Genomic DNA, 54,946 nt, shown 5'->3' with positions numbered 1-54,946 from the left:
GTCGACTACATCGAAAGATGCAGTCCTCAATCGTCGCGCGCGACGACGTGGCGGGCGAACGCCGCTGCGAGCCTTGAGGTGTTCGTCCCGAGAGGAGAGACACCGTGGTCGTCACGTTGATCATCGTCTGCGAGGTCGGCTTCTGGGTGCTGCTCGTCGCCGGTCTGGCGCTGCGCTACCTGGCCCGTATGCCGCGCACCGGAGCCGCGGTGCTGCTGATGGAACCGCTGCTGGAACTGACCCTGTTGGTCGTCACCGCGATCGACCTGAGGAACGGTGCGACCGCGGACTGGAAGCACGGCCTGGCCGCCGTCTACATCGGCTACACGGTCGCCTACGGGCACTACACCATCGCCTGGGTGGACGGGCACTTCGCGCATCGCTTCGCCGGCGGACCTCCGCCGGTCAAGCCCCCGCGGTACGGTCTCGCCCGCGCCGGGCACGAGGGGAAGCTGTGGCTGCGTACGGTGCTGATGGCAGCCGTCGCGTCGGGTCTGCTCCAGCTGGCGATCTGGTTCGTCGGCGAGGGCGGTGACACCGCGTCGCTGCGGGGGTGGCAGATGACCACGGGCCGGATGGTCGCGATCCACGGCCTGATCGCCCTGACGTATCTCCTCTGGCAGAAGAAGGACCCGGGCGGCCCCGCGTCCCCCGGGGAGCAGGCCGACGCGCAGGAGAAGTCCCTTCGCTGACGCCCGGATCCCGGGCCGGGGCGGCCCGGGCCGGTGTCCGCTCTAGCGCTCGCCGCCCGGCACCCACAGCACGTCGCCGACCTCCTTGTTGGCGCTGCGCGCGAGGATGAACAGCAGGTCGGAGAGCCGGTTGAGGTAGGTGGCGGTCAGCGGGTTCATCGTCTCGCCGTGCTCATCGAAGGCCGCCCAGGTCGAACGCTCCGCGCGGCGCACGACGGTGCACGCCTGGTGGAGCAGGGCCGCGCCGGCCGTGCCGCCGGGGAGGATGAAGCTGCGCAGCTTCTCCAACTGCTCCAGGAAGCGGTCGCAGTCGGCCTCCAGCTTGTCGATGTAGGTCTGCTCGACGCGCAGTGGCGGGAACTCGGGGTTCTCCACCACGGGGGTGGAGAGGTCGGCGCCGACGTCGAAGAGGTCGTTCTGCACCCGCAGCAGCACCGCGGAGACGTCGTCGGGCAGTGAACCGAGCGCCAGGGCCACGCCGATGGCGGCGTTGGCCTCGTTGGCGTCCGCGTACGCCGAGATCCGGGAGTCGGTCTTGGCGGTGCGGCTCATGTCGCCGAGGGCGGTGGTGCCCTTGTCGCCGGTGCGGGTGTAGATGCGGGTCAGATTCACCATACGGACGACCCTACGCCGCGGACTTCTTGAAGGCCCGTGTGCAAAGCGTCACGGAGACCAGGGTCAGCGCGAGTGCGACGAGGGCGCCGCGGAGCAGGGCGGCGGAGGCGTAGTCCCCGGTGAACGCCTCCCGGACCGCGTCGACGAGATAGCGGAACGGCATCACGTGCGAGAGCGCGTCGAGCCACCCCGGCCCCAGGGTCATCGGCAGCATCAGCCCGGACAACAGCATCGACGGCATGGTGACGGCGTTGATGACGGGAGCGAACTCCTGGGGGGTGTTGACCTTCAGGGCCAGCGCGTGGGACAGCGAGGAGAGGGCGAGGGTGAGGACGGCGACGAACGCGAGGCCGATGAGGACGCCGGACAGCGGGGCGCGCAGACCCATCGCGACGGCCGCCAGTACGAGCAGCACCGACTGGAGGACGAGCAGCGCGACGTCCCGCAGCACCCGACCGAGCAGCAGCGCCGGCCGGCTGACCGGGGTCACGCGCATCCGCTCCACGACGCCGAACTGCTTCTCCAGGAGGATGCCGAATCCGCAGAACCCGCCGCCGAACAGGGCGAGTTGGAGCAACAGGCCGGGCACCAGAACCTGCCAGGAGCTGGTCCCGGCGGGGCCGAGCGGCAGACCGGTGAGCAGCGGACCGAAGAACAGCAGGTACAAGAGCGGCATCAGCAGTCCGAAGAGCATCTGAAGCCGGGAGCGCAGGGTCTGCCGGGCGTACCGCCCGAAGATGAGAGCGGTGTCGGTGAGCAAGGTGGGCATCGGGGGACTCCTGGAGGGGCGGGGGAGGGCGCGGCGGACGGGCGGCCGTGGAGCTCAGACCGCGACGGGGGCGTTGTCCCCGGGGGCGGCGCCGCGTCCGGTGATGGCGAGAAAGGCGTCCTGCAGTGACGCGTCGGCGGATCCGGCGTACGCGGTCTTGAGCGCCCTCGGAGTGCCCTCGGCGACCACCACGCCCTTGTCGACGATCACCAGGCGGTCGGCGAGCGCGTCGGCCTCGTCCAGGTAGTGGGTGGTCAGGAACACCGTGGTGCCGTGGTCGGCGCGGATGCGGCGGACCAGCTCCCACAGGCCGGCCCGGCTGCCGGGGTCCAGGCCGGTCGTCGGCTCGTCGAGGAAGAGCACCTCGGGGCGGTGCACGAGGCCCATCGCCAGGTCCAGCCTTCGGCGCTGACCGCCGGAGAGCGTGGCGGTCTTGCGGTCGAGCAGCTCGGTCAGGCCCAGTTCGGCGGCCAGTTCCTCGGTACGGGCGAGCGCGCGGTGCTTGGTCAGGCGGTAGAGGCGGGCCTGGGTGACCAGCTCCTCGCGCACCGAGACGTGCGGGTCGACGCCGCCGGACTGGGCGACGTACCCGGATGCGCGGCGCACTCCCGCAGGGTCGCGGACCAGGTCGCAGTCGGCCACGGTCGCGCTGCCGCCGGTGGGTGCCAGCAGCGTGGTGAGCATCCGCAGGGTGGTGGTCTTGCCCGCCCCGTTGGGGCCGAGGAACCCGAGGATCTCGCCGCGTTCGGCGCTGAGGTCGATGCCGCGCACGGCTTCGACGGGACCCCTCTTGGTGGTGAAGGTCCGGGCGAGTGCGGACGCGTTGATGGCTGGCATGGAGACAGAAAAACAGAGCACCACCAAAATTGCAATGCCTCCAAAATTTAACGGAACCCAGTGAAGGGTAGGGTGAAGGCATGGCAGAGGGGCTCAGGGAACGGAAGAAGCGGCAGACCCGGCAGCACATCTCGGACGTGGCCACCGGCCTGTTCCTGGAGCGCGGCTTCGACGCGGTGACCATCGCCGAGGTCGCCGAGGCCGCCGATGTCTCGGTCAACACCGTCTACAACTACTTCCCGGCGAAGGAAGACCTCTTCCTCGACCGCAGCAAGGGCCTGGTGGACCGGCTGTCGCGTTCCGTGCGCGGCCGCGACAAGGGCGAGTCCGCGGCCACCGCGGTGCTGCGCGAACTGCGCGAGGAGGCCGTCGCCGTCTCGCCGTCACTCGGGCTGATCGACGGCTACGACCGCTTCATGCGGGTGGTCCACGACGCCCCCACCCTCAAGGCCCGGCTCTGGTACCTCCAGCAGGAAAGCCTGGTCAACCTGGAGGACACCCTCAGGGAGGAGACCGGCGCCGGCCCCGCAGACCCGCTGCCGCTGCTCGTCGCCGGCCAGATCTCCTGGGTGCACTCCACCGTCATCGGCGCCATCGCCCGCGAGATGCTCGCCGGCCGTACCGCCGCCGAGGTGTCCAGGGATGCGCTGGTCCTGCTGGACGAGATGGCGGAACTGCTGAGCGGAAAGGTGCTCAACTACGCCGTACGGGCGGACGAATGACGGCCGGGTGGCGGGTTTACGGCCATGGTCGGCACCCCATCGGTGTGATGTCCGTCATCTGAGACGTGACGCGCATCTCTTCCCTACCAAACGATCGCTCACGACCGCTAACGTCGCCCTGAGAGCAGTCAAGTGCACAGGGTGTTAGGGGACAGCAGTGGCAAGGAAGCTCGCCGTCATCGGAGCCGGACTCATGGGTTCGGGCATCGCGCAGGTCTCCGCCCAGGCGGGCTGGGACGTCGTCCTCCGCGATGTGACGGACGGGGCGCTGGCCCGTGGCAAGGGTGGCATCGAGGCGTCGTACGAGAAGTTCGTCGCCAAGGGGAAGCTGGAGGCGTCCGCCGCCGAGGAGGCGCTGGCCCGGATCACCACCACGACCGAGCTGGAAGCCGTCGCCGACGCCGACATCGTCGTCGAGGCCGTCTTCGAGCGGATCGAGGTCAAGCGGGAGATCTTCCAGGCGCTGGACAAGCTCGCCAAGGACGACGCGGTGCTGGCCTCCAACACCTCCGCCATCCCGATCACCAAGATCGCCGCCGCCACCTCGCGGCCCGAGCGGGTCGTGGGGACGCACTTCTTCTCGCCGGTGCCGATGATGCAGCTGTGCGAACTGGTGCGCGGCTACAAGACCAGCGACGAAACCCTCGCCACCGCACGGGAGTTCGCCGAGTCCGTGGGCAAGACCTGCGTCGTCGTCAACCGCGACGTCGCCGGCTTCGTCACCACCCGCCTCATCACGGCGCTGGTCGTCGAGGCCGCGAAGCTGTACGAATCCGGCGTGGCGACCGCCGAGGACATCGACATCGCCTGCAAGTTGGGCTTCGGCCACGCGATGGGACCGCTGGCCACCGCCGACCTGACCGGCGTCGACATCCTTCTGCACGCCGCCGACAACATCTACACCGAGTCCCAGGACGAGAAGTTCGCGTCGCCGGAGATCATGCGGCGAATGGTCGATGCGGGCGATATCGGCCGCAAGAGTGGGCAGGGCTTCTACGAGCACTGAGACCGCGTCAGGTGCCCCGTCAGCCGGGGCACCCGATTGCCTCACCCCTGGGGGTGAATTCGGTATCGGTTCGCTTACAGGCGGCAACTTCGCCGCATGAGAGGCAGTCAGTTCTGTAGACGCCATCGCACGAGTACCCATCACTTCGGGGAGCGCATATGCACATCAGGGGCGACCACGTCGAGCTGGTCGTCGGGGGCCGCCTCGACGTCCGCAGCGCGGCGGACGCCCGTACGGCCCTGCACACCGCCGTCGACTCCGGTCGCGGGGATCTCGTGCTGGACCTGACCGAGCTGGATTCCTGGGATGCCACCGGCCTCGGCGTGATCATGGGTGTGCACCGCCGGGCCGGCCGGGTCAACAGGCGGCTCGTCCTGCGCGGCGTGCCACCTCAGATGCAACGCCTCCTGGTCGCCACCCGCCTGCACCGCATCCTCGCCATCGAGGGCGGCATCGAAGCGGAATCGCTTCCTCGCGTGTGACGCAAGGGCCGTGGCGGCCGGCCCGCCCCGCAGCGCCGACCTCGCGCAGGGGCGGCAAAAGCCGCACACCATCTGACTTCCACTACGGCGGGATGTTCCGGTCATCGCCGGACCCCGGCGATGCGTCGGCCCGCACTCCAGGTCTAAGGTTCGCATCCCCGCCCCACGCCACGGCAGCGGCGGGCACCGGACCGGACGCGACGGCTGAGACACCCCGGCCGGAGCCGGGGGAGTGCGGACGGCCGGAGGAGCAGTCGGCACGCCACGTCTGGGGGCTTTGAGCATGGACCGGAACACCCACCGGGGGCCTGAGGAGTACGGCACGCAGGGTAGCCCTGCCGAGCCGCCGGCACCCGCTTTCGGCAGCGCGCCCAGCGGCTCCGACGGACCGGTCCGCGTCGTACGGCTCGTCTCGGGCAACTACCTCGTCACCGTCAATCCCGTCGACGGCAGCGAGATAGAGCCCTGCCCGCCCGGAGAGCGCCCCGCCACACCCGGCAAGCTCACCCCACAGGAACGGGCCGCGGCCACCCGCGCAGCGGCACCGCCGCTGCCCGCAACCCCGCCCGGATTCGCCGGCCACGAAGCCGCCCTGGAAGAGCGCGCGGAGGAAACCGAGCGCCTGGCCCGGCTGCTCTCCCGCGGCCGCTCCGTACGCGTCACCGGCCCCTCGGGTACGGGCCGCACCCGGCTGCTGGAAGCCGTCGCCACCGCCTGCGCCGACCTCGCCCCCGACGGCGTCGTACGCCTCTCCGGCTACCACCGCACCCCCACCGACGTCCTCCACGCGCTGGCCGCCGCGGTCCACCGCCTCCCGCAGCACCGTCCGGACCGACCGGAGCTGTTGCAGCTGCTCGGCGGCATCGGCGCGATCGTCGTCCTCGACGACCTGGAGTTCGGCGGCGCCGCGCTCGACGAACTCCTCGACGCGACCCCCGAATGCGCCTTCCTGATCGGTGTCACCCCCGACGTCGCGCCGCCCGGCCCCGGCTCCCACCTCGAAGAGGTCTTCCTCGGCGGCGTCGGCCGGAACGGCTGCGTACGACTGCTGGAACGTGCCCTGAGCCGGCCCCTCACCCACGAAGAGGCGGCCTGGGCGGCGGACCTCTGGTTCGAATCCGAGGGCCTGCCGCTGCGGTTCGTGCAGGCCGCGGCCCTGCTGCGGCAGCGCGAGAAGCTGAGCGCCGGGCCCGGCGCTCTCGACGACGGCTACGGCCTCTTCCCCGAGGAATCCCGGGACGCGGACGCCGAACCCACAGCAACCCCCGAACCCGCCGACGCCCCGCTGCCCTCCCGCGCCGAGGCCGCCTCCCCCGCTCCGCTGCTCGCCGCCGGGCTCGGCGCCGCCGCCCAGGAGACCCTGCGCTTCGCCGTCGCGCTGGGCGGCGAACTGCCGCACCAGGCACATCTGCCCGCGCTCACCCAGGACACCCACGCCGACGCCGCGCTCGCCGATCTGCTGGCCTGCGGCCTGATCACCCCCGCCGGAAGCCACTATCGGCTCGCCGCGACCGTCCAGGACCAACTGGAGGCAGCCGGCTACGCCGAGGGCGCCATCGGCCGGGCCCACACCGCGGCCCAGCACTACGCCTGGTGGGCCGGCCACCCCTCGGTCACCCCCGAGCGGGCCGCCGCCGAGGCCGACGCGGTGCTGGCCGCCATGGGCGTACTGACCGGCAGCCGGGAGAGCGGACACGCCAGTGCGGCCGTGCTGCTCGCCCGTACCGCCGCACCGGCGTTCGCCGCGGCGCTGCACTGGAGCGCCTGGGAGCGCAGCCTCCGGCACGGCCAGGAGGCCGCGCGACTGGCCGGCGAGGTGGCGGAGGAGGCCTACTTCCACCACGAGCTGGGCGTCCTGGCCCTGTGCTCCGGCAACGTCGACCGGGCACGGGCCGAACTGGAGGCGTCCATCGGGCTGCGCGGTGTGCTCTCCGACCGTGACGGCGCGGTGGCCGGCCGGCGAGCCCTGGCGCTGGTCACCGACCGGACGCGGGCCGCGTCCACCGCCGCCACCCCGGCCCGCCTCCCACAGACCGCACCGGGCACGAAGACTCCCGGCGCCACGACTCCGGCGGCGAAGTCGCTCGGCACGCCGCCCGCCCCGGCCGACAGCGGGCCCACCGCCGCGGTGCGCATCTCGCGCACCGGGGAGACGGCCGCGACGGTCGTCGCCCGGGGAGCCGCGTCCTCCGCGACGGCAACTGCAGGCGGCGACGCTGCCGGCACCGGGCGGTCCGCCGCCCGCGGAGCCCGCCGCAATCTCGTCGCCGCGGGCGCCGGCGCTCTGCTCGTCGCCGTGCTGGGCACCGTCGTCACCCTCGGCGTCACCTCGGACGACGACGCCAAGGGCGACCGCACCGGCACGGAACAGGGCACGGACGACGGCGGCAGCACCGACCTGCCCGCCGACGGGCCCGACACGGGCGCGAGCCTGCCGCCCACCCGCACCGGCACCGCCCAGGAGGGCGCCCCCGACCACCGCGACAGCCCGTCCCCGTCGAACAGCGGCTCCGCCACCAGCGCGGCGCCGACGGACACCGGCAGCGGGCCGACGGATGGCACGACCGGTCCGACGGAGCCGACAGGCAAGCCGACCCGCCCCACCGGTAAGCCGACCCGCCCCACCCACCCCCCGACCGAAGAGCCCACCGACCCGACTCCCACAGACGAGCCGACCGGCGAACCCACGGACCCGACGCCGACCGGCGAGCCCACGCAGAAGCCGACGACCCAGAGCCCGTCGCAGACGACCGCAGGCGCCGCGGCACCCACCCAGGAGGCTGCGCCCTCCGGCGACGGCGGCTCCACTTCGTCCGCCGAGCCCACACCCGCCGGCTGACACCCGCCCGGACACAGCGCAACGGCCCGGTACGCGGCCGGCCCACCACATCGGCGGCCGGCCCCCTACCGGGCCGTTGCGCTGTCGGGCCCGGCCGCCATGGGGGCCGGACCCGACCAGGTCAGAACAGGCGCAGCTTGTCGTCCTCGATGCCGCGCAGCGCGTTGTAGTCGAGCACGACGCAGCCGATTCCACGGTCGGTCGCCAGCACGCGGGCCTGCGGCTTGATCTCCTGAGCGGCGAAGATGCCCTTGACCGGGGCCAAGTGCGGGTCACGGTTGAGGAGTTCGAGGTAGCGGGTGAGCTGCTCGACGCCGTCGATCTCGCCGCGGCGCTTGATCTCCACCGCGACGGTTCCGCCATCGGAGTCCCGGCACAAGATATCCACCGGGCCAATGGCGGTGGGGTATTCACGCCGAATCAGGGAATAGCCCTCGCCGAGGGTCTCGATCCGGTCCGCGAGCAGCTCCTGGAGGTGGGCCTCCACCCCGTCCTTGATGAGGCCGGGATCGACGCCGAGCTCGTGCGAGGAGTCGTGCAGGACCTCCTCCAGCGTAATGATGAGCTTCTCGCCGCCCTTGTTCTCCACCGTCCACACATCGCCGTCCCCCTCCTTGAGGGAGCAGGGCGGGGACATCCAGTTGAGTGGTTTGTAGGCCCGGTCGTCCGCGTGAATGGAGACGGAGCCGTCCGCCTTCACCAGGATGAGACGGGGGGCCGAGGGGAGGTGGGCCGTGAGCCGGCCCGCGTAGTCCACGGAGCAGCGGGCGATGACGAGACGCATGGTGCGCCACGCTACTCGACCGGAGGCCGCTGACGCGATTCGCCCCTGGATCCACCTGTTCGGCATTGGCCGGTTGTATGTGCAATCTCCTGGTGCGGGCCTCTTGCGCGGCATACCGTTGAAGCAGGGGGTCGTGATTCGAACACGCTGCGTCGCGGCGCCCCTTGTCCCATTCCTGAGGCCCCGTCCCGGCGGGGTCGCGAGAGGAGAACCTCATGTCGCTCGACGTCTCACCGGCCCTCCTCGAACAGGCCGAGCGAGGCGAGGTCGACGAAGCCGCATTTGTCGACTGCGTCCGGACCTCCCTGCCCTATGCATGGGGGATGATCAGCTCCCTGGTGGCCCAGCTGAAGGTGGACGGTGGAGAGTTCGCCGACAACCAGACGCCTCCGCCGGACGAGCAGGCGCGAGGCCAGTTGCTTCGCGCCCTGGCGAGTGACGCGATACGCGGTTCGTTGGAGCGCCACTTCGGTGTGCGTCTCGCCTTCCAGAACTGCCATCGGGTCGCGGTGTTCCCGCTCGACCCGGTGGTGGACGACCGTCTGGCCCGCTTCACCTCCATCCGGGGTCAGCTGCTCAACCAGTCGCCGGAACTCCGCGACTGCTGAGCGGAGTTGCTGCCGCTGCGTAGCGCGTTCCGGCATGTTCGGTGCCCGTGCGCCAGCGGCAGCACCACCGTCGACCGCCCGTCCCCGCCCCTTCGAGAGCACGGCGCCTCGCATGACCGCACCACGGGCACAGCCAGAGTCATCCGCACGCGAACACGGCGGCAGCACAGCGCAGGCCGCCCCGTCGGGCCCGGCGGGGTCACCCCAACTGCGGCAGAACCTCCGCGCCCAGCCGGCGGACGTTCTCCTCGGTGGCGGCGAGATCGCCGGACCCCTCGACGAGCAGCGCGAACCTGCGCACGCCCGTACGCTCCGCCGTCGCCGCGAGCCGGTCGGCGCACAGCGCGGGCGGGCCGACGGGATGCAGCCCGCACAACAGCTCGGTGTACGCCAGCGGGTCACGCATCGCGCGATAGCGGCCGTCGACGGTCACATGCGCACCCAGCCCCTTCCGGAGCCAGCCGGGCATCGACTTCGCCAGCGTCTCGGCCGCGTCCCCTGGGCCGTCGGCGATCTGCACCACGCCCGCCGAGACATGCTCGGCCGCCGCCACTTCGTCGCCGTCCCGCCCGGCCTCCAGGGCGGCCGACCGCCACAGGGCGACCATGTCCGCCTTCTCCTCGTCGCCGCAGTGCATGCCGAGCAGCATCGGCAGACCGCGCTCCGCGGCAAGCCGGACCGAGGAGGGCGAGGTGCAGGCGACCACCACCGGTGGCCCGGGGGGCGCGGTCGCCGGACGGTCCAGGCCGGCCAACGCCTCCGACGGACGCGGTACGACCGCGACCTCACGGAACGCGAAGCGCTCGCCGTCCGCCCCGACCCGGGGTTCGCGCAGCCAGCGCAGCAGCAGGTCGAGCGATTCGGGGAAGCCGTGGTCGTACGCGGCCAGACCCGCGCCGAAGACCTCCAGGTCCACCCAGGGGCCGCCGCGGCCGACGCCGAGCGTGAACCGCCCGTCGGACGTCAGGTGCAGCAGCGCCGCCTGCTCACCGAGAGCCACCGGATGCTGGGTCGGCAGCACGCTGACGGCCGTCCCGACGCCGATCCTGCGGGTCCGGCCCAGCAGCAGCGCGGCCAGTGTCGCGGCGTTGGGGCAGACGCCGTAGGGCACGAAATGGTGTTCCGCCAGCCAGACGTCGTCGAGTCCGGCCTCCTCCGCGATCTCCGCGGAGCGCACCGCGCGGTGCAGCGCTTCCCCTTGTCCCTGACCGGGAAATTGAGCGGCCAGGATGAAAGCTCCGACACGCATCGCTCTCTGCCTCCTCGCAGCCGACGCGACTTCCCCCTTACAGGCAACAACGTCTGACACGTGCCAAGGGCACGGCCTGCCGCGAAATTTCCCGATGATCGCAGAAACGTGACGGGCCGTGCCCGTCCCCGTCGCTTCCGCGTACGCTGGTGACAGCCCGTGACTCCGTGAATCTTCCGAGGTGCCCCAGTGTCTCCGCGTCGAAACCGCCAGCGTGGCGGTGCGAAGCCCACCGATCGCCCGGGCGGGGACCGCTTCGGTCTGGAGCGGACCGAGGAGTGGGGGGGCGAGGACTGGGCCGTGCGCCACGTCGGAGGCGGCGGCGCGGCCAAGCACTACCGCTGCCCCGGCTGCGACCAGGAGATCCCGCCCGGTGTGCCGCATGTCGTCGCCTGGCCGCAGCACGGCGACGTCGACGACCGCCGGCACTGGCACAAAGCCTGCTGGAACGCACGGGACCGCCGGAGCGCGCGGCTCCAGCGGTCCCGTAACGCGCCGCGCTACTGACGCGACGCGAAGGCGATGCGCGCGAGCTACACGTCGCGCCGCTGCTGGGCGGCGAAGGCGCCGCCGAGGACTACGGCGGTCACGCCGGTGAGCACCCACAGCGGGGTCCAGCCCTCCGGGCCCGAGTCGAAGAACGGGTTGTCGTAGAGCGTTGCCAGCGAGTTGGGCACCGAGTAGTTGATCAGCGCCTCGCTGACCTTCCGCAGGCTCTCCGAGCCCGCCATGAAGACGGCCAGCAGCATCGGCAGCAGCACCACACCGAGCATGGCGCTGATCGCGCCCGCCGAATGCCGCAGCAGCGAGCCCACGGCCAGTGCCAGCAGGCCGAGCATCGACACGTAGAGGCCGGCGCCCACCGTTCCCCGCAGCCACTGATCGGTCGTCGGGTCCGGGCCGTAGAGCATCCCGGAGGTGAAGAGCGCGACGAGCGTGGTGGTGACGGTCGTGATGACGAAGGCCAGGCCGAAGAACACGATCGCCTTGGCGGTGAGCACCCGCGCCCGGCTGGGGCAGGCGGTCATGGTCGTACGGATCATCCCCGTGCCGTATTCGGAGGAGATCACCAGTACCCCGAGCGGGATGAGGCACAAGGTGCCCAACAGGACGCCGAGGAAGGAGAATCCCAGCTTCGGATCGACCATGCGCGTGGGATCGCTCAGGGCGAGGGTGATCAGCAGGTCGACGCCGATGACCAGCAGGACGAACACGCCCAGCGTCCACAGCGTCGAGCGCACCGAGCGGATCTTCGTCCACTCCGACGCCAGGGCGTGGCCGAGATGGGTGCGGCGGATCGGGATGGGCGAGACATAACCGGCATGGCCGCCCTGCCAGTTGACGCCGGTCTGCTGCTGTGGGTGGCCCTGTTGCGGCTGACCCTGCTGGGGGACCTGAGGTGCCTGGGGGTTGGGGGCGCCCGCGTACGCGTTCTGCTGCTGGGGTGCCTGCTGGGCCTGCAGCATCATCGTGCCCGCGTCCTTGCCCGGACCGTGCGCGGCGAGCGGCTGCGGAGCGTCGGCCGACGGCTGCGGCTGGGCCTGGGGCATCGGCTGGGCCTGGAGCATCATCGTGCCCGACTCCTGGCCGGGCTGCTGCTCCGGAGCCTGCTGGGCCTGGAGCATCATCGTCCCGGCCTCCCGGGCGGGCGCCGGCTGCTCCGGCTGACCCTGGCCGCCGGGCTGGGGCGGCGTGCCCTGCGGCTGCGGCGGCGCGGTGGGCGGCATCGGGGGAGCGGGCGGCATCTGCTGGGCCTGCGCGGTGTCGTCAGGTCCGCGCTCAGGCTGCGGCTGCTGGGGCTGCGGCTGCTGAGGGCTGGTCATCGGGCGTCCTCGTGGTGCGGCGTGGTGGCGTCGGCGGGCTGGGCTGCGGGCGGCATCGGTGCGGCGGGCTGCTGCCCGTAGGGCTGGGGGGCGGCATACGGCGCGGGTGCCCCGTACGGGTGGCCCTGACCCTGGGCGGGCGGCGGGTAGCCCTGACCGGGAACGGCTCCCGGCACCTGCTGGGCGTACGGGGCCTGCTGCGCGTAAGGGTTGGGCTGCCCCTGAACGGGCTGACCCGGGTGACCGGGCTGGTATCCCGGTCCCGCGTACCCCTGCGGCGCGCCGCCGTGCGGAACGCCGCCCTGCGGAACGCCGCCGTGCGGAATGCCGCCCTGCGGCGCGTACCCCGCGGGGGCCTCCTGCAGACCGGCCCGCTGGTCGGCCGTCGAGCGGTAGTCCACGGCGCTCTGCGTCAGCTGCATGTACGCCTCCTCCAGGGAAGCCTGGTGCGGCGACAGCTCCCAGAGCCGGACGTCGGCGCCGTGCGCGAGATCGCTGATGCGGGGCAGCGGAAGCCCGGTCACCCGCAGCGCACCGTCCTGCTCCGCCGCGACCTGCCCACCGGCCTCACCGAGCGCCGCCGTCAGCTTCTCGCGCTGCTCGGAGTCGGCGTCGGGGACGCGCACCCGGGCGAAATCGGCGGAGTTGGCCGAGATGAAGTCCTTGACCGACATGTCCGCGAGCAGCTGGCCGCGGCCGATCACGATCAGGTGCTCCGCGGTGAGGGCCATCTCGCTCATGAGGTGCGAGGAGACGAAGACCGTGCGGCCCTCGGAGGCCAGCTGCTTCATCAGATTGCGCACCCACAGGATGCCCTCGGGGTCGAGGCCGTTGACCGGCTCGTCGAAGAGCAGCACCTGCGGGTCGCCGAGCAGCGCAGCCGCGATGCCGAGCCGCTGGCCCATGCCCAGCGAGAAGCCGCTGGAGCGCCGCCTGGCGACGCCCTGCAGGCCCACCACGCCGAGCACCTCGTCGACCCGCCGGGCCGGGATGCCCGACAGCTGGGCGAGCGAGAGCAGGTGCTGGCGCGCGCTGCGGCCGCCGTGCACCGCCTTGGCGTCGAGCAGCGCGCCCACCTGGCGGGGGGCGTTGGGGAGTTTGCGGAAGGGGTGGCCGCCGACGGTGGCATGGCCGGAGGTCGGGGTGTCCAGGCCAAGAATCATGCGCATCGTCGTCGACTTGCCGGAGCCGTTGGGCCCCAGGAAGCCGGTGACCGTGCCCGGCCGTACCTGGAACGACAGGTTGTGCACGGCCGTCTTGGCGCCGTAGCGCTTCGTCAGGCCGACTGCCTCGATCATTCTCCGCCCCTCGCGAGATGGTGGCGGGGCAGAGGCGCCCTCGTGCCCCCGTGAGGGTTAGGAGGCTATCGGTCCCTTGACGGTTCCCGTCAAAACGCGGGAGAGGGATGCGTCACCCGGTACGGCCCGGCACGACCGGCCCGTACAACGGCGGCGGCCCACCCGCGGAGGCGCCCCGGCCGGGCGGTCACGCGTCGCGCTTCTTGAACAGCACGAAACCGCAGGCAAGCGCGGCCGCCGTCCACGCGACCATGATGGCGATCCCGCCCCACGGGCCGTACGGCACGTTCTCGTCGAGGGGCGTGACGACCTCCATGACCTTCCGGCCGGCCTGGTCGGGGAGATAACGGCCGACCTTCCGGGTCGCCGAGACGTTCCCGAGGATGTTGGAGATCAGGAAGAAGAACGGCATCAGGATGCCGAGCGACAGCATCGGGCTGCGCAGCATCGCGGCGACCCCCATCGAGAACAGCGCGATCAGCGTCATGTAGAGCCCGCCGCCGAAGACCGCGCGCAGCACCCCCGGGTCGCCGAGGTACGCCCGGTGTTCGCCCAGGACCGCCTGGCCGGCGAAGAAGGTCGCGAAGCTGGTCGCCAGGCCCACCAGGAAGACCAGCACGGTGGCGACGAGGAGTTTGCTGAAGAGGAGCGTCGCCCGCTGCGGTACGGCGGCGAGCGAGGTACGGATCATGCCGGTGCTGTACTCGTTGGAGACCACCAGCACACCGAAGACGATCATGGCGAGCTGGCCCAGGCCCATCCCGGCGAAGCTGATGTTGGTGGGGTCGAAGGCGAGCCGGTCCCTGACCGACATCGAGTCGAACTCGTTGCCGGCCAGGACGCAGATCAAGATGCCCAGGCCGATGGTGACGACGACGGCGACGCCGAGCGTCCACACCGTCGACTGCACCGATCTGATCTTGGTCCATTCCGAACGCAGCACCTGCGTGACCGCCGCCATCGTCAGCTCCTCTTCTTCCGCCAGTCGGCGCCCCAGCCGTCCGGCTGCCCGACCGGCTGCGGAGCCGCCGGGGGCACACCGCCCGGCGCAGGCCCGGCCGGAACCGCGACCGGCTCCCCGTCGTGGGCGTGGTACTCCACCGACTCGGCCGTCAGCTGCATGAACGCCTCTTCCAAGGAGGCCTGCTGGGGGCTCAGCTCATGCAGGGTGAGCCGGTGCCGGGCGGCCAGCTCACCCAGCCGGTCGGCGGTCACCCCGTCGATTTCCAGCGAGCCGTTGCCGACCGCCGACACCTCGATGCCCTCAGCCCCCAGCACATCCAGCAGCCGCTCCTGCTCCGGCGACCGCATCCGTACATAGGACCGCGAGTTCTCCCGGATGAAGTCCGCCATCGAGGTGTCCGCCATCAGCTTGCCCTGCCCGATCACGATCAGGTGATCGGCGGTCAGGGCCATCTCGCTCATCAGATGGGAGGAGACGAAGACCGTACGGCCCTGACCCGCGAGGTTCTTCATCAGATTGCGGATCCAGTGGATGCCCTCCGGGTCGAGACCGTTGACCGGCTCGTCGAACATCAGGATCTCCGGGTCGCCCAGCAGCGCCGCGGCGATGCCCAGCCGCTGGCCCATCCCCAGGGAGAACCCCTTCGAACGCTTGCCGGCGACCGAACTCAGTCCGACCGTGTCCAGCACCTCGCCGACCCGGCTGCGCGGAATGCCGTTGCTCTGCGCCAGACACAGCAGATGGTTGTACGCGCTCCGCCCGCCGTGCATCGCCTTCGCGTCCAGCAGCGCACCGATGTACGTCAGCGGATCCTTCAGCTGCCGGTAGTGCCTGCCGTCGATCCGGACCGTACCGGCGGTCGGGTGGTCCAGGTCGAGCACCATCCGCATGGTGGTGGACTTGCCCGCGCCATTGGGGCCGAGGAAACCGGTGATGATCCCGGGCCGGACCGCGCAGGTGAGGTGGTCCACGGCGATCTTGTCGCCGTAGCGCTTGGTCAGCCCCTCGAGCTCGATCATGTACTGCACGCTAGGGGCGCCCGGTGGGCCCCGCCACCGGGGCACAGCCGCCCGGCGGACCTGCGCACGACCGCGCCCCCGCACCGCCGGAGGGGCGGTACGGGGGCGCGTGAAGGTGCGGTGCGAGAGCCTGCCCGGGGGCGCCTCCCAGCCGTTGACCGGGGAGGGTCAGCGGGACTGCTGGGCGGGCACGCCGCGGTTGGCGGACTCCTCGTCGCCGGGGGCGCCGGCGGCGGCGACGGCCGCACCGGTCAGCGTCGCCAGCATCTCGCGGACGTTGGTCAGCTGCGCGTTGATGGAGTCGCGGCGGTTCGTCAGCGCCGCCAGCTCGCGCTCCGATTCGCTGCGGATACGGTCGGCCTTGGCGTTGGCGTCGGCCACGATGTCCTCGGCCTGGCGCTGCGCGGTCTCCACCGTCTGGCGGGCCCGGCGCTCGGCGTCCGTCCGCAGCTTCTCCGCCTCCAGGCGCAGCTGCTCGGCACGGTGCTCGATCTCCGCCAGGCGCTTCTCGGCCTTGGCCTGACGCGAGGCCAGGTCACGCTCGGACTGCTCGCGGCGCTTGGCGAGGTTGGTCTCGAAGTCGGCCGCCGCCTGCGCGGCCTTGGCACGGGTCTCCTCGAAGAGGGAGTCCGCCTCCTCGCGCTTGGACTGCGCGTCCTTCTGCGCTTCGGCGCGCAGCGTGGACGCCTCGCCCTTGGCCTTCTCGACGATCCGGGCGCCCTCGTCCTCCGCCTTCGACTTGCGCTCGGCGGCGAACTGCTCGGCGTCGTTACGGACCTGCTGGGCGGCCGACTCGGCCAGCTCGCGGTGCTGCTCCGCGGCGCGGCGGGCCTCCTCGCGCAGGTCCTTGGCCTCCTCCTCGGCGAGACGGAGGATCTTCTCCACGCGCGCACCCAGGCCCGCGTAGGACGGTTCGGCGTCATTGACCTGCGCCTGGGCGTTCTGCGTTTCGAGGTGGAGTTCCTCGATGCGCTTCTCCAGCGAGGTGATACGGGCCAGCGCGCTGTCACGGTCGGCGACGAGCTTCGTAATGCGGTCGTCCACCTGACCGCGGTCGTACCCACGCCGCACGAGCTCGAAGCCGAAGGGGGAGGAAGTGTCGCTCATGGGGTTCCTGTCGAAAGAGACCGGTGAGGTGATAAGGGGAATCCTAGGGGCCACAACGGCGTGTCATCGAGTCAATGCCCGTTTGATCTGGAGAATGACCCCTCATTCGAGTGGCTACCCCTCAGACTGCTTGCCACTCGAACGAGTTGCACCGGCGCCCGCGGCGGCCTTGACGCCACCGCTCTTGCCCTCCGCGCCCCCCGTCGGCGCCTCGAACGACTCCAGTGCCTCCAGCACATCCTGGACACGGGAGATTTCGGAGTTGATGTCCTCCCGACGGCGGACCAGGACCTCCAACTCGCGCTTGCCCTCTTCCACGATGCGGGTGGCCTCGGCCTCGGCCTCGGTGCGCATCCGCTCCGCGTCGCGCTCGGCCTCGGCCTTCCGGTTCGCGGCCTCCTTGATCAGGCCCTCGGCCTTCTTGACCGCCGCGATCCGGACCTTGCTCGCCTCGCTGCTCGCCTCCGAGACCATTTCCTCGGCCTTCTGCTCGGCCTCCACCTGCTGGGCGGTGGCCTGCGCGATGAGCTTGTCGACCCGCTCGCCGGCGTTCTTCATCGTCTCCGCCGACTCCCGGCGCGCCCGCTCGTGCAGCTCCTCGACCTCTGCCTCGATCCGCACCCGCAACTCCTCGGCCCGCTCCCTGATGGCCGTGGCGTCGCCGCGGGCCTCGCCCAGCAGCGTATTCGCGTCCGTACGCGCCTTCTCCACCCGCGCGTTGCCGTCGGATGTCGCCTCGGTGACGATCCGGTCGGCCTCCTTGCGGGCCGCCCCGACCATCGTGTCGGCCTGCTCCTCGGCGGACGCGGCGGTGCGCAGCGCCTCCTCCTGGGCCTTGGCGATGAGCTGGTCCGCCTGCTCCGCGGCGTCACCGCGACGCTCGGCGGCGTCCTTGCGGGCCTCGTCGAGCAGCCGGTCGGCCTCCTGCTGAGCCTCCGTCCGCAGCCGCTCCGCCTCCGCCTCGGCGTCCTCCTTGACCTTCGCGGACTCGCCGCGGGTGCGGTTGGCGTGCTCCTGTGCGGCGGTGACCGTCTCGGCCGCCTCGGCGCGCAGCCGGTCGGCCTCGGCGGTGGCCGTCGCGAGCATCCGGTCCGCCTGCTCACGGGTGTCGGCCCGCGTACGGTCCGCGTCCCGCTCGGCGTCCGCGGTCGCCTCCGCCGCCTCGGTGCGCAGCCGCTCGGCCTCGCTCGCGGCCTCCGACATCAGCTCGTCGGCCTGCTCCGCGGCGTCCGAACGCGCCTTGTTGGCCGCCTCGCGCGCCTGGTCGCCGGTGCGCTCCGCGTCCGTCCGCGCGCTCTCCAGCACCTCGGCCGCCTCGGCGCGCAGCCGCTCCGCGGCCTCGCTCGCCTCCCCGACGATCGCCTGTGCCTGCTGCTCGGCGTCCCCGCGCAGCCGGTCGGCGGCCTGCTGGGCCTCGCGGACCGTGCGGTCCGCGTCCTCCTGCGCCGACGACGTCAGCTCGGTCGCCTCGGTGACGATCCGTTCGGCTTCCGAGCGCGCCTCGGTGATCAGCCGGTCGGCCTGCTCCGCGGCGTCCGACCGCATGCGGTTCGCGTCGTCCCGCGCCTCCGCACGGGCCCGCGAGGCGTCCTGCTCGCCGGACGCCAGCGCCTCCGAGGCCTCCGTACGCAGTTGCTGCGCCTTCGACGAGGCGTCCGCGACCAGCTTCTCGGCCTGCTCGTTCGCCTCCGCCAGCAGCCGGTCGGCCTGCTCCGCCGCGTCCGTCCGCGCCGCGTTGGCGTCCCGGCGCGCCTCGTCGAGCACACCGGCGGCCTCGGTGCGCAGCCGCTCGGCCTCCTCGATGGCCTCCGAAACCGCGCGCTCCGCAAGCGACTTCGCGGCCTCCGACGCCTCCTGCGCCTCGTGCCGCACCCGCGCCGCGTCCGCCGAGGCGCGCTCGCGCTCGTCGTAGGCGTCGGTGCGGACCCGGTCGGCCTCGTCCTGTGCCTCGGCCTTGGTGCGCTCCGCGGCGTGCTCGGCCGCCGAACGCAGCCCGGCGATCTCCTCGTCGGCCTGCTCGTGCAGTCCCGCGACCGCGTCCCGCACCTGCTGCGCGGTCTGCTCGGCCGCCGCCACCAGCTCGCCGGCACGCCGGTCGGCGTCCTCGACCAGCCCCTCCGCCTCGGCCTGCGCCTCGCTCACCCGCGTACGGGCCGACGCCAGCAGCTCCTCGCTCTGCTCGCGCGCCGCGGTGCGCTCCTGGTGGGCCTCCTCGCGGGCCTCGCCCAGCTGCTGTTCGGCCTCCCGGCGCCGCCGGGCGGCCTCCTCCTGGGCCGCGGCCAGCGCCTGCGCCGCCTCGGAACCGGTGCGCTCAGCGGCGGCCGCCGCCTCCGCGCGCACCCGGTCCGCGGTCTCCTGCGCCTCCGCCTTGAGCCGCTCCGCCTCGGCGGCCGCCTCGCTGCGCAGCCGCGTGGCCACCGACTCGCCCTCGGCGCGCGCCGTGGACGCGTCCGACGCGGCCTCCGCGCGCAGCCGCTCTGCCTCCTCCTCGGCCTGCTGCTGCAACGTCCGCAGCCGCTCGGCCGACTCCGCCTTGAGCCGGGCCGCCTCCTCCTGCGTCTCCCGGCGCAGCCGCTCCGCCTCGGCGCGGGCCTCGCGCAGCGCGTCCTCGGCTGCAGCGACCTTGTCCGCCGCCTCGGTCTGCAGACGCGTCAGCTCGGCCTGGGCCTCCTCGCGCCGCTCCTCGGCGGCACGTTCGGCCTCGGCGCGCAGCCGCGCTGCGGACTCCTCCGCCTCGGTGGTGACCAGCTCAGCGGCCTGGGCGCCCTCGGTGAGCAGCTCCTCGGCTTCCGAACGGGCCCGCTCCAGCGCGTCCTCGGCCTGCTTGCGCAGCGCGGTGGCACGCTCGATGGCCTCCGTACGGACCCGCTCGCTCTCCGCGACGGCACCCGAACGGGTCTCCTCGGCATCGGCCTTCGCCTTGCCCAGCAGTTCCTCGGCGGAACCGGCCGCCTCCTCGATCTGCTGGACGGCCTCCCGGCGGGCCTCGCTGCGGATCCGCTCGCCCTCGGCGACCGCGTCCGCCCGCAGCTGCTCCGCCTCGCCGCGCAGCCGCCGCGCCTCCTCCTGGAGTTCGACGGTCTTGGCGCGGTATTCCTTGGTGTCGTCCTTCGCCGCGCCCTTGAGCTGCGCGGCGGTGTCATGGGCCTGCTCCCGCAGCCGGTCCGCCTCGGCCTCGGCCTCGCTGCGCAGCCGCTCGGCCTCCTCGGTGGCGGCCTTGGTGGTGGCCTTGGCGTCCTCGGACGCCTTGGTCAGCACCTCCTCTGCGGTCCGCGCGGCCTTCGCCAGCTGCGCCGCGGAGTCCTCCGCCGCCTTGGACCGTGCGGCCTCCCGCGCCTCGCCGACCAGGCGTTCGGCTTCTTCCTTGGCGTCCGCCCGCAGTTGCTCGGCCTCGGCCTTGAGCGCCTCGGCGGACTTGGTGGCCTCGCCCACCAGCCGGGCGATCTCCTGCTTGGCCGTACGGGTGCGCTGCTCGTTGTCCGACTCGGTTGCCGACAGTCGCTTGGCTGCGCTCTGTTGCGCCTCCTCGACCAGCTTCTCCGCCTCGGCGCGGGCCTCGCGCAGCGCCGCGTCGGCCTCCTGGATACGGGCCTCGGCGGTACGCGTCAGCTCGGCGGCCTGCCGGCGCGCCTCCTCCGACTCGGTGCCGGCGCTGGTGCGCAGCTGCTCGGCCTGATCGGTGGCCTCCTGGGCCTGGTTGGAGGCGGCGTTCAGCAGTCGCTCGGCGTCCGTACGCGCCCGGCGGAGGATGGCTTCCGCCTCGGCGCGGGCGTCCGTGGCCTCGGTGTTGAGCCGCTCACGGGCCCGCTCGGCAAGGCGCTGCGCCTCGGCGCGCGCGGACGCCAGGGCCTGCTCGGCCTCCGCCCGGGACTCCTCCATCAGGCGACGGGCCTGGGACTCCGTACGGGCCCTCAGCTGCTCGGCCCAGGCGACGTTTTCGTTGACGTGCGACTCGACGGTCTGCCGGCGCTCGTTGAGTTCCTCGTCCAGCCGCTGCCTGCGGGTGACCGCCTCGGCGTGCAGCTCCGCCTCCAGGCGGGACTGCCGCTCGGCCTGGTCCTGCAGCAGCCGCTGGGTCTGCGCACGTGCTTCGCGCAGCTCGCGTTCGGCGTCCGAACGCAGCTGGTCGGCCTGGATCTGCGCGTTGCGCAGCACCTGTTCGGCCTGGTGACTGAGGTTGTCGTAGGCAGGGCGGGTCGCGAGGTTGCGGCGCGCCTCGTGGAGCTTGGCGCGCAGCACCTCGACCTGGTAGCCGAGGTCGTCGGCGTGCTGGACGGCCTTGTCCCGCTCGGTCTTCAGCCGCTCCATCTCGGCTTCGAACTGCGAGAGGTGGTCGTCAGCCTCGTAGCGGTCGTTGCCCCGCACTGCGCGGTCCCATCCGTCCCCTGGTCATGGTGGCGGCCTGCTCCGTCCTGCTCACAGTCGTCCCGTACACGTCATGTCGTACCGGATTCGTGCGTCTGGAGCTGACCCTTCCGAAGAAATGGTGTCAGATCATCGGCAGAGTATGGACCGAGCCCCACTCCCTTACCCCGGCCGAGGGTGCACTCTACCGGCCGGGGAACGCGAAGGTCAGTGGTCCGTCGCTGCGGGGGGTGCGGCGGTGACGAGTTCGGTGAGAACTCCGTGGCAGTCCTTGGGGTGCAGGAAGGTGATCCGGGAGCCCATCGAGCCGGTCCGCGGCTCGTCGTAGAGGACCCGGACGCCCTTGTCGCGGATGTCCGCCGCGTCGGCGTCCACGTCCGCGGTGCCGAAGGCGATGTGGTGGACGCCTTCACCGTTCTTGGCGAGCCACTTGCCCACCGCGGAGTCCTCGCGGGTGGGCTCCAGCAGCTGGAGGTAGGAGGCGCCGCCGTCGGACGTCTCGTTGATCTTGAGCATCGCTTCCCGGACACCCTGCTCTTCGTTGACCTCGGAGTGGAACACCTCGAACCCGTAGGTGGCACGGTAGAACTCGACGGTCTTGTCGAGGTCGAAACAGGCGATTCCGATGTGGTCGATTCGCGTCAGCATGGCTCCAGTGCACCGCTCGCATGCCTGGTTACGCAACGTGCGCGCGATCACACCCGCTTGCCGGTGACCCGGCGCCTACCCCTCAGTACATTGACGGGAACCCTCGTTAACTTCCCTGCAAAGGAAGGCCGCACCGCATGTCTGCAACGAACGGCTCGAACAGCAGCACCTCAGTGATCGTGGCAGGAGCGCGGACCCCCATGGGCCGGCTCCTGGGATCGCTGCGGACCTTCTCCGGCGCCGACCTGGGCGGTGTGGCCATCAAGGCGGCGCTGGACCGGGCGGGCATCGGCGGCGACCAGGTCCAGTACGTGATCATGGGACAGGTCCTCCAGGCCGGCGCCGGCCAGATCCCGGCCCGGCAGGCCGCCGTCAAGGGCGGCATCCCCATGAACGTCCCCGCGCTGACCGTCAACAAGGTCTGTCTCTCGGGTCTCGACGCCATCGCGCTGGCCGACCAGCTGATCCGCGCCGGCGAGTTCGACGTGATCGTCGCGGGCGGCCAGGAGTCGATGACCAACGCGCCCCACCTGCTGTCCAAGTCCCGCGAGGGCTACAAGTACGGCGCCGTGGAAATGCTCGACGCGATGGCGCACGACGGCCTCACGGACGCTTTCGAAGGCGTCGCGATGGGCGAGTCCACCGAGAAGCACAACAGCCGTCTGGGTATCGCCCGTCCGGAGCAGGACGAGGTCGCCGCACGGTCCCACCAGCGGGCCGCTGCCGCCCAGAAGAACGGGCTGTTCGAGGCGGAGATCACCCCCGTGGAGATCCTGCAGCGCAAGGGCGAGCCGGTGATTTTCAGCCAGGACGAGGGCATTCGCGGCGAGACCACCACGGACTCGCTCGGCAAGCTGCGGCCGGCCTTCGCCAAGGACGGCACCATCACCGCGGGCACCTCCTCGCAGATCTCCGACGGCGCCGCCGCCGTGGTCGTGATGAGCAAGGCCAAGGCCGAGGAACTGGGCCTGGAGTGGATCGCCGAGATCGGCGCGCACGGCAACGTCGCGGGCCCGGACAACTCGCTCCAGTCGCAGCCGTCCAACGCCATCAACCACGCCCTCGGCAAGGACGGGCTCACCGTCGAGGATCTTGACCTGATCGAGATCAACGAGGCGTTCGCGGCCGTCGCGGTCCAGTCAATGAAGGACCTCGGGGTCTCCCCGGAAAAGGTGAATGTCAACGGCGGTGCCATTGCCCTCGGACACCCGATCGGCATGTCCGGCGCCCGGATCGTGCTGCACCTGGCCCTCGAACTGCGCCGCCGGGGCGGCGGTGTGGGCGCGGCCGCGCTCTGCGGTGGCGGCGGCCAGGGCGATGCGCTGATCATTCGGGTCCCGGGTAAGTAACCGCATACGACCGTCCGGGTAAGTCAGCGCGCCGAACCGAAGGAGCCGAGCAGCGATGGTGGACGTTCCGCAGCTTGTGGAGCAGGCACGGCAGGGCCGGCCGAGGGCGGTGGCCCGGCTGATCTCCCTCGTGGAGGGGGCGTCACCGGAGCTGCGCGAGGTGATGGCGGCGCTGGCGCCGCTCACCGGCAACGCCTATGTGGTCGGGCTGACCGGCTCGCCGGGCGTCGGGAAGTCCACCACCGCCTCGGCGCTGGTCACGGCGTACCGCAAGGCGGGCAAACGGGTCGGCGTCCTCGCCGTCGACCCGTCCTCGCCGTTCTCCGGGGGCGCGCTCCTGGGCGACCGGGTACGCATGAGCGACCACGCCTCCGACCCGGGCGTCTACATCCGGTCGATGGCCACCCGCGGCCACCTGGGCGGGCTGGCCTGGGCGGCTCCGCAGGCGATCCGGGTGCTGGATGCCGCCGGGTGCGATGTGGTGCTCGTCGAGACGGTCGGCGTCGGGCAGTCCGAGGTGGAGATCGCCTCGCAGGCCGACACCAGCGTGGTCCTGCTGGCCCCCGGAATGGGTGACGGCATTCAGGCGGCCAAGGCCGGAATCCTGGAGATCGGGGACGTCTACGTCGTCAACAAGGCCGACCGGGACGGTGCGGACGCCACCGCCCGGGAGCTGAACCACATGCTGGGCCTGGGCGAATCGCGCGCCCCGGGGGACTGGCGGCCGCCGATCGTCAAGACGGTGGCGGCGCGGGGCGAGGGCGTCGACGAGATGGTCGAGGCGCTGGAGAAGCACCGCGCCTGGATGGAGGAGCGGGACGTCCTGGCGCAGCGCCGGCGGTCCCGGGCGGCGCGCGAGGTCGAGACGATCGCGGTCACGGCGCTGCGGGAGCGGATCGGCGACCTGAGCGGCGACCGGCGGCTGGACGCGCTGGCCGAGCGCATCGTGGCGGGCGACACCGACCCCTACCGCGCGGCCGACGAGCTGGTCGAGGGGCTGACGAACGGGGGCTGAGGCCCTGCGGCCCGGGGATGCGGGCCGGGCCTGCGGTCCGGTTCCAGCGCGTTGTGCGCCCGAACTTCTCCCCGGGCCCGCCTACGCCCGGCTGCGATCCGCCGCCCGGTTCCGGACACGCCTGCGGCCCATCCCGCCGGAGCGGGACGGGCCGGAAGCGTCAGTCGTCGTCCGTGACGGGCGCCGGGATTCAGTCGTCCTGGCCGTCGTTGTCGTCGGAGTCGTCGTCGCCGTCGTGGTCGTCCTGGTCGTGCGCCGGGGCGGCCGTCACCTTGCCGGACTGCGGGTCGACGAGGAACTTGTGCTCCTTGCCGTCCTTGGTGGTCGTCTCGACCTCCCAGGCGGCCTTCGTGCCGTTGTCGTCGTCCAGCTCGACGGAGGTCACCGTGCCGTGCCCGTTCGTGGCGCGGGCGGCGGCCGCGGCGTCGGTCTTGGCGCCCTTGAGGCCGTCACGGACGACGGCGATGTCGTCGCTGTCGTCCCCGTCCTCGGCGTCGACGTGCTGGTTCAGCACCCGTGCGTTGCCGGCGTCGAGGGTGACCTCGTGCCACTTGCCGTCCTTGCCGAGGACGTCCGCTTCCCAGACCAGGCCGGGACGGTCCTCGTCCAGGTCCAGGCCGGTCACGGTGCCGGGGACGGCCTTCAGCGCGGCGGCAGCGGCCTGCGAGGCGGTCACCTTGGCGGCCCTGGCCTCGCGGGCGTCCTCCTGGTCGTGGTCGTCCTTGTCCTGCACGTGGATGCTGGAGCGGCCCGAGTCGTTCGCCGCGGTCTGCTGCGCGCCGGCCGCCGTTCCCGGTGCGGAGCTGCCGCCGCCGACCGCCATGGCGCTGACCGTGCCGCCGGCGATGAGGGCGGCCGCGGCGGTGGTGGCGACGATGATGTGGCGCTTCATGTGTTTTCTCCCCTTGCGATCGGTTGTGACATCACAGTGGCCGAACCGACCTGAACAGGAGCTGAAGGAGCCTGAAGAGGTCTTCAGGAAAGGAGTGGCAAGGTGGTGCGCATGCTCCCGCCCGTCACTCATCACCGCCCTGCCGGCGGCGCCGCGCGCCGCCCTCTTCGCCTGTTGATCGTGGAGGACGAGAAGCGTCTCGCGTTGTCGCTCGCCAAGGGCCTGATGGCCGAGGGCTACGCGGTCGACGTGGTGCACGACGGCCTCGAAGGGCTGCACCGGGCGAGTGAGGACGCATACGACCTGATCGTCCTGGACATCATGCTGCCGGGGATGAACGGCTACCGGGTGTGCGGCGCGCTGCGTGCCGCCGGCCATGAGGTGCCGATCCTGATGCTCACCGCCAAGGACGGTGAGTACGACGAGGCCGAGGGGCTGGACACCGGCGCGGACGACTACCTGACCAAGCCGTTCTCGTACGTCGTGCTGGTGGCGCGGGTCAAGGCGCTGCTGCGGCGGCGCGGGCGGACGGCGGAGCCGGTGCTGCGGGTGGGACCGCTCGTCATCGACCAGGGGTCGCGCAAGGTGGAGCGGGACGGCGAGGAAGTGGTGCTGACCGCGAAGGAGTTCGCCGTGCTGGAGCAGCTCGCGCTGCGCGCGGGGGACGTGGTCTCCAAGGCGGAGATCCTGGAGCACGTCTGGGACTTCGCCTACGAGGGCGATCTCAACATCATCGAGGTGTATGTGAGCACGCTGCGGCGCAAGATCGGCGCCGGCAGCATCGTGACGGTGCGCGGCGCCGGATACCGGCTGGTGGCCGGTGAGTAGCGGGCTGGGTTCGGTACGGGCCAGGGCGGCGGTCGGGGCGACGGTCGTGGTGGCGTTGGCGCTGGTGGCCGCCGGGTTGGCGGTGCTGCTGGTGCTGCGCGACAACCTGCAGGACCAGACCGGGCTGCAGGCGGAGGTCTCGGCCCGCGAGGTCGCCTCGCAGATCGCCACCGGCACCTCCTACGACCAGCTGGATCTGCCGGACAGCGACGAGCACCCGGTGGTGGTGACCAGCGAGAGCGGACGGGTGCTCGCGGTCGGCGACGACGTCCGTGCCATCGACGGCAAGGATGTCGGCCGTCCGGGCAAGCAGGGGCCGGGCGCGTCGGAGGAGGACGGGGACGACGACGACACCGGGCCGGAGCCCGGCGAGGTCGACGACGAGGTGCACTACTCGGACGGCACCGCGGAGGTCGACGGCAAGGTGGCCGACTACCGGTTCGCCCGGGTGGAGGCGAAGGACACCGGCGGCGAGCAGGCCACGGTGCGGGCCGGTGCGGCGCTGGCCGCGGAGCAGAACGCCGTCGGGACGGTGCGCACCGCCATGCTGATCGGGCTGCCGCTGCTGCTCGTGGTGGTCGCCGGGGTGACCTGGCTGGTCACCCGGAGGGCGCTGCGGCCGGTGGAGGGGATTCGCCAGGAGATGGCCGCGATCACCGCCAGCACGGATCTGAGCCGCCGGGTGCCGGTGCCGTCGTCGAAGGACGAGATCGGCCGGCTGGCGCGTACCACCAACGAGACGCTGGCGGCCCTGGAGACGTCCGTGGAGCGGCAGCGGCGGTTCGTCGCGGACGCCTCGCACGAGCTGCGCAGTCCGATCGCGAGTCTGCGCACCCAGCTGGAAGTGGGCGTGGCGCATCCGGAGTTGCTGGACACGCCGGGCGCGGTGGCGGACACCGTGCGGTTGCAGCGGCTGGCCGCCGATCTGTTGCTGCTGGCGCGGCTGGACGCGGGGGAGCGGCCCTCGGACGTCCGGATCGACCTGGCGGCGATGGTGCGCGAGGAGAGCTCCCAGCGGGTCGGGGACCGGATCCCGGTCCGGGCCGACGAGCTCGCGAGTGTGGAAGTGACGGGGTCGCGGAGCCAGTTGGGCCGGGTGCTGGGCAATCTCCTGGACAACGCGCAGCGGCATGCGGAGTCGTCCGTACGGGTGACCGTGGTGCGTGAGGGGACGTGGGCGGTCCTGCGGGTGGAGGACGACGGGCCGGGCGTCCCGGAGGGCCAGCGGGAACGGATCTTCGAGCGGTTCGTGCGGCTCGACGACGCGCGGGCGCGGGACGACGGCGGCGCGGGTCTCGGGCTCGCCATCGCGCGGGATGTCGCGGTGCGGCACGGCGGTTCGCTGGCCGTGCGGGAGGACTCGGCATTCGAGCTGCGGCTGCCGGTGGCCGGCTGAGTGACGGGCCGGCGGGCGCGCCCGGGGCGGTACGGGTGGCCGGGCGGCGCCGCGGCCCGGCGGAAGGGCCGCGGCGGCTCCGTCAGAGACTGCCGCGCTGTTCCCTCAGGTGGTCGGCCACGGGGGCGAGCGAGGCGCGGAGCGCGTCGAGGGTCTCCGGGGAGAACAGGTCGATGAAGTGCTTGCGGACGGACGCGACGTGGTGCGGGGCGACGCGGCGCATGGTGTCCCAGCCCTCCTCGGTCAGGACGGCGTAGAGGCCGCGGCGGTCCGACTCGCAGCTCTCGCGCCGGACCAGACCGGCGTTCTCCATGCGGGTGATCTGGTGCGAGAGACGGCTCTTGGACTGCAGGGTGCCCGCTGCCAGGTCGCTCATCCGCAGCCGTCGGTCCTCGGCCTCGGAGAGGTTGACCAGGATCTCGTAGTCGTTGATCGTCAGCCCGAACGGCTGCAGATCGCGCTCGAGCTGATACATCAGCAGTCTGCTGACGTCCAGATGAGTGCGCCAGGCACGCTGCTCCTGGTCGGTGAGCCAGGGGGTGTCGCTGTCGGTCGTCATGGAGGAATTCTACCCGTAAAAGTTGAATAATGAATTAAATTGGTCGGTGCTGTGGCGGACGTCTCCCGGCGGGCCGGGGCTGGTCAGGCGTTCGACGTCACGGTCCGCAGACTACCGTTCACAGCCCGAGACGGCGCTGGAGGCCGCCGAGGTTGCCCGGCAGCTGCGGCAGTTGTGAGCCACTTTGCGAGCCGGAACCACCACCCGGCACGCCCGCCTCGTTCGGCACCGCGCCGGTCGCCAGCTCCGGCATGAGCTGCTCCGTCGACTGCAGCAGAACCGTGCCGGCCCCGATGAACTCGAACTGGTGCTCTTCCCCCGAGGTCCCGCCGATCCCGGTGTGCGCACGCAGGCCGCCCAGGAATCCCCGCAGGTACTGGTGGTCGTAGTGGTGGCAGGGGGACGGGCAGTCGGCCCAGCCGACGAGCGCCTGCGGATCCACCCGGATCGGCGGCTCGACGAAGACCACCGGGCCGTTGGACGCGGCCACGAACTTCCCCGTGCCGATGAGGGTGAGGAAGCCCGGGATGATCGACTGCTTCAGTGACAGAGATGGCTGAAAGGCGAGCAGATTGCCGGAGCGAATAGTGAGGTTGCCCTCATCCAGGTCGTAGGAATTCACGTCGAAGGCACGGTCGGCGAGCAGCATCTTGCCCTGGCCCTCGGCGACGACCCAGTCGGCGGCGTGCAGTGGCGAATGGAAACTGCCGGCGATCAGCCGGTCGAGGCGGCCGTGTCCGATGCCGTGGAAGTCGATCCGCCCGTAGTAGGCGATCATCTTCCCCTTCTGCAGGAACCACTGCCCGTTCAGGTCCACGCCGAAGGTGTACGGATTGACGTTGTCGTCGGCCGGGAGGGTGGTGGCGTCGTGGATGACGGGGCCGGTCACAGTTTTTCCTCCGAGGCCTGTACGTAGACGGTGCCCTGGCCCGACAGCTCCAGCTGGAAGCCCTCGCCCGAGCCGCGGCCGACCATGTCGCGCCAGCCGAGCGCCGTGGAGAGTTTGTTGCGGACGTCGCCGCGGTGCGCGACGTACGCCTGCGGGTCGACATGGACCGGGCGCTGCGGTGTGATCGGCAGTTCGACGACGCCGCCGTGGGCCATCACCGCGGCCGAGCCGTGGCCCTTGAGCGTGGTGGTGAACAGGCCCTGTCCGGTGACCTGTCCGCGCACCATGCCCATCACCCCGCCCTGCGAGCCCATGAACATCGTGCCCTGCTCCAGGGTCCCGTCGAAGGCGAGCAGACGGTCGGCCTCGACGTACAGCGTCTCGCCGGTCAGGTCGACGACGTGGACGTGGTGGCCGCCGTGCCCGAACATCACCGTGCCGCCGGGGGCACCGCCCGGGGGGACCTCAACGGTCATCAGCGGAGCGGCCTCACCGGCGACCCGGCGGCCGATCATCGAGCCGAGCCCGCCCTGACCGCCCTGGATGTTCGGGGTGAAGGTGACGTCGCCGCGGTAGGCGAGCATCGCGCCCCGCTGGCTGAACATCCGCATGCCGGGCGTGAGACGCGCCTCGACCATGCGGGAGTTGAGCACCGTGAACGGCATGTCAGATCTCGCCTCCCACGGTGTTGCGCTCGCTGGGCTGGACGTACACCAGGCCCTCGCCCTCGAAACGGATCTGGAACGCCTCGCCTGACCCCTCACCGATGACCGTGCGGAAGTTCACGCCGGACTGGAGGTGCTGCTTGAGGTCACCGGTGTGCGCGACATACGCGCCCGGGTCGACCTGGAGCGGATACTGCTTGGTGACCCGCAGCACCACCGCCGGTCCGTGGGAGGTGATCGCGGCCTGGCCGCGTCCCTCGACGGTGGTGGTGAACAGGCCGTTGCCCTGTGAGGCGCCGCGCAGCCCGGTGAACGTCGTGCCGGTGCGCAGCGCCGCGTCCGTGCACAGCAGATTGCCGGCCTCGACGTACAGCTTCTCGCCCTGCAACTGCACGAGGTTGATCTCGCTCGCGCGGTCGGCGAAATAGCAGGTGCCCTGGCCCTTCACCTCCATCACGGCCATCTGTTCGCCGGTGAGGCGCCGGGTGACCATGCCGCGCAGGCCCTCGCCCCCACCGGTCATCTTCTTGAACGACATCTGGCCGTCGTACGCGACCATCGCACCGTTTTTCGCCTTGACGGCGTCGCCCGTCATGTCGACGGCGAGCACCTTGCTCCCCTGGAGCCGAAACTGAGCCACGGCTCAGACCGTAGTCGGCCGGGGCCGCTGAGGGCAGGGCCTTTCGCGGGCCGCCCCCGGCGCAATGATCGCCGGAGCGGCTGTAACAATGGTGGCGAAGCTTGTGAACTCTTGCACAAGCCGTGCTGCCGCCCCCTGCCACCCGAACGAGGTTCCCGTGGACATCAAGACCGCCTCCGCCCTGCGCCGCCTCCGCCTGGTCTCCGCCCCCGAAGCGGTGTCCTTCCTGCTGCTGCTGTGCTGCTCCGTCCTCAAGCGCACGACCAGCTTCGACGGCGTGATGGTCATGGGCATGGTGCACGGCGTGCTCTTCATCCTCTACGTCCTCTTCTGGTTGGACGCCTGGAACCGCACCAAGTGGAACCTGAAGACCGCCGCGCTCTACTTCATCCTCTCCGTGCTGCCCACCGGCGGTTTCTTCGCCGAGCGCAAGCTCAAGGGTGAGGCGGAGGCCAGCGTGATCGCGGCCCGCGCCCGCCAGGAAGGCGTCGTGAGCGCATGATCGTCGCCTTCTCCGTGAGCCCGCTCGGCGTCGGCGAGGACGTCGGCGAGTACGTCGCCGAAGCGGTCCGGGTGGTCCGCGAGTCGGGGCTGCCGAACCGTACGGACGCCATGTTCACCTCCATCGAGGGCGAGTGGGACGAGGTCATGGACGTCGTCAAGCGCGCGGTCGCCGCCGTCGAGGCGCGCAGCGGCCGGGTCTCGCTGGTGCTGAAGGCCGACATCCGGCCCGGCGTCACCGACGGTCTGACCTCCAAGGTCGAGACCGTCGAGCGGCACCTCGCCGAGGGCGCCCGCTAGGAGCACACGTCCCGGGGGCTTCCGCAGGCTGTCCGGTGCGACCGGCTCCCGGTGGGGCCCCGGCCTCAGCCTCCGGCCGCCAGCGCCATGCCCAGGGGCGTGCGCTCGTACAGCACCTGATGTCCGTGCCGGCGCGAGGCCAGCAGACCGGCGTCGCGCAGCACGGACAGATGTGCCGAGACCGATGAGGCGGCCAGGCCCAGCCGGTGCGCCAGCGCCGATGTCGACGAGGGCGTGTCCAGCGCGGCCAGCACCGCGGCGCGGTTGGCCCCCAGCAGGCGCACCAGGGCCGGCCCGGTCTCCGGCTCGCTCCACAGCCCACCGATGCCGCGCGCCGGATAGATGACGGTGGGCTGCCACGGCGGATCGAAGCCGCTCACCACGTCGGGCCAGACGAAGACGCTCGGCAGCAACAGCACCCCGCGGCCCTCCAGATCCTGGAGCTGCACGAAGTCGGTACGGGTACGGACCGTGAGCGTGTCACCGGACCAGGACAGCCGGGGATGCAGGTCGGCGAAGAGCCGCTGCAGCCCGCCACCGGCCAACTGCCGCGATCGGTAGGCGATCTCGGCCTCCAGCAGGGCTCGCAGCCGGGGCCAGTCCGGGGCCAGCAGGGCGTGCCAGGCCCGTTCGGTGACATCGGCGAGCTCCCGGATCGCCCGCGCGGGGTCGTCCAGGGCCGCCCGGCCGCGGGGCGACTGCGCGGCACCCGGCGTGCAGGCCAGCGACTTGGCCATCTCGGCGCGCGCTACCGCCGGATCGGTGGCCCGCAGCAGCGCCAGCTCCTCCTCGAAGCCGGCCAGTGGGACGTCCGGCGGACGGCCAAGGAAATCCGGGGTGTAGCCGGGCGGCGGCGACGGCATGAACAACCACAGCGGCGAGAGGTCGAGCCCGGCGACGGCCTCGCGCATCCGCCGCAGCCATGGCAGGTGATAGCCGTGCCGGTCGGTGCGGCGCAGGGTCCGGACGGCCTCGTGGGTCTCGCAGAGCGGGGAGATGGCGAACCGGATGCGCAGCAGATCGTCGGCGCCGAAATGCAGATCCAGCGGCACGGGCGGCCCCCTCGCTCCCCAGAATTCGGCTGGAGCCGAAAGACTACGGTCCGCCCGGCGGCACCGGCACGCTGCGGCCATGGCTATACCTTCCGGGCCCGCGGAGCCGGGCCGTATCCCCGCGCGCCCCGGCGCGTTACCCGACGCCCGGTCCGAGGGACCGGACGGCAGGGCCCGGTACCGCGCGGTGTTCGCCGTCCCCGAGTTCCGGTGCGTCTTCGCCGCGCATCTGCTGTCCTCCCTGGGCGTGGTGGTCTGCGAGATCGCGCTCTCCCTGCTGGTCTTCCGGCTGACGTCCTCCCCGCTGCTGAGCGCCCTGACCTTTGCGCTGGGGCTGCTGCCGTACGTCCTCGGCGGCACGTTGCTGTCGGCCGTCGCCGACCGCTACCCGGCCCGCGGGGTGCTGGTGGGCTGCGATCTGCTGTGCGCGGGGGCCGCCGCAGCGATGGTGCTGCCGGGCACCCCCGTCGCGGTCCTCCTGGGGCTGCGCTGCGTGATCGCCGCCATCGCGCCGGTCTTCGCCGGGACGCGCGCGGCGACGCTCGGCGCGATCCTCGGGGAGGGGGATCTGTTCGTGCTGGGCCGGTCGGTGATCCGGATCGTCAACCAGAGCGCTCAGCTGGTGGGCTTCGCGGCCGGTGGTCTGCTGCTGGCCGCCGTGTCACCGGCGGCGGTGCTCGCCGTCACCGCGGGCACCTTCCTGGGCTCCGCGCTCCTGCTGGGTGTGGGGACCCGCGCCCGTCCGGCGCGGGGCGGCTCCCGTGGCGCGCTGCTGGGAGCGTCGCTTGCGGGCGTCCGCCGGTTGCTGGGCGATCGCCGGGTGCGGGCACTTCTGCTGCTGTCCTGGCTGCCGCCGACGTTCGTGGTCGTCCCCGAGGCCCTGCTGATCCCGTACTCCGACCGGCTCGGCGTCGGCCCGGCCGGCCTGGGGCTGCTGATGTGCAGCATGCCGGTGGGGGCGGTGCTCGCGGAAACCCTGGTCGGCTCCCTCCTCGGGCCCCGTGCCCGCACCCGGCTCACCTTCCCGATGGGCCTCTTCGCCGTCCTTCCCTCCCTCGGCTTCGCCGCCGGGCCCCCGCTCGGCTGGGCCGTGCTGCTGCTCGCGCTGACGGGGACGGGTATCTCGTACAACTTCGGGGTGGACCGGTGGTTCGTCGCGGCGGTGCCCGACGCACTGCTGGGGCAGGCGATGACGGTGATGCAGGCGGGCCGGATGACGATCATGGGCCTGGGGATGGGCGCGGCCGGGGCGGCTGCCGAGTACGCCCCCCTTCGGGTGGTGATGCCGGCGGCGGGCGTGGTCGGCGCGGTGTGCGTGCTCGCGGTGATCGCGGAGGTGCGGCGGACCGCGGCCGGTGACGGAGCCGGTGGACCGCGGGCCGGCGCCGGAGCGGCATGGCCCGGTGCGGCGCCCGAAACCTGAGACGAGGCTGACCACGATATGACCGCCGGGTAGTGTCGGTGGCGTGCCGAAGCCGCTCAGCCTTGCTTTCGATCCCATCGCGCGCGCCGACGAATTGTGGCAGCAGCGATGGGGCGCCGTGCCGTCGATGGCCGCGATCACCTCGATCATGCGGGCCCACCAGATCCTGCTGGCCGAGGTGGACGCCGTCGTCAAGCCGTACGGCCTGACGTTCGCCCGCTACGAGGCGCTGGTGCTGCTGACCTTCTCCAAGGCCGGCGAGCTGCCGATGTCCAAGATCGGCGAACGGTTGATGGTGCATCCGACCTCGGTGACCAACACCGTGGACCGGCTGGTGAAGTCCGGTCTGGTGGACAAGCGGCCCAACCCCAACGACGGGCGCGGCACGCTCGCCTCCATCACGGACAAGGGGCGCGAGGTGTGCGACGCGGCCACCCGCGAGCTGATGGCGATGGACTTCGGGCTCGGGGTGTACGACGGCGAGGAGTGCGGGGAGATCTTCGCGATGCTGCGGCCGCTGCGGGTGGCGGCGGAGGACTTCACCGAGGAGTGAGGACCGGGGGCGGTGACGACCGGGGGGTGGCGAAGATCGTCACGGAACGGGCGGTTACGCTCGTGGGCATGAAGCGAAGCGTCCTGACCCGGTACCGGGTGATGGCCTACATCACCGCCGTGATGCTGCTGGTGCTGTGCACCTGCATGGTGTTCAAGTACGGCTTCGGGATGGGCAAGGACCTCACCCTCGTCGTGTCCCAGATCCACGGCGTGCTCTACATCATCTACCTGGTCTTCGCCTTCGACCTGGGCTCCAAGGCGAAGTGGAAGTTCGGCAAGCTGCTGTGGGTGCTGATCTCCGGCACCATCCCGACTGCCGCCTTCTTCGTCGAGCGCAAGGTCGTCCGCGAGGTCGAGCCGCTGGTGTCGGACGCGGAGCCGCAGCCGGTCAAGGCCTGACCCGCTCCGTACGCCGTCCGCCGCTGACGCGCTCCTCCGCCGGAGGGGCGCGTTCGTGCTTTCCGGGCACCGGGCCCGGGGCGAGCAAGGGGGCCGAACGGGCCCCTGAATGGCCTCCGCGACTCCCGTTTCCGCAGGTCGGCGCAGTTCACCCGGTTCTCCCATCGACAATTACTAGGACGTCCTAGTAAATTCGAAGGTATGGACGCTGACGCGATCGAAGAAGGCCGCCTTCGCTGGCAGGCCCGGTACGACTCCGCCCGGAAGCGCGACGCGGACTTCACCACGCTCTCGGGCGACCCCGTCGAGCCCGTGTACGGGCCCCGGCCCGGCGACACCGTCGACGGATTCGAGCGGATCGGGTGGCCGGGCGAGTACCCCTTCACGCGCGGCCTCCACCCCACCGGCTACCGCGGCAGGACCTGGACCATCCGCCAGTTCGCCGGCTTCGGCAACGCCGAGCAGACGAACGAGCGCTACCAGATGATCCTCAAGGCCGGCGGTGGCGGCCTCTCCGTCGCCTTCGACATGCCGACGCTCATGGGGCGGGACTCCGACGACCCGCGCTCGCTCGGCGAGGTCGGCCACTGCGGCGTCGCCATCGACTCCGCCGCCGACATGGAGGTCCTCTTCAAGGACATCCCACTGGGCGACGTCACGACGTCGATGACGATCAGCGGCCCGGCCGTCCCGGTCTTCTGTATGTACCTGGTGGCTGCCGAGCGGCAGGGCATCGACCCGGGCGTGCTCAACGGCACCCTGCAGACGGACATCTTCAAGGAGTACATCGCCCAGAAGGAGTGGCTCTTCCAGCCGGAGCCCCATCTGCGGCTGATCGGCGACCTCATGGAGCACTGCGCGCAGGGCATCCCCGCGTACAAGCCGCTCTCGGTCTCCGGCTACCACATCCGCGAGGCGGGCGCGACGGCCGCGCAGGAGCTGGCGTACACCCTCGCCGACGGCTTCGGCTACGTCGAGCTGGGCCTCTCCCGCGGCCTGGACGTCAACACCTTCGCGCCGGGCCTGTCGTTCTTCTTCGACGCCCACCTCGACTTCTTCGAGGAGATCGCCAAGTTCCGGGCGGCGCGCAGGATCTGGGCCCGCTGGATGCGCGACGTGTACGGCGCGAGCAGCGAGAAGGCGCAGTGGCTGCGGTTCCACACCCAGACCGCCGGCGTCTCGCTGACCGCGCAGCAGCCGTACAACAACGTCGTCCGCACCGCCGTCGAGGCGCTGTCCGCGGTGCTCGGCGGGACGAACTCGCTGCACACCAACGCCCTGGACGAGACGCTGGCGCTGCCCAGCGAGCAGGCCGCCGAGATCGCACTGCGGACGCAGCAGGTGCTGATGGAGGAGACCGGCGTCGCCAACGTCGCTGACCCGCTGGGCGGTTCGTGGTTCGTCGAGGCGCTGACCGACCGGATCGAGGCGGACGCCGAGAAGATCTTCGACCAGATCAAGGAACGGGGCGCGCGGGCCGTACCGAACGGGCAGCACCCGATCGGCCCGATGACGTCAGGGATCCTGCGCGGCATCGAGGACGGCTGGTTCACGGGCGAGATCGCCGAATCCGCCTTCCAGTACCAGCAGTCCCTGGAGAAGGGCGACAAGCGGGTGGTGGGCGTCAACTGCCACCACGGCTCGGTCACCGGCGACCTGGAGATCCTGCGGGTCAGCCACGAGGTCGAGCGCGAGCAGGTACGCACCCTCGCCGAGCGCAAGGCCGCCCGCGACGACGCCCGGGTACAGACCTCGCTCAAGGCGATGCTGGCCGCGGCGCGGGACGGCGGCAACATGATCGAGCCGATGCTGGAGGCCGTCCGGGCCGAGGCGACGCTCGGCGAGATCTGCGGCGTACTGCGGGACGAATGGGGCGTCTACACGGAGCCCGCGGGGTTCTGAGCACTGCTCTTGCGAGTACCGCTCGAGGGGGCGGAGCCGTCAACGCGACGGCTCCGCCCCCTCGATGCGTTTGCGGACCCGGCTCAACTGCCGGCAGTGAGGGCGAAGCCGAGGGCCGGGCCGATGACGAACATGCCGAAGAGGGCCGCGGCGGCGGCGCCGAGCACGATCTTGCGGGTTCGGGTGCCGGCGGTCGCACGCCACGCCGCCCACTGCTGGGGAATCGTTCGAGTGGTTTCACCGAAGCGCGTGAGCCAGGAGAAGAGCAGTACGGGGATGATGAGGAGGAGGACGGCGAAGCCGGTGGAGAAGTTGGTGGCGGCCGCTCCGCGACCGGCGATGGTGTAGGTCGCGCCGGACAGGATGCTGAGAATCTTGCTGTCGTCGTGCCCCTGGGTTGCGAGTTCGACGCCCGGGTCGTACTCGGTGTCGAGGCTGCTCAAGGATGCCTTGCCGTCCACGGCCTTCCCGTCGTCCGAGCGGAAGGTGCCGTCACATTCGTAATCGTGCTGAGCCGTGGAGCGGTGACTTGTGCTTTCACGGGAGCATTCCTTGACCGTGAATGTTCCGTGCGTACCCGTGAGGCCCGCTGCGGTCAGCCCCTTGATGAAAAAGGCGGTGAAGATCACCAGGGCAACTGCAAGGAAGAAGATGTGACCGTATAGCGTCTTCAAAGGTGTCTTGCCGGACATCCGCGGAGAGTTGGACATGGCGGGCTTTCCCTTTCGTGGTCGTTGGCCGGGAATCCGGCAGGCGCGACGTCGGCTACCGTACGGCATAAGCTTTAGCGGACTCTTATGCAGCCGAGAACGAGGGAGACCCATGGCAGGCTCCGGGTACGACGTGGATCCGGCCGTCCTCAAGTCGCAGGGCGGTGCCTTCAAGGATATCGGCTCCGATTTCAGCGATGCCGCCAAGAAGTTGAAGGACACGCTCAAAGACGCTCAAGAGTGGGGCGACGACGATCTCCTCAAGATTTTTATGGACATCTATACGCCGGTGAGCGACGGCATCGTCGAGTCCATGCCCACCCTCGGTGAAGGTCTTTCCAAGATCGGCGAGAACCTCGAGACGATGGGCGCGCATTACGACACCACCGAGCAGGATCAGCGCGACGGCATCACCAAGTACGCGGCGAGCCGCCCCAAATTCGCGAACTGACGTTAATTCAACTCCGCGATACCGCCCCTACATACGCCCCATACATCACCGAACACGCGCTTCCCGGGGGAGTAACTCACCGTGGCCACCATCATGCTTCCTGTCGAGGTCGACTGGGTCCTCGATCTGCTGGGCTTCCAATGGCCCAATATCGACGAGGACAAGATGCGCGAGGCCGCCGAAGCCTGGAGCAGCTTCGCCGTCTCCGCTCGTGCGGCCCAGCAGCACGGTGACAGCGCCACCCAAGCGGTGCGCGGCGCCAACTCCGGCGAGGCGATCGAGTCCTTCGACAACAAGTGGAAGAAGTTCTCAGGCGACGGCTTTCTCGCCGAGGCCGCCGACGCCGCGGAGGCGCTCAGCATCGTGCTCCAGGTGGTGGCCACGATCATCATGGTGATGAAGATGGCGGTGATCGCCCAACTCATCGCGCTCGCATTCGAGTTCGCCGCCGCCCAGGCCGCCGCACCCATCACCCTGGGTGCCTCCGAGGCCGGGGCCGCCGCCGCCACGGCGACCACCCGGGTGATGGTTCGCGAGATCATCAGCAAGGCGAAGACAGAGATCATCCAGGCCATCAAGGACGCTCTCGCGCAGAAGGTGAAGCGGTCGGCCAGGGAGATGGCGGTGGACCTGATCAAGGAACTCGCCATGGACTCCGGTAAGAAGGTCGCCGGGAACCTGGCCACGCAGGGGATCAAGAGCCACTTCGGGGCGCAGCAAGGGTTCGACTTCGCGGCTGCGGGCGAGGCCGCGGCCAAGCCCTTCGTCGACAAGGGGAAAGAGGTCGTCGACGGCGGCAAGGGTGCGCTGGAGGTGGGCGAGGGCCTGGGAAAGATGGCGACGGGCGATTTCGCCGAGGGCGCCAAGCAGGCCTACGAGGGCGAGCAGAAGGTCGCCAAGACCGCCAAGGGCGTCTACGGCGCCGCCTATAAGGATCCTGAGCCGGCCGCCGCCGGTGACGGCACGTCGTCGGAAGGCGGCGACGGCGGCTCCTCCGACGGCGGCTCCTCCGAGGGCGGGTCCAGCTCCTCGTCCTCCTCCGAGGGGGGCTCCAGCAGTTCCTCCGAGGGGGGATCCGGCGACTCGTCCTCGTCCTCGTCCTCCTCCGCGAGCGGAGCGAGGCAGCGCCCCACAGATGCCAACGCCAACGCCAACACCGACAACAGTGGCCAGGACGAGGCCGAACGCGTCCGCAACGCCTTCGGCTGACGCAGCCCCGCACCACCCGACAGGAGCCCACCACCATGGCCGACAGCAACAACGCCTTCACCAGCCCTGGCGACCGCGAATACCCCGTCGAGGACAAGGACCTCTCCGAGGAGCAGAACGAGCACCTCACCTCCGCCCTGCGTGCCGTGCGCAGTAACCCCAACGCCCCTTCTGAACTCCAGGACATCGCGCGCAAGATGCTCGGCGGCCGGCTGGAGCTCAAGGACGTGCTGGACGACCCGGCCGGGTACCGCGCGCTCACCGACGGCCTCTCCGGGATGCGGGAGAGCTGGCGGTCGATGTCGCCGCAGGACCGGCAGGCGGTGCGGGCGACGGTGGAGGAGAAGGCGGACGAGGTGGAGGCGGGCGGCGGTCCCGGGAGCGCAGGGCCTCGATAACCGCTACGCAGCCGGCACCCGCAGGCGGAAGAGTGCGCCGCCGCCCAGGGCGGCTTCCGCGGTGAGATCGGCGTTGTGGGCCCGGGCGATCTGGCGGGCCATGGCGAGGCCGAGGCCCGAGCCGGGGAGGGCGCGCGCGGCCTGGGCGCGGTAGAAGCGGTCGAAGACGTGGGGCAGGTCGGCGGGCGCGATGCCGGGGCCGTGGTCGCGGATGGTCAGCTCCACCGCACCCGGGACACGGGAGAGTTCCGCTTCGACGGGACCCTCCGGGGGTGAGAACTTCGCGGCGTTGTCGAGCAGGTTGGACAGCAGCCGGGCGAGGCGGGGCGGGACCCCGGGGACCGTGATGTCGGCCGCCGCCGTGTCGGTGCTCAGGGTGAAGGTGATCTGCGGCCAGTGCTCGCGGGCCGCGGTGACCGCGTGCTCCAGGAGGGCGGCGGGCCGTACCTGTTCCACCAGGGGATGCGGCTCCTCGTCCCGGGCCAGTTCGATCAGGTCGTTGACGAGGGTGGTGACCTCGCGCAGCTGGCGGCCCAGGGCCGCTGCCGCCCGGTCGCGCTGTGCATCGGTCAACCGGTCGGCGCGGGCGAGGAGTTCGGCGTTGGTGCGGAGCGCGGTCAGCGGGGTGCGCAGTTCGTGCGAGGCGTCCGCGACCAGCCGGCGCTGCGCGGTGACGGACTGCTCCAGTTCGCCGAGCATGATGTTGAAGCTGGTGGCGAGCCGGGTGATCTCGTCCTCACGGGCCTGCGGGCCGGTGGGCAGCTCGATGCGGTGCCGGGCGTCGCGGGTGGCGGAGATCCGTTCGGCGGTGGCGGTGAGCCGGGCGACGGGTGCCAGGCCGGTGCGGGAGACCCAGTAGCCGAGTGCGGCGGCCAGCAGCACGCCCGCGCCGCCGACCGCGGACAGTGCCCAGGCGGCCTGCCGGACACCCCGGTCGACGGTGTCCGAGCGCAGCGCGACCTGGAGGGCCTCGGGCCTGCCGGGGAGTTTGGTGGTGAACATCCGGACGGGCTCTCCGGCGACCGTCAGTTCGCTGTAGTACGCCGTGTGCCGTCCGCCGGCGACCTGGCGGGTGGCGTCGCCGGCCGGCAGGGCGTACGGCCGGCTCGGGTCGCGCGCCGGGTCGGACGGGACGATCTGCATGCAGGGCACCGCCTGGTACCGGCAGGAGGTGTCACCTGCGGTCGGGCCCCAGTTGCGGGCCCGTTGGGTGAGCTGGGTGGCGGTCTGGGTGAGATGCAGTTCGAGTTGGCGGGTCATCTGGTAGCGGATGATGACGAAGGCCGCGGCGCAGACGCCGACGGCGACAAGGGCCACCGCCGCGGAGGCGGCCAGCGCCAGGCGGGTGCGCAGCGGCCTGCGGCGACGCCAGCGGGCGCCCAGGGAACGACGGCTGCTCATGACCGGTCCGCCCGGTCGAGGCGGTAGCCGACGCCGTGCACGGTGTGGACGAGGCGGGACTCTCCGCCTGCTTCCAGCTTGCGGCGCAGATAACCGATGTAGACGGCGAGGGAGTTGGAGTCCGGGCCGAAGTCGCGGCCCCATACGCGCTCCAGGATCACCTCGCGGGGCATCACCTGCCCCGGGTGCAACAGCAGCAGCTCCAAAAGCGCCCATTCGGTGCGGCTGAACTCCAGGGGCCGGCCCGCCCGGTGGCCGGTGCGGGTCAGCGGGTCGACGACCAGATCGTCGAAGGTGAGCCGGGTGTCGTCCGCCGCGGCGGCCGAGGCCCGGCGCAGCAGCGCCCGCACCCGTGCGACCAGCTCGTCCAGCGCGAACGGCTTGACGAGGTAGTCGTCCGCGCCGGCGTCGAGGCCGTCCACGCGTTCGCTGACCGAGTCCAGCGCGGTGAGGACGAGGATCGGGGTGCGGTCGTCCAGCGCGCGCAGACGCCGGCACACGGCCAGCCCGTCCAGGACGGGCATCATCACGTCCAGCACGATGGCGTCCGGCTGCCAGGTGGCGACCTCGGTGAGGGCGGCGAGGCCGTCGGCGGCGCCGCGTACCTCGTAGCCCTCCACGGCCAGGCCGTCCGAGACGGCGGCCCGTACCTCCGGCTCGTCGTCGACGACGAGGAGTTTGGGGGCGGAGGTGCCCCCGGCAGCGGACGACGATGCGGGCGCGGGCGAGGACGATGGCGGGTGGGCGGGGCCCCGGGGCGTGGACGGCATGGACACAGGCTGCCAAACACCTCTCTTAGAAGCTTCTTAGGGCGCCTGGCGAGCGTGGCGGCCATGCGCACACCACTATCCGTCGTGATCGGTGCAGGCGGCACCGGCGGCCACATCTATCCCGGGCTCGCGCTCGCCGACGCGCTCCGCCGGGCCGAGCCCGATGCGGTGATCTCCTTCGTCGGCACCGAGCGGGGGCTGGAGACCTGGCTGATTCCCGAGGCCGGCTACCGGCTGCACACCGTCGACATGATCCCGTTCGACCCCTCGCTCGGCGCCAGACGCTATCTGCTGCCGGCCGCGCTGCTCAGATCCGGTGCCCAGTGCCGTGCCCTGCTCAAGGAGCAGGGGGCCCATGTCGCGGTCGGGATGGGCGGCTACCCGAGCGCGCCGGTCATCGTGGGGGCGCGGATGGCGGGAGTGCCGAGCCTGGTGCACGAGTCCAACGCGGTGCCCGGCCGGGCCAACAAGTTCGCCGCCCGGCTCACCCCGCACCTGGCGCTCGCCTTCGACCGCAGCCGCCCCCATCTGGCGGGCGGCGAGCGGGCGGTGACCGTGGGCATGCCGCTGGTCGGGCCGCTGGCCGGGCTGGATCGCGCGGCGCTGCGGGCGGGCGCGCGGCGGGAGCTGGGGGTGCCGGACGGGGCGCGGCTGCTGCTCGTCAACGGCGGGAGCCTGGGCGCGGCCCGGCTCACCGAGGCCGCGGTGGGGCTCGCGGCCCGGTACCGCTCCCGTCCTGACCTGAGGCTGCTGATCAAGACCGGCCCGGCGGCCCTGGAGGAGACCCGGGCGCTGCTGGCGGCCAACGGCGGGGCCGCGGTCGCCGAGGCGGTGCCCTACCTGGACCGGATGGACCTGGCCTACGCCGCCGCCGACCTCGTGGTGTGCCGGGCGGGGTCGGCCACCGTCGCGGAGCTGGCCACCATCGGCATGCCCGCCGTCCTCGTGCCGTATCCGCATGCGCCGGGCGATCACCAGACGCACAACGCGCGGGTGCTCGGCGACGCCGGCGCCGCACTGCTGCTGACCGACGCGGAGACCTCGGCGCAGCGGCTGGACGCCGTGGTCACGCCGCTGCTGGACGACCCGGCGCGGCTGGCGGCGATGGGCGCTGCCGCCGACCCGGGCACCCACGCTCGGGCCGCCGATCTGCTGGCCGCCGAGGCCCTCGCCCTCGCGGGCCGCCCCCACCCGCCCCTTGCCCACCGACCCCACCACGTCTCTCACCGTCCCCACACCAACCCCACCACGAAGGAGTCAGCATGAGCAGCGACAGCACACGGGCCTGGGAGGGCCGCAAGGTTCTGGTGACCGGCGCCGAGGGATTCATCGGCTCGACCCTGGTCGATCTGCTGGTCGAGGGCGGCGCGGAGGTGCGCGCCTTCGTGCACTACAAGCCGTATGCGGAGAAGGGCAATCTGGCCCGCTATCTGGTGCCCGGCGGCCCCGTGGAGATGATCGCGGGCGATGTGCGGGACGCCGGCCGGGTGATGGATGCCGTCGCCGGCTGCGACACCGTCTTCCATCTCGCCGCGCTGATCGGCATTCCGTACAGCTATGACTCGCCGGGCAGTTACGTGCAGACGAACGTCGTCGGCACCGAGAACGTCGCCGAAGCCTGCCGCAGGCACGAGGTGCGACGCCTGGTGCACACCTCCACGAGCGAGGTCTACGGGACCGCGCTGACCGTGCCGATCGACGAGGACCACCCGCTCCAGCCCCAGTCGCCCTACTCCGCGTCGAAGATCGGCGCCGACATGATGGCGCTGTCGCACCGGCACGCCTTCGGGCTTCCGGTGACGGTCGTCCGGCCCTTCAACACCTACGGCCCGCGGCAGTCCGCGCGCGCCGTGATCCCCACCATCCTGGCGCAACTCCACTCCGGCGCAGGGCAGATCAAGCTGGGCTCGCTCACGCCGACCCGTGACTTCACCTATGTCACCGACACGGCGGCCGGATTCCTGGCGATGGCCGACTGCGACCGGGCGCTGGGTGAGGTCGTCAACCTGGGTACCGGGCGGGAGATCTCGATCGGGGCGCTCGCCGAGGCCCTGATAGCGGCCTCGGGCCGGACGGCCGAGGTGGTGGTGGACACCGATCGGCTGCGGCCCTCGGGCAGTGAGGTCGAGCGCCTGGTGTCGGACAACTCGCGGGCGCTGCGGTGGGCTTCGTGGGAGCCGCGGGTGTCCCTGCGGGAGGGGCTGGAGCGGACGTCGGCATGGGTGGCGGAGCATCCGGAGCTGTTCCGCGCGGAGCGCTACCAGGTGTGAGGTGACGGGGGCGGCGGACCGGCTGCGGGCGCCTGCCCGTCAGGCGAGGCCGCCCAGTCCCTGGAGCAGGACCGTCGACAGCTGGCGGGCCCAGGCGACATCCACCGGCTCGGCGCTGACGAGGGTGCGGTGCACGATCGCACCGGCGATGAGGTCGAAGATCAGGCCGACGGTCCGGGCCGCGGCGAGTGCGCCGTCCGTGCCGGGCGTGTCCGGCGGGAGTTCGCCGCGGACCTGGGCGCGTTCGCGGCCGAGGACGACAAGTCGCTTCTGGCGGTCGACGATGGCCGAGCGGATCCGTTCTCGCAGTGCGTCGTCGGTGGTGGACTCGGCGACCACGGCCATCAGGGCCGTCTTGGTCTCGGGCCGCGCGAGCAGTGCACCGAACTGCAGCACCACGCCCTCTATGTCCGCCTGCAGGCAGCCCCGGTCGGGAAGTTCGAGCTCGTCGAAGAGGACCGCCACGGCGTCCACGACGAGCTCGTTCTTGTTGGCCCAGCGGCGGTAGAGCGTCGTCTTGGCGACGCCCGCGCGGGCCGCGACCTCGCCCATGGTGAGCTTTCCCCAGCCCAGGTCGACGAGGGCGGCACGGGTCGCGTCGAGGATCGCGCGGTCGGTCTCGACGCTGCGCGGGCGGCCCGTGCGCCCTTTCCGGGACCTGTCGGAGCAGTGCATGCCGGCGACCATACCCGCCAGTAGTTGCTGGCGTCGTGCGGCTCGTGAGGGAGATCACGAAGCAGGGTGGCGGAAGTGGTTGCGGTGCGGGGGGCCTGAACAGTTACGCTACGGGTCGTAGCGTAAGAGCGATAACCACTGGCCCTGGGTGGGGACCCACGGCCTGTACGACCGGTCCTCCTCGGGACCATGCGGGCGGCGCGGGCCCGGACGTACGCCGGCATTCCGGCGGGGCGTACGGACGGGAGCGGCGCCCCGCGGAAGCTTCGGCGGCGCCGCCGGAAGGTAATTTCCGCATCGCTTTTCGGAACGGACCGCCCAGGGGGGAGGATGGGTTCATGCAGCCACGCAACATGTCCATGAGTGGAGTCGTCGACCTCGCAGCGGTGAAGGCGGCCGGGGAAGCGAAGCAGAAGGCGGAGCAGGCCCGCACAGAGGCCGCCCGCACGGGCGGGGAGCCCGCGAGCAGCGGCCCCCTGGTGTTCGACGTCGACGAGGCAGGGTTCCAGCAGAGCGTCCTGCAGCGCTCCACCGAGGTTCCGGTCGTCATCGACTTCTGGGCCGAGTGGTGCGAGCCGTGCAAGCAGCTCGGTCCGCTGCTGGAGCGCCTCGCGGGCGAGTACGCCGGCAAATTCGTGCTGGCCAAGATCGACGTCGACGCCAACCAGATGCTCTTCCAGCAGTTCGGGGTGCAGGGCATCCCGGCGGTCTTCGCCGTCGTCGCCGGTCAGCCGATCCCGCTGTTCCAGGGTGCGGCCCCCGAGTCCCAGATCCGGCAGGTACTCGACCAGCTGGTGCAGGCCGCCGAGCAGCAGTTCGGCATCGTGGGCGCGCCGATCGACGCCGAGGCGGCGGGCGCGGCCGAGGCGCAGGAGCCGGCGCCCGAGCCGGCCGGCCCGTACGACGCACTGCTGGAGTCGGCGAACCAGGCGCTGGACGCCGGTGACCTGGGCGGTGCCATCCAGGCGTACAAGAACGTCCTCTCCGACGACCCGGCGAACCCGGAGGCGAAGCTCGGGCTCGCGCAGGCCGAGCTGCTCCAGCGGGTGCGGGATCTCGATCCGCAGGCAGTGCGCAAGGAGGCCGCGGAGAATCCGGCCGATGTGCAGGCGCAGATCCGCGCCGCGGACCTGGAGCTGGTCGGCGGGCATGTGGAGGACGCCTTCGGCCGGTTGGTCGACGCGGTGAAGCGGACGTTCGGTGACGACCGGGAGGCCGCGCGGCTGCGTCTGCTGGAGCTGTTCGAGGTGATCGGTGCCGACGACCCGCGGGTCACCGTGGCGCGCACCGCCCTTGCACGCGTGCTGTTCTGATCCACCCCGTTTCACACCCTCTTCACCTCCCGCGAGTCTTTTCGGCAAACGGAACGGCGGCCACGCTTTACCAAAACTTGGTAAACGTGGCCGCTGTTACTTGGAGTAAATCAAAGCTGCCCTCTTGCGGTGGTGTGTCCGCAATTGCCGTATGTCTGGTCGCGGTGAGCGACGACCCTGTGTACCCGCTTGATATCAGTCGGTCGCGACGCGGTTATCGGCCCGTTACCCGCAAGTAACGAGCCCCTTGTGCGGCGGCCGTGAATGCACCACGATCGGCCACGCTCGGTCCATTCCCGCAGCCCGGCATCCGGTCGGCGTCGCGGGGCACTTGGGTCCCCACCGAGTGGTCGGCGGCAGTGGCGCCGGCCATGGGCAGGGGGGTCTTCGCCACACCCGGTGGAGCCTGTCCTGAGAGGTTGCGCGAGAGCGTGGCCAGTGGTTGTCGCTCGGGGGTGATCGCCGGTAATCGGAACGCACATCGCCTCCGAGGACGGGCGCTCTCCTTCCCGAGGACGTAGCACTTCTCCCATCCCAGGTGCGGCCGCTCCGTTCGGAGACGGCTGACGCCGGAGATGTACGTCCGAGAAGGAGGAAAGTCATGGAGTCCCTGGCTCGTGGCGGGACCAGATGGAAGCGGTTCGCCGTCGTCATGGTGCCCAGCGTCGCGGCGACCGCCGCGATCGGCGTGGCCCTCTCGCAGGGTGCGCTCGCGGCATCGTTCAGCGTGTCCGGCCAGCAGTTCAAGGTCACTACCGACCGGCTGGACGGCACCGGATTCGTTCAGTACGGAGCCATTGACGCCCAGAAGGGCGGCAAGCAGGTCCCGGTGGCGGTCTCGGGGTTCTCGAACGCCAAGATCAAGAACCTGTGCCAGTCGGTCGTCGTGCCGGTCCCGGTCTTCGGCGATGTGTCGATGAAGCTGTCGGCCGGTGGGGGGAACACGCCTGTCGAGGCGAAGAACCTCTACATCGACCTCGACCAGCTGGACGCGGACGCGACCTTCAACAACATCGACATCGGTGTTGCTGCAGGCTCGACGACCAAGGGTCCGGGCATGCACAAGGGCGACAAGGCCGACCCGGGCTCGTTCGCCCAGCAGGCCGACTCCGCCGTGCTGACCGGCGTCAAGCAGCGTGCCTGGGCCACGACGGCCGGCACGTTCAAGCTCAGCGGCCTGAAGATGAGCGTCAGCAAGGGCAAGAACGAGTGCTACTGACGCACTGAGCGTGCGGGCGCGGGCGAGAGCTGTACGGCGAGTTATGCCGTTCCCCGTGCCCGTACGCCCGGCGCACAGGAGCGCACCCAGCTCAGAACCACCGATTTGCCAGTCCCGAGGAGCTGTACGACATGAGCGCCGACACGCGACCACGGCTGATCGAGACCATCGGCCGGAAGCGGATTACGTTCCGGGAGTGGCGCGGACACCGCCCGTACTGGGGCGGATTGCTGACTCTGCTGGCCGGCTTCCCGATCATGTACATCCCTTACGCGAACCTCACGATCGGTTCCCTGACCGTCCGCATGGCGACCACCGCCGGCGCCGGCTCGCTGATCATTGGCGTACTGCTGGTCGTGCTCGGTCTGACCATGTGGTTCCAGCCCGCCTCCCGCGTGTTCGCGGGTGTCGCAGCGATTCTGCTCTCCCTGGTCTCCCTGGTCGTCTCGAACTTCGGGGCCTTCCTGATCGGCTTCCTTCTGGGGCTGATCGGTGGGGCGCTGGGGGTCTCGTGGGCGCCTGCCAAGGCGGGCGACGCCGGTGATCCGGCCCGTACCGAGAAGGGCGGACCGGTCGGTGACGCGGAACCCGCGGCTTCCGGAGCGGGTGCCGGGTCGGGCAGGGCACTGGACGACCTGTCAGGAACGAGCCCGACCTACGGAACGAACGGGAGGCACCGTGCCGGGTGACGAGCTGCACGACAACGCAGCTGCCGGGGCGAGATCCGGGCCGAGGCACGCGGCGCCGAAGAAGCCGCTGCTGACTCGGCTCCACGTGCCCGCGGGCAAGGCGATAGCCATCGCCGCGATGCCGTCCGCCGTGCTCATGGGCATGGGGCTGACGCCCCAGATGGCGATCGCCAAGCCGGCGCCCAAGAGCCCCTTCAAGGACGGTCCCTGTGTGACCGCGCCGGACAAGGTGGAGAAGCAGGACAGCAAGGACGGCGCGAAGGACGAGAAGGACGACACCAAGCCGTCCGCCACGCCCTCCCCGAAGCCGTCGCCCTCGGAGAGCAAGGACACGGGCAGCGAGACGCCCGCGCCCGAGCCGTCCGACTCCAAGAAGACCGACGAGCCGTCGGGCTCCGCGACTCCGTCACCTTCTGCCTCCGAGGAGGAGAAGGACAGCGGAGGTCTGCTGGGCGGCATCGGTGACGCGCTCGGCGGGCTGCTGGGCGGCAAGGACTCCGAGGAGTCCGCCGAGCCGTCCACCTCGCCGAGTCCGACCCCCTCCGCGTCGAAGTCGGCGACCGAGGACGCCGCGTCCGCGACCGACAAGGCCACCGAGCCGGTCAAGGACACCGTCGACGCCGTCAAGGGCGGCGCGGACAAGGCCGGCGATCCCGCCAAGGACGCGAAGGACACGGTGGACGACACCGTTCACGGCGCCGTGGGCACGGTGGACAACGCCCTGCCCGGCGGCGGTCTTGACGGCAAGGACGCCAGCGGCAAGAAGTCCTACCCCTGCGTCGTCGAGAACAAGGTCAAGGGCTCCGACGAGGAAGCCCCGGCCACCGTCCCGAACGAGCCGTGGGAGCTGGAGTCCAGCGCCCTCACCCTGCGCGATCTGGACTACAAGGGCGTCGTGAACCTCAAGACGCCCGACGGCAGGACCAAGCAGGCCCTGAAGTTCACCTCGGAGAGCATCGACATCGGCGATCTGCACCAGATCGTCCAGGGCCCGTCCGGGGAGAAGTACCACGTACAGGCCGCGAAGGGCTCCACCTCCACGATCCGCGGAGGCACGGTCACGATGTACACCGAGCGGCTCGAAGGCAACCTGTTCGGCCTGATCCCGATCGTCTTCGACCCCGAGCACCCGCCGCCCATCAACGTCCCCTTCGCGTACTTCACCAAGGTGAAGATCAAGCAGGCGGGTCAGTTCGGCGGCAACCTCACCGTTCCGGGCATGAACCAGAGCATCGAGAACTGAGCGCCCGGGATCCACGGACCCGTCCGGGAGCCGCAGAAACGGCTGTGGGCCGCCCCCTTCAGAAGGGGGCGGCCCACAGCCGCGTTCACGGGCGCCGGGGCGCGTCAGGCGCTCTGGCCGCCGAGGTGGTGCACCCGGACCATGTTGGTGGTGCCGGGGACGCCGGGGGGCGAACCCGCGGTGATGATCATCGTGTCGCCCTTGCTGTGCCGCTGGAGCTTGAGCAGCTCGGCGTCCACCAGGTCGACCATCGCGTCGGTGTTGTCGACGTGCGGCACGACGTAGGTCTCCACGCCCCAGCTGAGGGCCAGCTGCGCGCGGGTGGAGGCCTCGGTGGTGAAGGCCAGGATCGGCTGAGCGGCGCGGTAGCGCGACAGCCGGCGGGCGGTGTCACCGGACTTGGTGAAGGCGATCAGGGCCTTGCCGTCCAGGAAGTCGGCCATCTCGCAGGCCGCGCGGGCCACCGCGCCGCCCTGCGTACGCGGCTTCTTGCCGGGCACCAGCGGCTGCAGGCCCTTGGACAGCAGCTCCTCCTCGGCCGCCTCGACGATCTTCGACATCGTCTTGACGGTCTCGATCGGATACTGGCCGACGGAGGACTCCGCCGAGAGCATGACCGCGTCGGCACCGTCGAGGATGGCGTTGGCGACGTCGGACGCCTCGGCGCGGGTCGGCCGCGAGTTGGTGATCATCGACTCCATCATCTGGGTCGCGACGATCACCGGCTTGGCGTTCCTGCGGCACATCTCCACCAGGCGCTTCTGCACCATCGGGACCTTCTCCAGCGGGTACTCCACCGCCAGGTCACCACGGGCGACCATGATGGCGTCGAACGCCATCACGACCTCTTCCATGTTGTTGACCGCCTGCGGCTTCTCCACCTTGGCGATGACCGGGACCCGGCGGCCCACCTCGTCCATGACGCGGTGCACGTCCTGGACGTCCTTGGCATCCCGGACGAAGGACAGCGCGACCATGTCGCAGCCCATGGCCAGGGCGAACTTGAGGTCCTCGATGTCCTTCTCGGACAGCGCGGGGACGTTCACCGCGGCACCGGGCAGGTTGATGCCCTTGTGGTCGGAGATGACCCCGCCCTCGATGACGATGGTGCGCACCCGCGGGCCGTCGACCTCGATGACCTGCAGCGCGACGTTGCCGTCGTTGATCAGGATCGGGTCGCCCTTGGAGACGTCACCGGGCAGGCCCTTGTAGGTCGTGCCGCAGATGGTCTTGTCACCGGGGACGTCCTCGGTGGTGATGACGAACTCGTCGCCGCGCACCAGCTCCACGGGGCCGTCGGCGAAGGTTTCCAGGCGGATCTTGGGGCCCTGGAGGTCGGCCAGCACGCCGATGGCGCGGCCGGTCTCCTCGGCGGCCTTGCGGAGGCGGTGGTACCGCTCCTCGTGCTCCGAGTGGGTCCCGTGGCTCATGTTGAAACGGGCCACGTTCATACCGGCCTCGATCAGCGTCTTCAGCTGGTCGTAGGAGTCGACGGCGGGGCCCAGGGTGCAAACGATTTTGGAACGGCGCATGGGCGGAATCCTATCGGTTTGTTTCGGAGCGGAATATTCCACGTGGTGGAAACACCAACCACTAGGCGCTGACCAGCGCATATGCCTGCTGAGCGATCTCCAGCTCTTCGTCGGTGGGGACCACGGCGACCGCTACCCGCGCGTATTCGGGCGAGATCAGCCGCGGTTCGTCACCCCGGACGGCGTTGAGGTCGGCGTCCACGGCCATGCCCATCTCCTCCAGACCGGCGATGGCGGCCGCCCGCACCGGGGCGGCGTTCTCGCCGACGCCCGCGGTGAACGCCACCGCGTCGACCCGGCCGAGCACCGCCGTGTAGGCGCCGATGTACTTCTTCAGCCGGTGGATGTAGATGTCGAAGGCGAGCGCGGCGCGCTCGTCGCCCTCGTCGATCCGGCGCCGGATCTCGCGCATGTCGTTGTCGCCGCAGAGGCCCACCAGACCGCTCTTCTTGTTGAGCAGCTCGTCGATGGCGTCGGTGTCCATGCCCGCCACCCTCTTGAGGTGGAAGACCACCGCGGGGTCGATGTCACCGGAGCGGGTACCCATGACGAGACCTTCCAAGGGGGTCAGTCCCATCGAGGTGTCGACGCAGCGGCCGCCGGCCACCGCCGAGGCGGACGCGCCGTTGCCCAGGTGCAGGACGATGACGTTGACCTCGGAGGGGTCCTTGCCGAGCAGCGCGGCCGTCCGGCGCGAGACGTAGGCGTGCGAGGTGCCGTGGAAGCCGTAGCGGCGGATGCGGTGCGCGTCGGCGGTCGCCACGTCGATGGCGTAGCGGGCCGCGTGCTCGGGCATCGTGGTGTGGAACGCGGTGTCGAAGACGGCGACCTGCGGCAGGTCGGGGCGCAGTGCGCGAGCGGTCCTGATGCCGGTGATGTTCGCCGGGTTGTGCAGGGGCGCGACCGGCACCAGCCGCTCGATCTCCTTCAGCACCGCGTCGTCGATCACCGTCGGCGCGGTGAACTTCAGGCCGCCGTGGACCACGCGGTGGCCGATCGCGGCCAGTTGCGGGGAGTCCAGTCCGAGGCCGTCGGCCTCCAGTTCGGCGGCGACGGCCTTCAGGGCGGCCTCGTGGTCGGCTATCGGCCCCTTCTGCTCGCGCGTGGCGCCGTCGCCGGACAGCGGGGTGTGGGCCAGGCGCGAGGTCGCCTCACCGATCCGCTCGACCAGGCCGACGGCCAGGCGGCTGCCGTCTGCCATGTCGAGCAGCTGGTATTTCACCGACGAGGAGCCGGAGTTGAGGACGAGGACGCGGGAGGCGTTGGCAGTCATGAAGGGGCTTTCCGGTGGGGTAGGGGGAGGGCGTGGGGGCCGGCGCGGTCAGCCGGTGGGCCCGGCGCCGGGCTGGGCACCCTGGGCCTGGATGGCCGTGATGGCCACGGTGTTGACGATGTCCTGGACCAGTGCGCCGCGCGAGAGGTCGTTGACCGGCTTGCGCAGACCCTGCAGAACCGGCCCGACGGCAACCGCACCGGCCGAGCGCTGCACGGCCTTGTAGGTGTTGTTGCCGGTGTTGAGGTCCGGGAAGATCAGCACGGTGGCCTTGCCCGCGACGTCCGACTCCGGGAGCTTGGTCTGCGCGACCGCCGCGTCCACCGCCGCGTCGTACTGGATCGGGCCCTCGACCAGCAGGTCAGGGCGCAGCTCGCGGACCAGCGCGGTGGCCTTGCGGACCTTGTCGACGTCCGCGCCGGAGCCTGAGGTGCCGGTGGAGTACGACAGCATCGCGATCCGCGGCTCGACACCGAACTGGGCGGCGGTGGCCGCCGACTGGATGGCGATGTCGGCGAGCTGCTCGGCGTTCGGGTCGGGGTTGACGGCGCAGTCGCCGTAGACCAGGACGCGGTCGGCCAGGCACATGAAGAAGACCGAGGAGACGATCTGGGCGCCCGGCCGGGTCTTGATGATCTCGAAGGCGGGGCGGATGGTCGCCGCGGTGGAGTGCACCGCGCCGGAGACCATGCCGTCGGCCAGGCCCTCCTGGACCATCAGGGTGCCGAAGTAGGAGACGTCCGCGACGATGTCGTAGGCCAGCTCCTGGCTGACGCCCCGGTGGGCGCGCAGCTGCGCGTACCGCTCCGCGAACCGTTCGCGCATCTCGGAGGTCTGCGGGTCGATGATCTGCGCGTCCGCCAGGTCGATGGCCAGGTCGGCGGCGCGCTTGCGGATCGCCTCCTCCTCGCCGAGCAGCGTCAGCGCGCAGACGTCGCGGCGCAGCAGCACATCGGCGGCGCGCAGCACCCGCTCCTCGGTGCCTTCGGGCAGCACGACGCGGCGGCGGGCGGAGCGGGAGCGTTCGATCAGCTCGTGCTCGAACATCATCGGGGTGACGCGGCCGGAGCGGGCCACGGAGATGCGGTTGGTCAGCTCCACGGTGTCCACATGCCGCTCGAACAGGCCGAGGGCGGTCTCCGCCTTGCGCGGGGAGGCGGCGTTGAGCTTGCCCTCGATGGCGAACAGCTCGGCGGCGGTGGGGAAGGAGCCGCCGGGCACGGAGACGACCGGGGTGCCGGGGGCGAGCCGGCCGGCCAGCGCCATGATGTCGGGGCCGGGCTGCTCGTCGAGGGTCAGCACCACGCCGGCGATCGGCGGGGCGCCGGCGCTGTGCGCGGCGAGCGAGCCGATGACGAGGTCGGCGCGGTCCCCGGGGGTGACGACGAGGCAGCCGGGGGTCAGCGCCTTGAGGAAGGTCGGCAGCATGGCGCCACCGAAGACGAAGTCGCGCGCGTCCCGGGCGAGGCCGGAGTTGTCGCCGAGCAGCACCTCGGCGCCGAGGGTGTGGACGATCTGGCCGACGGTCGGCGCGGAGAGCGAGCCGTCCTCGGGGAGTGCGTAGCAGGGCACCGGCAGGCGGGCGGTGAGCCGTTCCTCGATGGCCTCGCGCTGTGCGGGGTCGACGCGGTTGACGACGAGGGCGACGACGTCGCAGCCCAGCGAGTGGTAGGCGCGGTAGGCGTTGCGGGCCTCGTCGCGTACGGACTCGGCCTCCTGGCCCTGGCCGCCGACGACGGCGATCACGGAGGCGCCGAACTCGTTGGCGAGCCGGGCGTTGAGGTTGAGTTCCGCGGGCAGGTTCGTCGCCGCGAAGTCGGATCCCAGCACGAGGACGTACTCGTACTCGTCGGCGACGCGGTGGAAGCGCTCGACGAGCCGGGAGACCAGCTCGTCGGTGCCGCGCTCGGCCTGGAGGGTGCCGGCCTCTTCGTAGCTCAGGCCGAAGACGGTGTCGGGGGTCTGGGCGAGACGGTAGCGGGCCCGCAGCAGGTCGAACAGCCGGTCGGGCCCGTCGTGGACCAGCGGCCTGAAGACCCCCACCCGGTCGACATGGCGGGTCAGGAGCTCCATGACTCCCAGCTCGACGACCTGACGGCCGTCGCCGCGGTCGATCCCGGTCACGTACACGCTGCGCGTCACGCGTGCTCTCCGATCCTGTTCTGTCGCTGGTTACGTCGCCGGCAAGATCAAATTACCCGTTATGGCGGGCTTGCCCCTCTTGACAATACCTGCGTGTGTCGGTAGGTCGCTCTCCCGGTTTCCCCGAGCAGACCAGTGAGGAGACAGTACGGGTGGTCCGGTGCGTGAGGGCAGGGCCCGCCCGCTCGTGAAACAATCGGACCGGCTCTCACGAACCGACAGCGAGCACAGGAGACACAGCACGATGCGTATCGGAGTCCTCACCGCAGGCGGCGACTGCCCCGGCCTGAACGCTGTGATCCGGTCTGTCGTCCACCGCGCCCTCACCGGCCACGGCGACGAGGTCATAGGTTTCGAGGACGGCTTCGCCGGCCTGCTCGACGGCCGTTTCCGCAAGCTCGACCTCGAAGCGGTCAGCGGCATCCTCGCCCGCGGCGGCACCATCCTCGGCTCGTCCCGGCTGGAGCGCGCCCGGCTCCGCGAGGCCTGTGAGGACGCCAAGGACCACTCCAAGGACTACGGCATCGACGTCCTCATCCCGATCGGCGGCGAGGGCACCCTCACCGCGGCGCGGATGCTGTCGGACGCCGGTCTGCCGGTCGTCGGCGTCCCCAAGACCATCGACAACGACATCTCCTCCACCGACCGCACCTTCGGCTTCGACACCGCCGTCGGCGTCGCCACCGAGGCCATCGACCGCCTCAAGACCACCGCGGAGTCGCATCAGCGGGTCATGGTCGTCGAGGTGATGGGCCGGCACGCGGGGTGGATCGCGCTGGAGTCCGGGATGGCCGGCGGCGCCCACGGCATCTGCCTGCCCGAGCGCCCCTTCGACGTCAACGACCTGGTGACGATGGTCGAGGAGCGGTTCGCCCGGGGCAAGAAGTTCGCGGTCGTCTGCGTCGCCGAGGGCGCGCACCCCGCCGCGGAGACCATGGAATACGCGAAGGGCGCGATCGACCAGTTCGGTCACGAGCGCTTCACCGGCATCGGCAACCACCTGGCCGTCGAACTGGAAAAGCGCCTCGGCAAGGAGGCCCGCCCGGTCATCCTCGGCCACGTCCAGCGCGGCGGCACCCCGACCGCCTACGACCGGGTGCTCGCCACCCGCTTCGGCTGGCACGCCGTCGAGGCCGCGCACCGCGGCGACTTCGGCAAGATGACCGCCCTGCGCGGCACCGACATCGAGATGGTGCCGCTGGCCGAGGCGGTCACCGAGCTCAAGACGGTGCCGGCGGCGCGCATGGACGAGGCCGAGTCGGTCTTCTGAGCCGTCCCGCTGCGCCACCGGGCTCCCAGCCTCTCCCCGCGGCGCTTCAGAGCGAACCCGCGGCAAACACGGCGGGGGGGGGGGGGGGGGGGCGCGGGCGGGGGGGGGGGGGGGGGGGGGGGGGGGGGGGGGGGGGGGCGGGTGTTGTTCATGGTCTTGCCGGTGTGGTGGCTGAAGATCAGGACGTGT

52 protein-coding genes are annotated in these 54,946 nt (G+C 71.2%); 27 read left to right on the top strand and 25 right to left on the bottom strand.

Going from position 1 to position 54,946, the window contains the following annotated elements; translation table 11 throughout:
* Positions 1-104: 104 nt before the first annotated feature.
* Complete coding sequence (locus ACGFZW_RS32900; protein WP_393896956.1) at positions 105-692, top strand: hypothetical protein; 588 nt, start codon at positions 105-107, stop codon at positions 690-692.
* A 42-nt stretch (positions 693-734) separates the two neighbouring features.
* On the opposite strand, the gene ACGFZW_RS32895 is transcribed toward ACGFZW_RS32900, so the two are convergent.
* From ACGFZW_RS32895 to ACGFZW_RS32885, 3 genes are read right to left on the bottom strand one after another with little or no spacing between them, the layout of a single operon-like run.
* A complete protein-coding gene (locus tag ACGFZW_RS32895; protein ID WP_393896955.1) occupies positions 735-1,307 on the bottom strand; it encodes a cob(I)yrinic acid a,c-diamide adenosyltransferase in 573 nt (190 codons plus the stop codon).
* 10 nt (positions 1,308-1,317) lie between these two features.
* Positions 1,318-2,076, bottom strand: a complete 759-nt coding sequence (locus ACGFZW_RS32890) for an ABC transporter permease (protein ID WP_393896954.1) — start codon at positions 2,074-2,076, stop codon at positions 1,318-1,320.
* A 54-nt stretch (positions 2,077-2,130) separates the two neighbouring features.
* On the bottom strand, positions 2,131-2,913 hold the full coding sequence (locus ACGFZW_RS32885) for an ABC transporter ATP-binding protein (RefSeq protein ID WP_393896953.1): 783 nt from the start codon (positions 2,911-2,913) through the stop codon (positions 2,131-2,133).
* 80 nt (positions 2,914-2,993) lie between these two features.
* Here ACGFZW_RS32885 and ACGFZW_RS32880 point away from each other — a divergent pair, with 80 nt between their 5' ends.
* The 4 genes from ACGFZW_RS32880 (at position 2,994) to ACGFZW_RS32865 (ending at position 7,962) form a co-directional block, all read left to right on the top strand.
* On the top strand, positions 2,994-3,635 hold the full coding sequence (locus ACGFZW_RS32880) for a TetR/AcrR family transcriptional regulator (protein WP_393896952.1): 642 nt from the start codon (positions 2,994-2,996) through the stop codon (positions 3,633-3,635).
* 157 nt (positions 3,636-3,792) lie between these two features.
* Positions 3,793-4,641, top strand: coding sequence for a 3-hydroxyacyl-CoA dehydrogenase family protein (locus ACGFZW_RS32875; protein ID WP_393896951.1), 849 nt, complete (start codon positions 3,793-3,795; stop codon positions 4,639-4,641).
* Positions 4,642-4,799: 158 nt separating this feature from the next.
* Entirely contained in the window at positions 4,800-5,123 is a 324-nt protein-coding gene (locus ACGFZW_RS32870) for an STAS domain-containing protein (RefSeq protein WP_393896950.1), read from the top strand.
* 283 nt (positions 5,124-5,406) lie between these two features.
* On the top strand, positions 5,407-7,962 hold the full coding sequence (locus ACGFZW_RS32865) for an ATP-binding protein (RefSeq protein WP_393896949.1): 2,556 nt from the start codon (positions 5,407-5,409) through the stop codon (positions 7,960-7,962).
* Positions 7,963-8,083: 121 nt separating this feature from the next.
* On the opposite strand, the gene nucS is transcribed toward ACGFZW_RS32865, so the two are convergent.
* Complete coding sequence (nucS, locus tag ACGFZW_RS32860; protein WP_393896948.1) at positions 8,084-8,746, bottom strand: endonuclease NucS; 663 nt, start codon at positions 8,744-8,746, stop codon at positions 8,084-8,086.
* Positions 8,747-8,961: 215 nt separating this feature from the next.
* On the opposite strand from nucS, the gene ACGFZW_RS32855 reads away from it, so the two are divergent.
* Positions 8,962-9,354 carry an SCO5389 family protein gene (locus tag ACGFZW_RS32855; protein WP_030080104.1) on the top strand — a complete coding sequence of 131 codons (393 nt, stop codon included), beginning with the start codon at positions 8,962-8,964 and terminating at the stop codon, positions 9,352-9,354.
* 199 nt (positions 9,355-9,553) lie between these two features.
* On the opposite strand, the gene ACGFZW_RS32850 is transcribed toward ACGFZW_RS32855, so the two are convergent.
* Positions 9,554-10,603: an LLM class flavin-dependent oxidoreductase gene (locus tag ACGFZW_RS32850; RefSeq protein ID WP_393896947.1), complete on the bottom strand. Its 1,050-nt coding sequence runs from the start codon at positions 10,601-10,603 to the stop codon at positions 9,554-9,556.
* 189 nt (positions 10,604-10,792) lie between these two features.
* On the opposite strand from ACGFZW_RS32850, the gene ACGFZW_RS32845 reads away from it, so the two are divergent.
* Positions 10,793-11,110 carry an ATP/GTP-binding protein gene (locus ACGFZW_RS32845; protein ID WP_393896946.1) on the top strand — a complete coding sequence of 106 codons (318 nt, stop codon included), beginning with the start codon at positions 10,793-10,795 and terminating at the stop codon, positions 11,108-11,110.
* 26 nt (positions 11,111-11,136) lie between these two features.
* On the opposite strand, the gene ACGFZW_RS32840 is transcribed toward ACGFZW_RS32845, so the two are convergent.
* The 7 genes from ACGFZW_RS32840 to mce all read right to left on the bottom strand — a co-directional run bounded on the left by ACGFZW_RS32840 (position 11,137) and on the right by mce (position 21,827).
* A complete protein-coding gene (locus tag ACGFZW_RS32840) occupies positions 11,137-12,426 on the bottom strand; it encodes an ABC transporter permease (protein ID WP_393896945.1) in 1,290 nt (429 codons plus the stop codon).
* Positions 12,423-13,724, bottom strand: coding sequence for an ATP-binding cassette domain-containing protein (locus ACGFZW_RS32835; RefSeq protein WP_393896944.1), 1,302 nt, complete (start codon positions 13,722-13,724; stop codon positions 12,423-12,425). Before ACGFZW_RS32835 ends, ACGFZW_RS32840 begins: the two co-directional genes overlap by 4 nt.
* Positions 13,725-13,911: 187 nt before the next feature.
* Complete coding sequence (locus tag ACGFZW_RS32830; protein WP_393896943.1) at positions 13,912-14,685, bottom strand: ABC transporter permease; 774 nt, start codon at positions 14,683-14,685, stop codon at positions 13,912-13,914.
* Positions 14,686-14,687: 2 nt separating this feature from the next.
* Positions 14,688-15,707, bottom strand: a complete 1,020-nt coding sequence (locus ACGFZW_RS32825) for an ATP-binding cassette domain-containing protein (protein ID WP_393896942.1) — start codon at positions 15,705-15,707, stop codon at positions 14,688-14,690.
* A 168-nt stretch (positions 15,708-15,875) separates the two neighbouring features.
* Positions 15,876-16,814 (bottom strand): cellulose-binding protein, encoded by a 939-nt coding sequence (locus ACGFZW_RS32820; protein WP_393896941.1) that lies wholly within the window; start codon positions 16,812-16,814, stop codon positions 15,876-15,878.
* Between the two features lie 114 nt (positions 16,815-16,928).
* Positions 16,929-21,179, bottom strand: a complete 4,251-nt coding sequence (scy, locus tag ACGFZW_RS32815) for a polarized growth protein Scy (protein WP_393896940.1) — start codon at positions 21,177-21,179, stop codon at positions 16,929-16,931.
* Positions 21,180-21,386: 207 nt separating this feature from the next.
* Positions 21,387-21,827 carry a methylmalonyl-CoA epimerase gene (mce, locus tag ACGFZW_RS32810; protein WP_393896939.1) on the bottom strand — a complete coding sequence of 147 codons (441 nt, stop codon included), beginning with the start codon at positions 21,825-21,827 and terminating at the stop codon, positions 21,387-21,389.
* A 173-nt stretch (positions 21,828-22,000) separates the two neighbouring features.
* Here mce and ACGFZW_RS32805 point away from each other — a divergent pair, with 173 nt between their 5' ends.
* Both ACGFZW_RS32805 and meaB read left to right on the top strand, forming a co-directional pair.
* On the top strand, positions 22,001-23,176 hold the full coding sequence (locus ACGFZW_RS32805) for an acetyl-CoA C-acetyltransferase (protein ID WP_393896996.1): 1,176 nt from the start codon (positions 22,001-22,003) through the stop codon (positions 23,174-23,176).
* A 55-nt stretch (positions 23,177-23,231) separates the two neighbouring features.
* The gene (gene meaB, locus ACGFZW_RS32800; RefSeq protein ID WP_393896938.1) at positions 23,232-24,191 is read left to right on the top strand and encodes a methylmalonyl Co-A mutase-associated GTPase MeaB; all 960 of its coding nucleotides are present in this window, start codon (positions 23,232-23,234) and stop codon (positions 24,189-24,191) included.
* Between the two features lie 190 nt (positions 24,192-24,381).
* Here the strand turns inward: meaB and ACGFZW_RS32795 are convergent, their stop codons facing one another.
* Positions 24,382-25,083 carry a PepSY domain-containing protein gene (locus tag ACGFZW_RS32795; RefSeq protein ID WP_393896937.1) on the bottom strand — a complete coding sequence of 234 codons (702 nt, stop codon included), beginning with the start codon at positions 25,081-25,083 and terminating at the stop codon, positions 24,382-24,384.
* A 111-nt stretch (positions 25,084-25,194) separates the two neighbouring features.
* Between ACGFZW_RS32795 and ACGFZW_RS32790 the strand changes: the two genes are divergently transcribed.
* Together ACGFZW_RS32790 and ACGFZW_RS32785 are read left to right on the top strand one after the other, a co-directional pair.
* Complete coding sequence (locus tag ACGFZW_RS32790; RefSeq protein ID WP_393896995.1) at positions 25,195-25,911, top strand: response regulator transcription factor; 717 nt, start codon at positions 25,195-25,197, stop codon at positions 25,909-25,911.
* A 4-nt stretch (positions 25,912-25,915) separates the two neighbouring features.
* Positions 25,916-27,307, top strand: a complete 1,392-nt coding sequence (locus tag ACGFZW_RS32785) for a sensor histidine kinase (protein WP_393896994.1) — start codon at positions 25,916-25,918, stop codon at positions 27,305-27,307.
* Positions 27,308-27,389: 82 nt separating this feature from the next.
* Here the strand turns inward: ACGFZW_RS32785 and ACGFZW_RS32780 are convergent, their stop codons facing one another.
* The 4 genes from ACGFZW_RS32780 to ACGFZW_RS32765 form a co-directional block, all read right to left on the bottom strand.
* Positions 27,390-27,866, bottom strand: coding sequence for a MarR family winged helix-turn-helix transcriptional regulator (locus tag ACGFZW_RS32780; RefSeq protein WP_393896936.1), 477 nt, complete (start codon positions 27,864-27,866; stop codon positions 27,390-27,392).
* A gap of 118 nt (positions 27,867-27,984) precedes the next feature.
* On the bottom strand, positions 27,985-28,755 hold the full coding sequence (locus ACGFZW_RS32775) for an AIM24 family protein (protein WP_393896935.1): 771 nt from the start codon (positions 28,753-28,755) through the stop codon (positions 27,985-27,987).
* Positions 28,752-29,420, bottom strand: coding sequence for an AIM24 family protein (locus ACGFZW_RS32770; protein WP_393896934.1), 669 nt, complete (start codon positions 29,418-29,420; stop codon positions 28,752-28,754). The genes ACGFZW_RS32775 and ACGFZW_RS32770 overlap by 4 nt, the downstream gene beginning before the upstream one ends.
* A gap of 1 nt (position 29,421) precedes the next feature.
* Positions 29,422-30,060, bottom strand: a complete 639-nt coding sequence (locus tag ACGFZW_RS32765) for an AIM24 family protein (RefSeq protein WP_393896933.1) — start codon at positions 30,058-30,060, stop codon at positions 29,422-29,424.
* 157 nt (positions 30,061-30,217) lie between these two features.
* Here ACGFZW_RS32765 and ACGFZW_RS32760 point away from each other — a divergent pair, with 157 nt between their 5' ends.
* Positions 30,218-30,562, top strand: a complete 345-nt coding sequence (locus ACGFZW_RS32760) for a DUF3817 domain-containing protein (protein ID WP_393896932.1) — start codon at positions 30,218-30,220, stop codon at positions 30,560-30,562.
* Positions 30,559-30,861, top strand: coding sequence for an MTH1187 family thiamine-binding protein (locus tag ACGFZW_RS32755; protein ID WP_393896931.1), 303 nt, complete (start codon positions 30,559-30,561; stop codon positions 30,859-30,861). The genes ACGFZW_RS32760 and ACGFZW_RS32755 overlap by 4 nt, the downstream gene beginning before the upstream one ends.
* 65 nt (positions 30,862-30,926) lie before the next feature.
* Here the strand turns inward: ACGFZW_RS32755 and ACGFZW_RS32750 are convergent, their stop codons facing one another.
* On the bottom strand, positions 30,927-31,913 hold the full coding sequence (locus tag ACGFZW_RS32750) for a DUF5937 family protein (RefSeq protein WP_393896930.1): 987 nt from the start codon (positions 31,911-31,913) through the stop codon (positions 30,927-30,929).
* 79 nt (positions 31,914-31,992) lie between these two features.
* Here ACGFZW_RS32750 and ACGFZW_RS32745 point away from each other — a divergent pair, with 79 nt between their 5' ends.
* The 4 genes from ACGFZW_RS32745 (at position 31,993) to ACGFZW_RS32730 (ending at position 36,192) form a co-directional block, all read left to right on the top strand.
* Positions 31,993-33,336: an MFS transporter gene (locus ACGFZW_RS32745; RefSeq protein WP_393896929.1), complete on the top strand. Its 1,344-nt coding sequence runs from the start codon at positions 31,993-31,995 to the stop codon at positions 33,334-33,336.
* A 43-nt stretch (positions 33,337-33,379) separates the two neighbouring features.
* Positions 33,380-33,889 (top strand): MarR family winged helix-turn-helix transcriptional regulator, encoded by a 510-nt coding sequence (locus ACGFZW_RS32740; protein WP_393896928.1) that lies wholly within the window; start codon positions 33,380-33,382, stop codon positions 33,887-33,889.
* A 68-nt stretch (positions 33,890-33,957) separates the two neighbouring features.
* Positions 33,958-34,290 carry a DUF3817 domain-containing protein gene (locus ACGFZW_RS32735; RefSeq protein WP_393896927.1) on the top strand — a complete coding sequence of 111 codons (333 nt, stop codon included), beginning with the start codon at positions 33,958-33,960 and terminating at the stop codon, positions 34,288-34,290.
* 201 nt (positions 34,291-34,491) lie between these two features.
* Positions 34,492-36,192, top strand: coding sequence for a methylmalonyl-CoA mutase (locus tag ACGFZW_RS32730; protein ID WP_393896926.1), 1,701 nt, complete (start codon positions 34,492-34,494; stop codon positions 36,190-36,192).
* 83 nt (positions 36,193-36,275) lie between these two features.
* Here ACGFZW_RS32730 and ACGFZW_RS32725 read toward each other — a convergent pair whose 3' ends face one another.
* The gene (locus ACGFZW_RS32725; protein ID WP_393896925.1) at positions 36,276-36,884 is read right to left on the bottom strand and encodes a hypothetical protein; all 609 of its coding nucleotides are present in this window, start codon (positions 36,882-36,884) and stop codon (positions 36,276-36,278) included.
* A gap of 130 nt (positions 36,885-37,014) precedes the next feature.
* Between ACGFZW_RS32725 and ACGFZW_RS32720 the strand changes: the two genes are divergently transcribed.
* The 3 genes from ACGFZW_RS32720 (at position 37,015) to ACGFZW_RS32710 (ending at position 38,960) form a co-directional block, all read left to right on the top strand.
* Entirely contained in the window at positions 37,015-37,353 is a 339-nt protein-coding gene (locus tag ACGFZW_RS32720; RefSeq protein WP_393896924.1) for a hypothetical protein, read from the top strand.
* An 81-nt stretch (positions 37,354-37,434) separates the two neighbouring features.
* On the top strand, positions 37,435-38,562 hold the full coding sequence (locus ACGFZW_RS32715) for a hypothetical protein (protein ID WP_393896923.1): 1,128 nt from the start codon (positions 37,435-37,437) through the stop codon (positions 38,560-38,562).
* Positions 38,563-38,597: 35 nt separating this feature from the next.
* Positions 38,598-38,960, top strand: coding sequence for a hypothetical protein (locus tag ACGFZW_RS32710; protein ID WP_393896922.1), 363 nt, complete (start codon positions 38,598-38,600; stop codon positions 38,958-38,960).
* Between the two features lie 3 nt (positions 38,961-38,963).
* On the opposite strand, the gene ACGFZW_RS32705 is transcribed toward ACGFZW_RS32710, so the two are convergent.
* A complete protein-coding gene (locus ACGFZW_RS32705; protein ID WP_393896921.1) occupies positions 38,964-40,361 on the bottom strand; it encodes an ATP-binding protein in 1,398 nt (465 codons plus the stop codon).
* Positions 40,358-41,131 carry a response regulator transcription factor gene (locus tag ACGFZW_RS32700; protein ID WP_393896920.1) on the bottom strand — a complete coding sequence of 258 codons (774 nt, stop codon included), beginning with the start codon at positions 41,129-41,131 and terminating at the stop codon, positions 40,358-40,360. The genes ACGFZW_RS32705 and ACGFZW_RS32700 overlap by 4 nt, the downstream gene beginning before the upstream one ends.
* 63 nt (positions 41,132-41,194) lie before the next feature.
* On the opposite strand from ACGFZW_RS32700, the gene ACGFZW_RS32695 reads away from it, so the two are divergent.
* Both ACGFZW_RS32695 and ACGFZW_RS32690 read left to right on the top strand, forming a co-directional pair.
* A complete protein-coding gene (locus ACGFZW_RS32695) occupies positions 41,195-42,397 on the top strand; it encodes a glycosyltransferase (protein ID WP_393896919.1) in 1,203 nt (400 codons plus the stop codon).
* On the top strand, positions 42,394-43,401 hold the full coding sequence (locus tag ACGFZW_RS32690; RefSeq protein ID WP_393896918.1) for a GDP-mannose 4,6-dehydratase: 1,008 nt from the start codon (positions 42,394-42,396) through the stop codon (positions 43,399-43,401). Before ACGFZW_RS32695 ends, ACGFZW_RS32690 begins: the two co-directional genes overlap by 4 nt.
* A 39-nt stretch (positions 43,402-43,440) precedes the next feature.
* Here the strand turns inward: ACGFZW_RS32690 and ACGFZW_RS32685 are convergent, their stop codons facing one another.
* On the bottom strand, positions 43,441-44,076 hold the full coding sequence (locus tag ACGFZW_RS32685; protein WP_393896917.1) for a TetR/AcrR family transcriptional regulator: 636 nt from the start codon (positions 44,074-44,076) through the stop codon (positions 43,441-43,443).
* A gap of 338 nt (positions 44,077-44,414) precedes the next feature.
* On the opposite strand from ACGFZW_RS32685, the gene ACGFZW_RS32680 reads away from it, so the two are divergent.
* The 4 genes from ACGFZW_RS32680 to ACGFZW_RS32665 all read left to right on the top strand — a co-directional run bounded on the left by ACGFZW_RS32680 (position 44,415) and on the right by ACGFZW_RS32665 (position 48,540).
* Positions 44,415-45,389, top strand: coding sequence for a tetratricopeptide repeat protein (locus ACGFZW_RS32680; RefSeq protein ID WP_393896916.1), 975 nt, complete (start codon positions 44,415-44,417; stop codon positions 45,387-45,389).
* Between the two features lie 601 nt (positions 45,390-45,990).
* Positions 45,991-46,608, top strand: a complete 618-nt coding sequence (locus ACGFZW_RS32675) for a DUF6230 family protein (protein WP_393896915.1) — start codon at positions 45,991-45,993, stop codon at positions 46,606-46,608.
* Positions 46,609-46,739: 131 nt separating this feature from the next.
* On the top strand, positions 46,740-47,297 hold the full coding sequence (locus ACGFZW_RS32670; protein ID WP_393896914.1) for a DUF6114 domain-containing protein: 558 nt from the start codon (positions 46,740-46,742) through the stop codon (positions 47,295-47,297).
* Positions 47,287-48,540: a hypothetical protein gene (locus ACGFZW_RS32665; protein WP_393896913.1), complete on the top strand. Its 1,254-nt coding sequence runs from the start codon at positions 47,287-47,289 to the stop codon at positions 48,538-48,540. The genes ACGFZW_RS32670 and ACGFZW_RS32665 overlap by 11 nt, the downstream gene beginning before the upstream one ends.
* A 104-nt stretch (positions 48,541-48,644) precedes the next feature.
* Here ACGFZW_RS32665 and pyk read toward each other — a convergent pair whose 3' ends face one another.
* From pyk to pta, 3 genes are all read right to left on the bottom strand, one after another.
* Entirely contained in the window at positions 48,645-50,072 is a 1,428-nt protein-coding gene (gene pyk, locus ACGFZW_RS32660; RefSeq protein WP_393896912.1) for a pyruvate kinase, read from the bottom strand.
* A 61-nt stretch (positions 50,073-50,133) separates the two neighbouring features.
* Entirely contained in the window at positions 50,134-51,345 is a 1,212-nt protein-coding gene (locus tag ACGFZW_RS32655) for an acetate kinase (protein ID WP_393896911.1), read from the bottom strand.
* A gap of 48 nt (positions 51,346-51,393) precedes the next feature.
* Complete coding sequence (pta, locus tag ACGFZW_RS32650; RefSeq protein WP_393896910.1) at positions 51,394-53,487, bottom strand: phosphate acetyltransferase; 2,094 nt, start codon at positions 53,485-53,487, stop codon at positions 51,394-51,396.
* 244 nt (positions 53,488-53,731) lie between these two features.
* On the opposite strand from pta, the gene ACGFZW_RS32645 reads away from it, so the two are divergent.
* A complete protein-coding gene (locus ACGFZW_RS32645) occupies positions 53,732-54,757 on the top strand; it encodes an ATP-dependent 6-phosphofructokinase (RefSeq protein WP_393896909.1) in 1,026 nt (341 codons plus the stop codon).
* Positions 54,758-54,946: the final 189 nt, after the last annotated feature.

Source organism: Streptomyces sp. NPDC048248 (assembly GCF_043201875.1).
Classification (GTDB): Bacteria; Actinomycetota; Actinomycetes; order Streptomycetales; family Streptomycetaceae; genus Streptomyces.
Note: the sequence above shows the minus strand (reverse complement) of the source record. Positions and strands in the feature narration are given on the sequence as shown.

Bases quoted from the DNA above. Each gene is read 5' to 3' on its own strand.
- ACGFZW_RS32895 (WP_393896955.1), bottom strand. From the start codon at position 1,307: ATGGTGAATCTGACCCGCATCTACACCCGCACCGGCGACAAGGGCACC.
- ACGFZW_RS32890 (WP_393896954.1), bottom strand. From the start codon at position 2,076: ATGCCCACCTTGCTCACCGACACCGCTCTCATCTTCGGGCGGTACGCC.
- ACGFZW_RS32885 (WP_393896953.1), bottom strand. From the start codon at position 2,913: ATGCCAGCCATCAACGCGTCCGCACTCGCCCGGACCTTCACCACCAAG.
- ACGFZW_RS32880 (WP_393896952.1), top strand. From the start codon at position 2,994: ATGGCAGAGGGGCTCAGGGAACGGAAGAAGCGGCAGACCCGGCAGCAC.
- ACGFZW_RS32870 (WP_393896950.1), top strand. From the start codon at position 4,800: ATGCACATCAGGGGCGACCACGTCGAGCTGGTCGTCGGGGGCCGCCTC.
- ACGFZW_RS32865 (WP_393896949.1), top strand. From the start codon at position 5,407: ATGGACCGGAACACCCACCGGGGGCCTGAGGAGTACGGCACGCAGGGT.
- nucS (WP_393896948.1), bottom strand. From the start codon at position 8,746: ATGCGTCTCGTCATCGCCCGCTGCTCCGTGGACTACGCGGGCCGGCTC.
- ACGFZW_RS32855 (WP_030080104.1), top strand. From the start codon at position 8,962: ATGTCGCTCGACGTCTCACCGGCCCTCCTCGAACAGGCCGAGCGAGGC.
- ACGFZW_RS32850 (WP_393896947.1), bottom strand. From the start codon at position 10,603: ATGCGTGTCGGAGCTTTCATCCTGGCCGCTCAATTTCCCGGTCAGGGA.
- ACGFZW_RS32840 (WP_393896945.1), bottom strand. From the start codon at position 12,426: ATGACCAGCCCTCAGCAGCCGCAGCCCCAGCAGCCGCAGCCTGAGCGC.
- ACGFZW_RS32835 (WP_393896944.1), bottom strand. From the start codon at position 13,724: ATGATCGAGGCAGTCGGCCTGACGAAGCGCTACGGCGCCAAGACGGCC.
- ACGFZW_RS32830 (WP_393896943.1), bottom strand. From the start codon at position 14,685: ATGGCGGCGGTCACGCAGGTGCTGCGTTCGGAATGGACCAAGATCAGA.
- ACGFZW_RS32825 (WP_393896942.1), bottom strand. From the start codon at position 15,707: ATGATCGAGCTCGAGGGGCTGACCAAGCGCTACGGCGACAAGATCGCC.
- ACGFZW_RS32820 (WP_393896941.1), bottom strand. From the start codon at position 16,814: ATGAGCGACACTTCCTCCCCCTTCGGCTTCGAGCTCGTGCGGCGTGGG.
- mce (WP_393896939.1), bottom strand. From the start codon at position 21,827: ATGCTGACGCGAATCGACCACATCGGAATCGCCTGTTTCGACCTCGAC.
- meaB (WP_393896938.1), top strand. From the start codon at position 23,232: ATGGTGGACGTTCCGCAGCTTGTGGAGCAGGCACGGCAGGGCCGGCCG.
- ACGFZW_RS32795 (WP_393896937.1), bottom strand. From the start codon at position 25,083: ATGAAGCGCCACATCATCGTCGCCACCACCGCCGCGGCCGCCCTCATC.
- ACGFZW_RS32790 (WP_393896995.1), top strand. From the start codon at position 25,195: ATGCTCCCGCCCGTCACTCATCACCGCCCTGCCGGCGGCGCCGCGCGC.
- ACGFZW_RS32780 (WP_393896936.1), bottom strand. From the start codon at position 27,866: ATGACGACCGACAGCGACACCCCCTGGCTCACCGACCAGGAGCAGCGT.
- ACGFZW_RS32770 (WP_393896934.1), bottom strand. From the start codon at position 29,420: ATGCCGTTCACGGTGCTCAACTCCCGCATGGTCGAGGCGCGTCTCACG.
- ACGFZW_RS32755 (WP_393896931.1), top strand. From the start codon at position 30,559: ATGATCGTCGCCTTCTCCGTGAGCCCGCTCGGCGTCGGCGAGGACGTC.
- ACGFZW_RS32745 (WP_393896929.1), top strand. From the start codon at position 31,993: ATGGCTATACCTTCCGGGCCCGCGGAGCCGGGCCGTATCCCCGCGCGC.
- ACGFZW_RS32735 (WP_393896927.1), top strand. From the start codon at position 33,958: ATGAAGCGAAGCGTCCTGACCCGGTACCGGGTGATGGCCTACATCACC.
- ACGFZW_RS32730 (WP_393896926.1), top strand. From the start codon at position 34,492: ATGGACGCTGACGCGATCGAAGAAGGCCGCCTTCGCTGGCAGGCCCGG.
- ACGFZW_RS32725 (WP_393896925.1), bottom strand. From the start codon at position 36,884: ATGTCCGGCAAGACACCTTTGAAGACGCTATACGGTCACATCTTCTTC.
- ACGFZW_RS32720 (WP_393896924.1), top strand. From the start codon at position 37,015: ATGGCAGGCTCCGGGTACGACGTGGATCCGGCCGTCCTCAAGTCGCAG.
- ACGFZW_RS32710 (WP_393896922.1), top strand. From the start codon at position 38,598: ATGGCCGACAGCAACAACGCCTTCACCAGCCCTGGCGACCGCGAATAC.
- ACGFZW_RS32705 (WP_393896921.1), bottom strand. From the start codon at position 40,361: ATGAGCAGCCGTCGTTCCCTGGGCGCCCGCTGGCGTCGCCGCAGGCCG.
- ACGFZW_RS32700 (WP_393896920.1), bottom strand. From the start codon at position 41,131: ATGCCGTCCACGCCCCGGGGCCCCGCCCACCCGCCATCGTCCTCGCCC.
- ACGFZW_RS32695 (WP_393896919.1), top strand. From the start codon at position 41,195: ATGCGCACACCACTATCCGTCGTGATCGGTGCAGGCGGCACCGGCGGC.
- ACGFZW_RS32690 (WP_393896918.1), top strand. From the start codon at position 42,394: ATGAGCAGCGACAGCACACGGGCCTGGGAGGGCCGCAAGGTTCTGGTG.
- ACGFZW_RS32685 (WP_393896917.1), bottom strand. From the start codon at position 44,076: ATGCACTGCTCCGACAGGTCCCGGAAAGGGCGCACGGGCCGCCCGCGC.
- ACGFZW_RS32680 (WP_393896916.1), top strand. From the start codon at position 44,415: ATGCAGCCACGCAACATGTCCATGAGTGGAGTCGTCGACCTCGCAGCG.
- ACGFZW_RS32675 (WP_393896915.1), top strand. From the start codon at position 45,991: ATGGAGTCCCTGGCTCGTGGCGGGACCAGATGGAAGCGGTTCGCCGTC.
- ACGFZW_RS32670 (WP_393896914.1), top strand. From the start codon at position 46,740: ATGAGCGCCGACACGCGACCACGGCTGATCGAGACCATCGGCCGGAAG.
- pyk (WP_393896912.1), bottom strand. From the start codon at position 50,072: ATGCGCCGTTCCAAAATCGTTTGCACCCTGGGCCCCGCCGTCGACTCC.
- ACGFZW_RS32655 (WP_393896911.1), bottom strand. From the start codon at position 51,345: ATGACTGCCAACGCCTCCCGCGTCCTCGTCCTCAACTCCGGCTCCTCG.
- ACGFZW_RS32645 (WP_393896909.1), top strand. From the start codon at position 53,732: ATGCGTATCGGAGTCCTCACCGCAGGCGGCGACTGCCCCGGCCTGAAC.